This is a genomic window from Sphingobium sp. BS19 (assembly GCF_027925545.1).
Classification (GTDB): domain Bacteria; phylum Pseudomonadota; class Alphaproteobacteria; order Sphingomonadales; family Sphingomonadaceae; genus Sphingobium.
Genome location: NZ_BSEF01000010.1, coordinates 1 through 57671, shown reverse-complemented (window position 1 = coordinate 57671; position 57671 = coordinate 1). Strand labels below are relative to the sequence as shown.

General features: G+C 61.8%; 53 protein-coding genes and 2 pseudogenes (1 of these 55 running past the window's edge). 19 read left to right on the top strand and 36 right to left on the bottom strand.

Annotated elements, in window-relative coordinates; all coding sequences use genetic code 11:
- From QMG56_RS12795 to QMG56_RS12760, 8 genes are all read right to left on the bottom strand, one after another.
- On the bottom strand, positions 1–1123 hold the 5' portion of the coding sequence (locus tag QMG56_RS12795) for a hypothetical protein (RefSeq protein WP_281822825.1). It extends 116 nt beyond the left edge of the window; the window shows 1123 of its 1239 coding nt (coding positions 1–1123); it begins with the start codon at positions 1121–1123; the stop codon falls past the left edge of the window.
- Positions 1124–1335: 212 nt separating this feature from the next.
- Positions 1336–2103 carry a polyphosphate kinase 2 gene (gene ppk2, locus QMG56_RS12790; RefSeq protein ID WP_281822824.1) on the bottom strand — a complete coding sequence of 256 codons (768 nt, stop codon included), beginning with the start codon at positions 2101–2103 and terminating at the stop codon, positions 1336–1338.
- Positions 2104–2182: 79 nt separating this feature from the next.
- Positions 2183–4591 (bottom strand): cation-translocating P-type ATPase, encoded by a 2409-nt coding sequence (locus tag QMG56_RS12785; RefSeq protein ID WP_010405647.1) that lies wholly within the window; start codon positions 4589–4591, stop codon positions 2183–2185.
- 102 nt (positions 4592–4693) lie between these two features.
- Positions 4694–5443: a Bax inhibitor-1/YccA family protein gene (locus tag QMG56_RS12780; protein ID WP_375713690.1), complete on the bottom strand. Its 750-nt coding sequence runs from the start codon at positions 5441–5443 to the stop codon at positions 4694–4696.
- A 162-nt stretch (positions 5444–5605) separates the two neighbouring features.
- On the bottom strand, positions 5606–6280 hold the full coding sequence (locus QMG56_RS12775) for an isoprenylcysteine carboxylmethyltransferase family protein (protein ID WP_010405645.1): 675 nt from the start codon (positions 6278–6280) through the stop codon (positions 5606–5608).
- Positions 6277–6540 (bottom strand): DUF2933 domain-containing protein, encoded by a 264-nt coding sequence (locus QMG56_RS12770; protein WP_281822823.1) that lies wholly within the window; start codon positions 6538–6540, stop codon positions 6277–6279. Before QMG56_RS12770 ends, QMG56_RS12775 begins: the two co-directional genes overlap by 4 nt.
- Positions 6541–6605: 65 nt before the next feature.
- Complete coding sequence (locus QMG56_RS12765; protein WP_010405643.1) at positions 6606–6872, bottom strand: hypothetical protein; 267 nt, start codon at positions 6870–6872, stop codon at positions 6606–6608.
- Between the two features lie 98 nt (positions 6873–6970).
- Positions 6971–7693, bottom strand: coding sequence for an AraC family transcriptional regulator (locus QMG56_RS12760; RefSeq protein ID WP_024018176.1), 723 nt, complete (start codon positions 7691–7693; stop codon positions 6971–6973).
- A 93-nt stretch (positions 7694–7786) separates the two neighbouring features.
- Between QMG56_RS12760 and QMG56_RS12755 the strand changes: the two genes are divergently transcribed.
- Positions 7787–8446 carry a class I SAM-dependent methyltransferase gene (locus tag QMG56_RS12755; protein WP_024018175.1) on the top strand — a complete coding sequence of 220 codons (660 nt, stop codon included), beginning with the start codon at positions 7787–7789 and terminating at the stop codon, positions 8444–8446.
- Positions 8447–8519: 73 nt separating this feature from the next.
- On the opposite strand, the gene QMG56_RS12750 is transcribed toward QMG56_RS12755, so the two are convergent.
- The 7 genes from QMG56_RS12750 to QMG56_RS12720 form a co-directional block, all read right to left on the bottom strand.
- Positions 8520–8963, bottom strand: coding sequence for a DUF411 domain-containing protein (locus tag QMG56_RS12750; protein WP_024018174.1), 444 nt, complete (start codon positions 8961–8963; stop codon positions 8520–8522).
- 366 nt (positions 8964–9329) lie between these two features.
- A complete protein-coding gene (locus tag QMG56_RS12745; protein WP_031308582.1) occupies positions 9330–10553 on the bottom strand; it encodes a copper resistance protein B in 1224 nt (407 codons plus the stop codon).
- Positions 10550–12502, bottom strand: coding sequence for a copper resistance system multicopper oxidase (locus QMG56_RS12740; RefSeq protein WP_024018170.1), 1953 nt, complete (start codon positions 12500–12502; stop codon positions 10550–10552). The genes QMG56_RS12745 and QMG56_RS12740 overlap by 4 nt, the downstream gene beginning before the upstream one ends.
- A gap of 95 nt (positions 12503–12597) precedes the next feature.
- Entirely contained in the window at positions 12598–13167 is a 570-nt protein-coding gene (locus QMG56_RS12735; RefSeq protein WP_024018169.1) for an RNA polymerase sigma factor, read from the bottom strand.
- A complete protein-coding gene (locus QMG56_RS12730; RefSeq protein ID WP_024018168.1) occupies positions 13164–13601 on the bottom strand; it encodes a periplasmic heavy metal sensor in 438 nt (145 codons plus the stop codon). The genes QMG56_RS12735 and QMG56_RS12730 overlap by 4 nt, the downstream gene beginning before the upstream one ends.
- Positions 13598–13879: a hypothetical protein gene (locus QMG56_RS12725; RefSeq protein WP_024018167.1), complete on the bottom strand. Its 282-nt coding sequence runs from the start codon at positions 13877–13879 to the stop codon at positions 13598–13600. The genes QMG56_RS12730 and QMG56_RS12725 overlap by 4 nt, the downstream gene beginning before the upstream one ends.
- Positions 13880–13992: 113 nt before the next feature.
- Entirely contained in the window at positions 13993–14553 is a 561-nt protein-coding gene (locus tag QMG56_RS12720; RefSeq protein ID WP_239019059.1) for a cytochrome c, read from the bottom strand.
- A gap of 264 nt (positions 14554–14817) precedes the next feature.
- Here QMG56_RS12720 and copC point away from each other — a divergent pair, with 264 nt between their 5' ends.
- Entirely contained in the window at positions 14818–15198 is a 381-nt protein-coding gene (gene copC, locus QMG56_RS12715; protein ID WP_031308579.1) for a copper homeostasis periplasmic binding protein CopC, read from the top strand.
- A gap of 3 nt (positions 15199–15201) precedes the next feature.
- Positions 15202–16137 (top strand): copper homeostasis membrane protein CopD, encoded by a 936-nt coding sequence (copD, locus tag QMG56_RS12710; RefSeq protein WP_031308578.1) that lies wholly within the window; start codon positions 15202–15204, stop codon positions 16135–16137.
- An 11-nt stretch (positions 16138–16148) separates the two neighbouring features.
- On the opposite strand, the gene QMG56_RS12705 is transcribed toward copD, so the two are convergent.
- Positions 16149–17432, bottom strand: coding sequence for a hypothetical protein (locus QMG56_RS12705; protein ID WP_024018163.1), 1284 nt, complete (start codon positions 17430–17432; stop codon positions 16149–16151).
- A 112-nt stretch (positions 17433–17544) separates the two neighbouring features.
- Entirely contained in the window at positions 17545–17817 is a 273-nt protein-coding gene (locus QMG56_RS12700) for a flagellar biosynthetic protein FliQ (protein ID WP_088181985.1), read from the bottom strand.
- A 285-nt stretch (positions 17818–18102) separates the two neighbouring features.
- Between QMG56_RS12700 and QMG56_RS12695 the strand changes: the two genes are divergently transcribed.
- From QMG56_RS12695 to QMG56_RS12660, 8 genes and pseudogenes are all read left to right on the top strand, one after another.
- Complete coding sequence (locus QMG56_RS12695; protein ID WP_281822822.1) at positions 18103–19017, top strand: NAD(P)/FAD-dependent oxidoreductase; 915 nt, start codon at positions 18103–18105, stop codon at positions 19015–19017.
- Between the two features lie 100 nt (positions 19018–19117).
- Complete coding sequence (locus QMG56_RS12690) at positions 19118–21487, top strand: heavy metal translocating P-type ATPase (RefSeq protein WP_037529499.1); 2370 nt, start codon at positions 19118–19120, stop codon at positions 21485–21487.
- Positions 21484–21870: a Cu(I)-responsive transcriptional regulator gene (cueR, locus tag QMG56_RS12685; RefSeq protein WP_024018159.1), complete on the top strand. Its 387-nt coding sequence runs from the start codon at positions 21484–21486 to the stop codon at positions 21868–21870. The genes QMG56_RS12690 and cueR overlap by 4 nt, the downstream gene beginning before the upstream one ends.
- Before the next feature lie 451 nt (positions 21871–22321).
- Complete coding sequence (locus QMG56_RS12680) at positions 22322–22645, top strand: four-helix bundle copper-binding protein (protein ID WP_235218991.1); 324 nt, start codon at positions 22322–22324, stop codon at positions 22643–22645.
- 208 nt (positions 22646–22853) lie between these two features.
- The gene (locus tag QMG56_RS12675; protein WP_024018157.1) at positions 22854–23096 is read left to right on the top strand and encodes a hypothetical protein; all 243 of its coding nucleotides are present in this window, start codon (positions 22854–22856) and stop codon (positions 23094–23096) included.
- Between the two features lie 348 nt (positions 23097–23444).
- A pseudogene (locus QMG56_RS12670) lies at positions 23445–23576 on the top strand (IS3 family transposase); the annotation flags it as partial.
- Positions 23577–23950: 374 nt separating this feature from the next.
- Positions 23951–26176 carry a nitric-oxide reductase large subunit gene (locus QMG56_RS12665; protein WP_281822821.1) on the top strand — a complete coding sequence of 742 codons (2226 nt, stop codon included), beginning with the start codon at positions 23951–23953 and terminating at the stop codon, positions 26174–26176.
- Positions 26173–27372: an NnrS family protein gene (locus tag QMG56_RS12660; protein WP_024018155.1), complete on the top strand. Its 1200-nt coding sequence runs from the start codon at positions 26173–26175 to the stop codon at positions 27370–27372. Before QMG56_RS12665 ends, QMG56_RS12660 begins: the two co-directional genes overlap by 4 nt.
- Here the strand turns inward: QMG56_RS12660 and QMG56_RS12655 are convergent, their stop codons facing one another.
- The 12 genes from QMG56_RS12655 to QMG56_RS12600 form a co-directional block, all read right to left on the bottom strand.
- Positions 27373–27708 (bottom strand): cupin, encoded by a 336-nt coding sequence (locus tag QMG56_RS12655; RefSeq protein ID WP_024018154.1) that lies wholly within the window; start codon positions 27706–27708, stop codon positions 27373–27375.
- A 630-nt stretch (positions 27709–28338) separates the two neighbouring features.
- Positions 28339–28539: a cbb3-type cytochrome oxidase assembly protein CcoS gene (ccoS, locus tag QMG56_RS12650; protein WP_024018152.1), complete on the bottom strand. Its 201-nt coding sequence runs from the start codon at positions 28537–28539 to the stop codon at positions 28339–28341.
- On the bottom strand, positions 28536–30791 hold the full coding sequence (locus QMG56_RS12645) for a heavy metal translocating P-type ATPase (RefSeq protein ID WP_281822820.1): 2256 nt from the start codon (positions 30789–30791) through the stop codon (positions 28536–28538). Before QMG56_RS12645 ends, ccoS begins: the two co-directional genes overlap by 4 nt.
- Positions 30792–30793: 2 nt before the next feature.
- Positions 30794–31612 (bottom strand): DUF2189 domain-containing protein, encoded by an 819-nt coding sequence (locus tag QMG56_RS12640; RefSeq protein ID WP_031308570.1) that lies wholly within the window; start codon positions 31610–31612, stop codon positions 30794–30796.
- 198 nt (positions 31613–31810) lie between these two features.
- The gene (ccoP, locus tag QMG56_RS12635; RefSeq protein WP_024018149.1) at positions 31811–32689 is read right to left on the bottom strand and encodes a cytochrome-c oxidase, cbb3-type subunit III; all 879 of its coding nucleotides are present in this window, start codon (positions 32687–32689) and stop codon (positions 31811–31813) included.
- Positions 32680–32850 (bottom strand): cbb3-type cytochrome c oxidase subunit 3, encoded by a 171-nt coding sequence (locus QMG56_RS12630; protein ID WP_024018148.1) that lies wholly within the window; start codon positions 32848–32850, stop codon positions 32680–32682. The genes ccoP and QMG56_RS12630 overlap by 10 nt, the downstream gene beginning before the upstream one ends.
- A gap of 15 nt (positions 32851–32865) precedes the next feature.
- Positions 32866–33618, bottom strand: a complete 753-nt coding sequence (gene ccoO / locus QMG56_RS12625; RefSeq protein ID WP_024018147.1) for a cytochrome-c oxidase, cbb3-type subunit II — start codon at positions 33616–33618, stop codon at positions 32866–32868.
- 3 nt (positions 33619–33621) lie between these two features.
- Positions 33622–35265: a cytochrome-c oxidase, cbb3-type subunit I gene (gene ccoN, locus QMG56_RS12620; RefSeq protein ID WP_024018146.1), complete on the bottom strand. Its 1644-nt coding sequence runs from the start codon at positions 35263–35265 to the stop codon at positions 33622–33624.
- A gap of 180 nt (positions 35266–35445) precedes the next feature.
- Complete coding sequence (locus QMG56_RS12615) at positions 35446–35910, bottom strand: hypothetical protein (protein ID WP_024018145.1); 465 nt, start codon at positions 35908–35910, stop codon at positions 35446–35448.
- An 11-nt stretch (positions 35911–35921) separates the two neighbouring features.
- Entirely contained in the window at positions 35922–37133 is a 1212-nt protein-coding gene (gene hmpA, locus QMG56_RS12610) for an NO-inducible flavohemoprotein (protein ID WP_281822819.1), read from the bottom strand.
- Between the two features lie 40 nt (positions 37134–37173).
- Entirely contained in the window at positions 37174–37449 is a 276-nt protein-coding gene (locus QMG56_RS12605; protein WP_031308569.1) for a DUF1971 domain-containing protein, read from the bottom strand.
- Positions 37442–37891, bottom strand: a complete 450-nt coding sequence (locus QMG56_RS12600) for a group III truncated hemoglobin (RefSeq protein ID WP_031308568.1) — start codon at positions 37889–37891, stop codon at positions 37442–37444. The genes QMG56_RS12605 and QMG56_RS12600 overlap by 8 nt, the downstream gene beginning before the upstream one ends.
- A 115-nt stretch (positions 37892–38006) precedes the next feature.
- Here QMG56_RS12600 and QMG56_RS12595 point away from each other — a divergent pair, with 115 nt between their 5' ends.
- On the top strand, positions 38007–38432 hold the full coding sequence (locus QMG56_RS12595) for an Rrf2 family transcriptional regulator (RefSeq protein ID WP_024018143.1): 426 nt from the start codon (positions 38007–38009) through the stop codon (positions 38430–38432).
- A gap of 457 nt (positions 38433–38889) precedes the next feature.
- Here the strand turns inward: QMG56_RS12595 and QMG56_RS12590 are convergent, their stop codons facing one another.
- Entirely contained in the window at positions 38890–39912 is a 1023-nt protein-coding gene (locus tag QMG56_RS12590) for an IS110 family transposase (RefSeq protein WP_024018141.1), read from the bottom strand.
- Positions 39913–40030: 118 nt separating this feature from the next.
- On the opposite strand from QMG56_RS12590, the gene QMG56_RS12585 reads away from it, so the two are divergent.
- Positions 40031–40976, top strand: a protein-coding gene (locus QMG56_RS12585; protein WP_161633889.1) for an IS630 family transposase whose coding sequence is annotated in 2 segments (ribosomal slippage) — positions 40031–40369 and positions 40371–40976 — 945 coding nt in all. Because the reading frame shifts where the segments join, the coding sequence is not laid out codon by codon here.
- A 12-nt stretch (positions 40977–40988) separates the two neighbouring features.
- On the opposite strand, the gene QMG56_RS12580 is transcribed toward QMG56_RS12585, so the two are convergent.
- From QMG56_RS12580 to QMG56_RS12570, 3 genes are all read right to left on the bottom strand, one after another.
- Positions 40989–41171, bottom strand: a complete 183-nt coding sequence (locus tag QMG56_RS12580; protein ID WP_281822818.1) for a hypothetical protein — start codon at positions 41169–41171, stop codon at positions 40989–40991.
- A complete protein-coding gene (metB, locus tag QMG56_RS12575) occupies positions 41168–42319 on the bottom strand; it encodes a cystathionine gamma-synthase (RefSeq protein ID WP_024018140.1) in 1152 nt (383 codons plus the stop codon). The genes QMG56_RS12580 and metB overlap by 4 nt, the downstream gene beginning before the upstream one ends.
- An 81-nt stretch (positions 42320–42400) precedes the next feature.
- Positions 42401–43639 (bottom strand): tyrosine-type recombinase/integrase, encoded by a 1239-nt coding sequence (locus tag QMG56_RS12570; RefSeq protein WP_024018139.1) that lies wholly within the window; start codon positions 43637–43639, stop codon positions 42401–42403.
- A gap of 165 nt (positions 43640–43804) precedes the next feature.
- Between QMG56_RS12570 and QMG56_RS12565 the strand changes: the two genes are divergently transcribed.
- On the top strand, positions 43805–44725 hold the full coding sequence (locus QMG56_RS12565) for a hypothetical protein (RefSeq protein WP_281822817.1): 921 nt from the start codon (positions 43805–43807) through the stop codon (positions 44723–44725).
- A gap of 8 nt (positions 44726–44733) precedes the next feature.
- Here QMG56_RS12565 and QMG56_RS12560 read toward each other — a convergent pair whose 3' ends face one another.
- From QMG56_RS12560 to QMG56_RS12550, 3 genes are all read right to left on the bottom strand, one after another.
- Complete coding sequence (locus QMG56_RS12560; RefSeq protein WP_281822816.1) at positions 44734–45750, bottom strand: ParB/RepB/Spo0J family partition protein; 1017 nt, start codon at positions 45748–45750, stop codon at positions 44734–44736.
- A 46-nt stretch (positions 45751–45796) separates the two neighbouring features.
- Complete coding sequence (locus QMG56_RS12555) at positions 45797–46999, bottom strand: AAA family ATPase (RefSeq protein ID WP_281822815.1); 1203 nt, start codon at positions 46997–46999, stop codon at positions 45797–45799.
- A 189-nt stretch (positions 47000–47188) separates the two neighbouring features.
- Complete coding sequence (locus QMG56_RS12550) at positions 47189–48283, bottom strand: replication initiation protein (RefSeq protein ID WP_208634715.1); 1095 nt, start codon at positions 48281–48283, stop codon at positions 47189–47191.
- A 750-nt stretch (positions 48284–49033) separates the two neighbouring features.
- Between QMG56_RS12550 and QMG56_RS12545 the strand changes: the two genes are divergently transcribed.
- From QMG56_RS12545 to QMG56_RS12525, 5 genes and pseudogenes are all read left to right on the top strand, one after another.
- Entirely contained in the window at positions 49034–49354 is a 321-nt protein-coding gene (locus QMG56_RS12545) for a single-stranded DNA-binding protein (protein ID WP_281822813.1), read from the top strand.
- Positions 49355–49434: 80 nt separating this feature from the next.
- A complete protein-coding gene (locus QMG56_RS12540; RefSeq protein WP_281822812.1) occupies positions 49435–50334 on the top strand; it encodes a toprim domain-containing protein in 900 nt (299 codons plus the stop codon).
- A 69-nt stretch (positions 50335–50403) separates the two neighbouring features.
- Positions 50404–54621, top strand: a complete 4218-nt coding sequence (locus tag QMG56_RS12535; RefSeq protein ID WP_281822811.1) for a strawberry notch-like NTP hydrolase domain-containing protein — start codon at positions 50404–50406, stop codon at positions 54619–54621.
- Positions 54622–54744: 123 nt separating this feature from the next.
- Entirely contained in the window at positions 54745–56799 is a 2055-nt protein-coding gene (locus QMG56_RS12530) for a ParB/RepB/Spo0J family partition protein (protein ID WP_281822810.1), read from the top strand.
- Positions 56800–56938: 139 nt separating this feature from the next.
- Positions 56939–57547: pseudogene (locus tag QMG56_RS12525) on the top strand (ArdC family protein); the annotation flags it as partial.
- Between the last annotated feature and the right edge of the window lie 124 nt (positions 57548–57671).

The following is a 57671-nucleotide window of genomic DNA, read 5'->3' as shown; positions in this document are numbered from 1 at the left end:
ATAGTCGTGCAGCGGCAACAAGCGGCTCCCCATCATAGGTGTAGAGACGGACGTCGATCTTGCGCTTGACCATCTCTCCATCCAGCCGGATGGTCCGCTCGCTTGGCCGCACATAGGCTTGGGCGACGTAGTCGCTCTCCAGTATCTCGGCCCATACCGATTTCGTCAGCTTGTCGCCACGATACGCCGCTTTGCTTCCATAGCCTCCCGCTGGCTTGAAGAAGAATTGCCTGCGGCCGGCCCAAAGCCGCTTGGCGGAAGCCTCGTCGACCCGTTCGGTTGCCGGAATGCCGGTATCAAGCGTGTCGACTATTGCCTGGTCGAAACCCCATTCCCGCAGCAGCGCGGTGTCGGACAGCAGGGTGAGATTGCGCTTGTCCGCGAATTTCGCGTGGACATGGGGATTGGGCGTTACGACCACCGAGCCGTCAAGATATGCCGCTCGCAATGCCGAGTGCTCGGGTCGATCGAGCGAGAAATCGACGAGCCGGTTGTAGATGAGATCCACATTCCGGTCCCCATAGCGGAGAGTGCCGGACGCATAGTCGAATTCAGAAGGATCGGCGATGCAGACGCTATGGCCGGCCCGCTCCAGCATATGGCGGGTCAGCAGAAATTCGGGAAACAGATATTGCGATACGGGATCGTCATCGACGATGGCGATGGAGACCGGTTCGCCGCTGCCGCGTTGATAGCGCCATTCCTTCGAGAACATGGCCGCGACCACGGCCTCGAACGAATCTGCGCCAAGAAAATCTGTCGACTCGGAAGGGCAGCAGACTCGTTGTGCCCGCGCGAGCACGGCATTCAACATTGCTCCGCCAGCATTGGTATTTATTTCGATCAGGGCCGGGCCGCGCTCGCTCAGATGGAAGTCATAGCCCATGAAGACGCCGTGCGGACCAAAGTCCTGTCGAGCACTCGGGGGCGCCCAGTCCATGGTGGCGGCCAGATAATCCGGGTGGCGCGCGACCGTCTCGATCGCGGCGATGATGCGCCGCATCCCGGCGAGCTGGGATGCATTGATGAACACCGCCACGTCCGAAAACAGATGCGGGCGCGTTTCCAGAAATGACGCCCCCATCGCCAGATCGCCCGTCTCCAAGATGAGCGCGTCGCTCAAGGCGAGGCGATCCAAGGTCAGACACACGCATTCCAGACATCCGTTCTGCAGGCTTGAGATCCTGGTTTCCTCTAGGCTCGGCACGCTATCGCGTTCCCTGGAATAGCGACGGGACCCAGCGACATAGCCTGATCCTTCTTTGGCTCATGCAAATTTCATTTCACGTGAGCGACGACGACCTCGCCCGCCGCGTGATGACGCAAAAGGCCCGCTCACTGCGCGATCAGCCCCTGTTCTCGGGCGGCATCGTCATAAAGGAAGGCGGTGTTGGGATCAGGGTGGCCATAGCGATCAGAATCCGTTTCCCCCAGCCGGGTCAGCAGATCCCTGATCAGTGCGAGGCGTGCCTGATGCTTGTCGTCCCCGCGAACCACCGTCCAGGGTGCCGCGATGCTGTGCGTGCGGGCGAGCATTGCATCGCGCGCCTTGCTGTAGGCCTTCCAGCGCTTGTTCGCCTGGTCGTCGATCGGGCTGATCTTCCACTGTTTGAGCGGATCCTCGCGGCGGGCGGTCAGGCGCTTCTTCTGCTCCTCCCTCGAGATATCGAGATAATATTTTACCAACGTGACCCCGCAATGTTCGAGCAACTGCTCGAACATCGGCACGGTCGTCAGGAACTCCTCATATTCCTTATCGGTGCAAAACCCCATCACGCGCTCCACGCCGGCGCGATTGTACCAGCTCCGATTGAACAGGACGATCTCGCCGGCAGCCGGCAGATGAGGGACCCAGCGCTGGAAATACCAGGACCGGCGATCGTGATCCGATGGCGGCCCGAGTGCCACCACGCGGGTTTCGCGCGGGCTCAAGTGCTCGACGACACGCTTTATCGTGCCGTCTTTGCCGGCCGCGTCGCGCCCTTCAACGATGACCAGCACCTTGCGGCCATCCTCGATAATTCCCCGCTGCAGGGCGGTGAGCCCGATCTGGAGCGCGCGCAGCTGCTCGGCGTAACGGGGCTCGTTCTTCGCCTTCACCACCGGTTCTTTCTCCTGTCGGCAATCATACACACCACGGTAGCGGGCCGCGAGGGGCCGGGGCCGCACTCGTGGGCCGGTCTCAAACAGCGGCACCAACGGCATTGTGCTCCACCGCTGATGCCCGACTCATGCCGCCCCGACTGATACCCGCCAGCCGGGTGCGCTTCAGCAGCAGCGCGTTGACCGCGACGAGTGCGGAGCTGCCCGACATAGCCAGCGCAGCGACCTCGGGGCTCAGCAGCACCGGATAGAGCACACCTGCCGCGAGTGGAAAGGCGATCACATTGTAGCCGACCGCCCACCACAGATTTTGGTGCATCTTGCGAAGCGTGGCGCGTGAGAGCGCTATGGCACCGACAATATCATAAGGATCGCTCTTCATCAGGACGACATCGGCGCTTTCCATCGCGACGTCAGTGCCCGCCCCGATCGCAAACCCTACGTCGGCCTGGGTAAGCGCGGGGGCATCGTTGACTCCGTCACCGACCATGCCGACACGCTGGCCCTGGGCCTGCAGCTCCTTGACCTTCTCCGCCTTTTGACCGGGAAGCACGTCGGCAAGGACGATGTCGATGCCAAGCTCATCGGCGATTCGCTTGGCCGTGCCGGCGTTGTCGCCGGTAATCATCGCGACCTTGACGCCGCGCTCCCGAAGCGCCGCGACGGTCGCCTTCGCGGTTGGCCGCGCCGCATCCGCTATGGCGATCAACCCGAGAATCTCGCCGCCGCGCGCAACATGGACGACGGTGCGCCCAGCCCCTTTCAGGCGTTCGCCAGGTTCCTCGAGGGCACCCAGCGCGACTTTTCCTTCATCCATGAGGCGCCGGTTGCCAAGCAGCACGGTTGCGCCCTCGACTTGGGCGCTGGCGCCCTTCCCCTCGATATTGGCAAAGTCTCGCGTCTCAGGAAGGGTGATACCGGATGCACCTTCGAGGACCGCGATCGCAAGCGGGTGGTCGGAGTTGCGCTCGATCGCGCCGGCGATGCGAAGCACCTCGTCCCGGGTTATGCCTTCCGCTGTGACAACCTCGACAACGTTGGGCCGGCCCATGGTGAGCGTGCCCGTTTTGTCGAACACGATGACGTCAAGCTTGGTCGCATCCTCGAGCGCGCTGGCATTCTTGAACAGGATGCCGTTCATCGCGCCAAGGCCGGTGCCGACCATTATCGCCATCGGCGTGGCAAGGCCAAGGGCGTCCGGGCAGGCGATCACGAAGACCGTGATCGTCATGGTCAGCGCAAACAGCAGTGTCCCACCCAGCATCCAGTACCAGATGGCGAACGTCGCGAGACCGATCAGAATTGCCGCGAGCACCAGCCACTGCGATGCCCGGTCGGCGAGCAGTTGTGCCGGCGCCTTCGAGTTCTGCGCTTCCTGGACGAGCTTGACGATCTGGGCGAGCGCGGTGTCGGCGCCCACCTTGGTCGCACGGTAGCGGAAGCTGCCGCTGCGGTTGATCGTCGCGCCGATCACTGTGTCGCCGGGCGCCTTCGACACCGGCATCGATTCGCCCGTGAGCATCGACTCGTCGACCTCGGATTTGCCTTCGAGGATTTCGCCGTCGACAGGAATCTTGTTACCCGGCCGGATCAGCACGACATCGCCGGCCAGTACCTCCGCGGTCGGCACTTCGACGTCCTTTCCGTCGCGCTCCACGGTCGCCATAGGCGGCGCCAGATCCATGAGCGCGCGGATTGCCTGGGACGCGCCGGCGCGGGCGCGCATCTCCAGCCAATGGCCGAGCAGGATGAAGATGAGCAGGACCGCGGAAGCCTCGTAAAATTGCTGGCCCTTGAACAGGAATGTCGACGCCACGCTGAACAGATAACCGGTACCGACGCTCAACAGGACGAGCACCGCCATGTTGAGCACACCGTTTCGAAGCGCGCGGATCGCGGCGACCACGAAGGGCCAGACCGGATAGAGGATCGCGGCGCTGGCAAGCAGGAACAGGGTCAGGTCGAGACTGAGTCCGAACATCGGTTTCAGCAGGGGATGGTCCAGGCCCATTGGCGACAGCGCGAAGATCGGCAGGCCAAAAACGAGGCTGACGATAAACCTGTTGCGCATGTCGCGCGCCATCGTCGCCATGTCCTTGCCGTCGCCATGGCCCATCTCGTGCGCCATGGCGTCGTGTTCGGCCGTCACGGGCTTGCGATCGGGAGCAACCGATTTGGCGGCGACTCCATCGGAACGATGATCGGCAGGGTGCGTCGCGGCGGGCAAGACAGAGGACAGGGTTGTGCTTCCGATCACGCACACATGCCGCGGGACGAGCCGGCCGCCGCAATGGAAGCCGCAATCCGCGATCTTCTCCTCTATCGCGGCTTCGCTGGTGCGCGCTTCATCAAAGCTGACGGTGACGCTGTCGGAGGCGGCGTTCGCGGAGACCCGCGTCACGCCGGGAACCCGCAGCAACTGCTTTTCGACCCCGAGATGGTCGAGTGTTCCGAATGATCCACGCAGATCGAAGGTCGACGTCTTCAAGGCAGGTCTCCGAAATCGAGGCAAGGCGCTGCCGACGGGTCGGCAGCCATAGATGCGCCCGCCGCGAAGGCCTGCGCGTGTGGGCCAGTCATCACGGCTGACCTATTGCCGCCGATCACCCATGAAGCGCAGCAGGAACAGGAACAGGTTGAGGAAGTCGAGATAGAGCGTCAGCGCTCCCATCACGACCGCCTTGCCGCGAAACTCGGTACCGGCCACATCGAAGTAGACGCTCTTGATCTTTTGCGTGTCAAACGCGGTCAGGCCCGCAAACAGAAGCACGCCGATCGCGCTGACGATGAGATCCAAAGTGGACGACCGCAGGAACATGTTGACAATCATGGCGATGAGCAGGCCGACGACGCCCATGATCAGGAAGGTCCCGAACGCCGACAGGTTCCTCTTGGTAGTGTACCCCCACAGGCTCAGGCCTCCGAAGGCTGCGGCCGTAACGAAGAATGTGCGTGCGACACTCACGCCGGTATAGGCGAGAAGGATGGTCGACAGCGACACGCCCATCAGGATCGCATACGTCCAGAACAATGCCTTGACGGTGGGTTCGGACAGCCGGTTGATACCGACGCTTAGCGTGAAGACGAGGGCGAGCGGTGCGAAGACCGCTATCCATCCGAGCAGTGTCGGAGTGCCGCTCGCGGCGAAAAACACGGCGCGTACCCCGGCGCTGTTCGCAACCAACATCGCGACGATCCCGGTCAACAACAGACCGCTGGCCATGTAGTTGTAGACTGCGAGCATATATGTTCGCAGTCCCGCATCGGAGGCGACCGCGGGGATTACCGGATTCCTGCCAGCAGTAAGCGGCGATGTGGTCGGTTTCAGCGGATCTGCCATAGCCAGTGCTCCTTCTCGGTGTGGCGGTTTCAAGGTTCAGTCACTTCGGCGAGGCGACCGGCACCGTACATGCAGCCGCGCCAGTCTGTGCGCCGCGTCCCGATGCCGGGCGGACGGCTGAGCGGTTCCCTCGGGATTTGCGCCGGTCGGCTGGCAGGGAATTCATCGCTGACCCGCTCCTGCGTCACGCTTTGCCCCGAACAGGCGCGCGAGGTGGGGCACGAACGGTGGAACGGTCTTTGTGTAGCGACGATAGGCATCGCCAAATTCGGCCAGCGCCTCACGCTCCTCGGTCCGCGCCAACCGCAAATACATGACGACGAGCACCGGGAACATCGCGAGCGTCAGGATCGTCGGCCATTGCAGCAGGAACCCGAATATCACCAGCACGAACCCGACATATTGCGGGTGCCGCACATAGGAATAGATGCCCTGGGTCGCGAGCTCGTGGACCTTTTGCGCGTCGTACAGCGCCTTCCAACCTGTCGAGATCAGAATGAACCCGCCGCCGATCAGGAAAAAGCTCATGATATGGAATGGCCCGGCATGCGGATTAGCCCGCCAGCCGAAAAGCATCTCAAGCAGATGCCCGGCATCATGTGAGAACCAGTCGATATTGGGATAATGGCTCTGCAGCCACCCGGACAGGACATAGAGGGTCAGTGGGAAGCCGTACATTTCGACGAACAGCGCCACAAGGAACGCGCTGAATGCGCTGAACGATCGCCAGTCCCGAGTGGTTCGCGGCTTGAAGAAACTGTAGGCGAACAGGATGAACACCGCCGCATTGACGACGACGAGATCCCAAAGGCCATAGGCTTGCGCATGGCCCGTCACTGGCCCTGAACCTCATGGGGCGAACGATCGGCCCCCGGCTGCGGTGTTCCATCGTGACTATGCCCATGTCCGTGATGCATGAAGAGGTGCATCAGGGGACACGACAGCAGCAGCAGAAAGGGCAGCGCGCCAAGTACATGCGCGCGATGCTCCGTGAACAGCAGCACGAAACCGAGCGCAAGAAAGCCCATCATCACGATGCTCGCGCGCGACGTCAGGAAATTCTCTTTCCCAGTATGTGCCGGTCGTTGCCGTTCCATGATCACGTTTCCTTGAATATAGAACTCGTTAAAAATTGCTGATTGCTCACTTGCGCTGCGCCGTCCTAGGGACGCTGCCAATGACCGATCCAATTGTGGAATGCGGCGAAGAGACCTCCCACGGCTGCTCCGAAGACGATCGACCAGCACAACCCCGCCCCCAGCGCGACGAACGATCCCGGCGGAGCTGGCGTGAACATCGTCACAAACATGTGTGACCCGATCGGACCGAACAAAGTCGCCGCGAGCCAGCAAAGCACGAAGACAGTGGAAAGAGCGGCAGCGCTGCTCGCGGCACATCGTATCACACTGAGCTTGCTTGCATCGGTCATGACGGCTTCCTTTCCCCCCAAATTTGGGCCGGATCGAAGACAGCCACTATACGTATTCCACCCAAGGCTCGGTCGCTCGACCCTGGTCGATGCTGCCGTCAGCGGGAGGCCATCGCCAATGCCGCGGTCCTTGGTGTGACGCCCATGAACCGCCGCATCGTACGAGAGAGATGCGCCTGGTCGCTGAACCCCGCATCCGCTGCGGCTGCCACAAGGGGCGCGCCCGCGCCAAGTGATCGCAGGCCCTGCTCGAGCATGAACCATAGCCGCCAGTGTGAGAGCGGTGCGCCCAACTGCTCCGCGGCAAGCGCACGCAACCGCGGTTCAGAGAGTCCGACAGCGCGCGCGATTTCACCTAGATCGGCTATGTCCACTCGTGCGTCCTTCAGGCGCCGCAATGCCTCGCAAAGGCGCGCGTCGATCGGCGGTGTCGGGCAGGCCGCTGCAAGCTCGTAAAGCGTTCCAGCGAGGTCATCGGAGCTGCGCAACTGCTCGGATAGCGCTGCCGGTGGCGACGCCGCGTCCTTACCGTCCCCAAGCCTGGACCAGGCAATACCCAGCGGGCTGAAGGATCGCGCATAGATCACCCTCGCATGCGTCGCGGTGGGACGAACCGCGTGAAGCGCGCCTGCGCGCACCAGCACGGCAGGTCCAGTCAACGAACCTGCGATCGTCTCGACATGGATCGGCTCGGACAGTCCGACGATCATCTGCGCGGCGAGATGGCGATGGGGTCGGGTGTCGCCGCAACGACCCTCGAACCACGCCCATCCGTCGCCCAGGCGGACATGGCCGGTCCACAAATCGCCATAGCTTGGCATCGGAGCTTACTCCCGTCGCGAAACTGAAGATGCAAGCGAAAGGTTCAAGACTCGGGGTGCTGCGATCGCCATGAAGCACATGGAGGCATAACGGTGAATGACAGTCCAACCTTCGTCCCCGCACTCGGGCTGTCTGGCCTGACGGGCGACTATGACCGGGTGATTGCGGTCATGACCCGCGAGCGTCGGTGGCGCAGCGCATTGCTCGAGTCGATTGCACCCGAGGCGGGCGATGTCATCGTCGATGTGGGCGCCGGCACGGGCTCGCAGCTGATCGCGATCAAACAGGCTGTCCCCACGGCACGCGTGATCGGGGTCGATCCGGATCCTGCCGCTCTCGCGCTGGCGCGGCAAAAGGCACAAACGGCCGGCGTAGAAAGCGAGTGGGTTCGAGGTTTCGGCGACCAGGTCGACGTCCTGGTCGGCACGATCGCCAACAAGATCGTGTCGAGCCTCGTGCTGCATCAATGCGACCTGCCGGTGAAATCGGCCATCCTTCGGGCCATGGCACGAACGCTTTGCCCAGGTGGCCTCGTGGCGATTGCCGATTACGGACTTCAGCGTACCTTGTTGATGCGAACGCTGTTTCGTCAGGTGCAGGCGCTCGACGGCTGGGAGCGCACCGGGCTCAACGCAAAGGGCATCCTGCCGGAGCTCATCGCCGACGCCGGCTTCGAAAATGTCGCCGAAGTTCGCGTCGTCCAGACGCCGACCGGCTCGATCTCGCTCTATACCGGGCGCAAGCCGTTCTGACACCGGGCGGCAAGACGAGACCAACACCCACCCGGCGATGGCTTCGGAATCAGCGAAGCGTCGATGCCTGCGATCAACTGTGGTGCGCAAAGACGCGACGCCCTTCGGGGCCAAAGGCGATGACATCGTAAGGCTGGCCCTTCATGCCTGCCATCTCCATGCCCGGCGATCCCATCGGCATCCCCGCAACGGCGAGCCCGGTGACGCCTTTGGGATGCTGGGCCAGCACGCGCTTCATGTCGGAGATCGGAACATGGCCCTCAAAGGTCATCCCGTCGATGGTGGCGGTATGACAAGAAGCCAGGTCTGAGGGCACGCCGGCACGCCTGCTCAAGCCGGCGCGGCCGGCATCGTCGATGATCTGCACCTGCCGGCCGAACTGCGCGCGTACCTGCGCCGCCCATTTCTCACAGCAACCGCAGCCAGGATCGCGGTGAACCACAATCGGGTTCGCCGCCATCGCTGCGACCGGAACGGCAAGTGCCAAAGCGGCGGCGAGGGTACGGATGCTGATCATGGTAGCTCCTTCGATTTCATGCAGGCGCGTTGCCGGTCGAGCCGATAGCACCACTCTTGCGACACTATATTGCGGGCAAGAAGCGCCTTCACCTGGTCAATTTCCTGTCTCTGGGACCGAATAAACTCATTGCACAGCGCAGCTTTATCCCTCTGGGCCAACATACGGCGCCTGGCGACCTTTCTCAGCGCAACCATCTCTGGGACATGCAGAACATGTTCAGATTGTTGTAGAGCTGCCGAGCCTGTCGTCCACGAAGAACATGACAAGATACATGGCCGTGCTGCCGACTATCGTCTGCACCGCGAGGCTCGCATCCACGTTTTCATCATGTTACGTCCCCTTCGTTGACTCCACTGACAACGCTCAAAACCAGGTCCTCACACCAATGACGAAGCTGGTCGCCTTAATGCGTTCACCATCAGCCCTTGCATAGTCGGCAGTTTTGCCCAGTTTTCGATCGTAGGATACGCCAATGTAAGGCGCAAACTGCCGTCGGATCTCATAGCGCAGGCGCAATCCGAACTCGGCGTTGGAGATTCCAGACCCAATCCGTGTCTCAGGCACGTCCTGCGCGGAGAGATTCAGTTCAATTCGGGGCTGCAGAATGATTCGCTGCGTGATGCGCTGGTCATAATAACCCTCAACACGACCGAGAACTTCACCCTTGTTGGAAAGGAATAGAGCCGCTTCGGTTTCAAACCAATAGGGTGCGAGGCCCTCCACCCCGACAGTAGCGTATGTTCGGGACGGATTGGGCTTGAAATCGTATCGAACGCCAGCTTGGAGGTTCCAATACGGATCGATCGCCCGGCTGTAGAGCGCCTGGACCTCGGCGGTCTCCATGAACGATCCGCCAGGACCGCCAAGGACACCCTCGCCCTCGCTCTTCAGCGTCAACCGATTGACGTCCCCGCCATACCAAGCCTCTCCATCCCAGCGGTAGCCGTCACGCCCATTGCGAACCTGATACTCCGCGATATTGAACATGATTTGATAGAAGGCTTGCCCCCCCTGCTCGTGCATCATAGCCATTCGCGACTGTGTCATCGCAGCGGGCGGGAACTGCCGATCGGCGTAGTGGTCCATGGGAGGCTTTGGCGCAGGGGCATTTCCGGCCGGGAGTGCGGTTCCGGTCATTTCCATGCCCGGCATGGCAGCCATATCGTGGCCACCATGATCCCCGGACATATTCATGCCGGGCATGCTGCCAGCCATCGGTGTAGAACCGCTGTTGCCCATATCCATGCCCGGCATCGCGCCATGGTCCATAGTCGGCGCCGTTGCCGCGGCTGCTGGTCCCGGCTGAGGCATCGCCATTCCAGGCATGGTCGAATGATCCATGCCTTCCATATCCTGGCGAGCCGCGGGCTTTGCCGGGGCCACTCTGACCGGCGCGGCCCTTTTAGGAGCCGGCTTCTTTGCCGCAGGCTTTTTGGCAGGCTTGGGGGAAGCCGGTTTTTTCGCGGGCATCGCCATACCGGGCATGCTGGAATGATCCATGCCCTGCATCGACTGGGCTTGCGCGGTTACCGGAATGGCGAGCAACATCGCCGACCCGCCGAGCAGTGTCGTCAAAACGCGCTTCATGCTGCGTCTCCCTTCGGCCGCACACTGACGACGCGCATCATCCCGGCGTGCATGTGGTAGAGAAGATGGCAGTGGAACGCCCAGTCGCCGACCGCATCAGCGGTAAAATCCCATGTGACCTTCCCGCCCGGCTGCACGATGACCGTGTGCTTGCGCGGCGCATGATCGCCATGACCCGTGACCAGTTCAAAAAAGTGGCCGTGGATATGGATCGGATGACCCATCATGCTGTCGTTGATCAGATTGATCCGAACCCTCTCACCCTCGATGAAGGGGATCGGGTCATGCACATCCGACATCTTCTCGCCGTCGAACGACCACATGAACCGCTCCATGTTGCCGGTGAGATGGATATCGAGACTGCGGTCCGGAGCACGCACGTCAGGATTGCGCTCCAGCGCCATGAGATCCTTGTAGACGAGAACCTTGTGGCCGACATTCTCGAGACCCTGACCGGGCTCTCCGGTGCGGTCCATCGGCATAGGCGAGATCGTCTGCACGCCCGGTGACTTTTTGACCTGCGGCGCTTTTGAAAAGTCACGCATGTTCATCGGCCCCATTTCCATGGAGCCCATATCCATGCCCGGCTGCCCCGCCATGGCGCTGTGATCCATGCCGGCCATCGCACCCCCGCCTGCCGCCATGCCCGCCATATTGGAATGATCCATGCCCGCCATGGCGGTCCCGCCAGGAGCCGCGCCCATGGCCATGGCCCCGGCACCAGCCACCGTCAGCTTCGCCGAGGCATTTTTCTCCGCAGTCGGGTCGACGCCCCGCATCGGCGACATGCCGCCTCCGGACATGTCCATGCCTTCCATGCCCGGCATCGATGACATGTCCATGCCCATGTCTTTCATCGTGGCGAGCGGCCGTTCACGCAGCGGCGGCACTTCGGCCGTCATCCCAGCACGCGGCGCGAGCGTGGCCCGCGCCATGCCTGAACGGTCGATGGCCTCACCGACCAGCGTGTAGGCGCGATCATCGGGCGGAGTAACGATCACGTCGTAGGTTTCAGCCACTCCGATCTGGAATTCTTCGACCATCACGGGCCGCACATTCTGGCCGTCAGCCTGCACCACCGTCAGCGGGAGGCCCGGTATCCGCACATTGAAGGTCGTCATCGCCGAGGCGTTGATGAAGCGCAGCCGGACGCGTTCGCCCGGCGTGAACAGAGCGGTCCAATTGTCTCGAGGCCCGTAGCCATTGACGATGTAGGTATAAGCCGAACCCGTCGCGTCGGAAATATCGGTTGGATCCATCCGCATCTTGCCCCAATCGAGGCGATCCTTCAGAGCCTGGTCGCGCTTGGACAGCAGACCGGCAAGCGTCTGGCGCTGGAAGTTGAAATGCCCGGGGTCCACTTTCATCGCCCGAAAGATCGCTTCTGGCGAAATGGCGCTGTGATCGGCCAGCACGATGACATGCTCGCGGTCATATTTCACCGGGTCAACACCGGCAGGGTCGATCACGATCGGACCATAATGCCCCAGCTGCTCCTGAAGGCCCGAATGGCTATGATACCAATAGGTGCCGTTCTGGATGATCGGAAATTCATAGACAAAAGTGGTTTTGGGCCGAATGCCCGGGAAGGATATACCCGGCACGCCATCGAATTGCGGCGGCACCAGCACGCCATGCCAGTGTATCGAGCTATCCTCATCGAGATCGTTGGTCACATGCAGGCGAACAGTCTGTCCCTCGCGCAGCCGGATCAACGGCGCCGGAACTGTGCCGTTGACGCCAATGGCCCGCATTTTCCGACCGTCGATCGTCATCATCTGCTGAGCAATTTTAAGCTCGATGTCATTGCCGGAAACCGTCGGGAGCGGCGTCGCGATGCCGGTTGATACGGGCTGCGCCCATGCCGGCATCCACGCGGACAATGCCAAGCCACCGCCAGCAAGCGAGGCTCCCCGGATTAAATCGCGGCGGGTCAATACCGGGCTCATGTCGTCTCCCTTGTTCAAAATCAGGCGCAAGGCTCAGCGAACGCCTTATGCACCATACTCTCTGAGGCTTACGCACGACCTGGGCGGACCCCTCATCAATCCGCCAATATTTCCGCGAGCCGGCTTCGAGCCCTGTACAGGCGCGTCTCGACAGCCTTGCCACTGATCGCAAGCGCGGCCGCAGTTTCCGCCTGGGTCATTCCCTCTACCGTCCTCAGCAAGAGTACCTCGCGCAACGGAGCCGAAAGCTGTGCGATCGCCGCATTGAGGCGTGCGAGCTCCATCCTTCCCGAGACCGTTTCATGGGCAGAGGGGCTATCGTCCGGGACCGCTTCGCGCTCCTGCTCTGTTGGACCCGCTCCGAAAGTGAACAATCGCCGCACTTTCTGCCGGCGACGCCAATCTCGGCATTTGTTGATCGCGATGCGCGACAGCCAGGCGCGCAGCGGGCGATCGCCATCATATTTCTGCAAATGGCCGAAGGCGGAGACAAAGCAATCCTGCGTCAGATCAAGCGCCTCGTCCGCGTTGACCACGAGACCGCGAACCAGACGGAAAATCGGTGTCTGATGGCGATGCATAATCTCGGCGAACGCCGCCTGGCGACCACCCAAGGTCAACGCCGCGAGTTCACCGTCCGAACACGCCTTGAGATCCAGACTCACCGTACGTCGTCGGTGAGCGCATGAACCACCGCCTGATCGAACGTCCTGGCCTGATCCGGGCGCAGGATCTGGCGCATGGCGAAGATGTGGCCAAGCGTCTCTTTCTGAAGTTCGCCCATTGCCTGGTGTGATTGATCGACAGCGGCTGTTACCCGCGGACCGTTGCCGTGCTCGGCTTCAATGGCATCTGCAAGCCGTGCGTTGTCGGCCCGCAATTCAAGTTCGAGTGCCCGCCGGCGGACAGCAAAACGCTGTTCAAGAAGATCGATCTGGCTCTTTTGACGAGCGTCCAGATCAAGTTTTCCGTGCAACACCTCATGCAGTTCGACACCCGCAGCCACCGGTTGCGGAAAGAAATACCGGCCCAGAAAGACGCCAGCGACCGCCGCGATAAAGGCCACCACTGCGACCAGCAAAAGCAGCTTGGCCTTCATCGCGATCCCACCAACAGCGTCGATGGCGCAAGCGGATTGGACGGCCCAAATGGAGATAATGTCACGGACGCTTCGGCCGGCGTTGCAAGACCATTGCTGGCGACGCCGAGCAATACAGCGCCGAACGCCGCCACCATGCCAAGGGTCAGCTGCTGCGCGGTGGAAACTTGCGGACGCGCCGCAATGCGCCTGAACACAGCCTCCTCCAGACCGGAAAGCCCTGGGTGAACGGCGTCGGTGCGCAAGCGGCTCAAAAGCCCGTCAAGGTCAATGTTCATCGTCTATTCCCATCATTCGATCTCACCCGTTGGCGCCTGACGACGCTACCCAATGCCTGGTCACCCGGCAGCACGCGACGCGATATCTCGCGCTGACCGACGCAAGTACCCATTCAAGGCGCCGTCTTCGCCATACCTGGCATGTCTTTCATCATCGCATCATGATCTTCCGGCGCGCTGGCGACAGCGGCCTGATATTGCGCAGCCGACATCTTCGGTAGCTGACGAACAAAAGCCACCATATCCCAAATCAAATCGTCGCTGTGCGTTTTCCCCCACGCCGGCATGGCCGTGAGCTTGACGCCATGTTTGATCATCCAGAACTGCTCCTTGGCCGACCTTTGTGGCTCCCGGAATAGCTCTGGGGCTCGTGGATACAGGCCCTGGCTGATCTCTGTCTTCTCGAGGCCCGGCCCTAGATGACAGCCACTGCACATCTCCGTGTAGAGCCCCGCGCCGCTCTCTAGGCGCTTTACATCCATCAGATTGCCAGGGACGACGACATTACGTGCGCGCACAGCGACAGAACGATCCCGGAATTGCTCGATCATCCAGTAGATAGGCCGGCTATGCGGCGAGTCGGCGCCGATGTCATATGCACCGACATACACCACCACACCGCCGACCGCAGCGACGGCGAGTGCCGCGATCGCAAGAAAGGGGCCGCTCGGCAAATGCCGCCTTATGCCTGTCATCCGCGGATCTGCCATTGCATCCTCCCCACAAAATCTCGGGCGACCGGTGTGTCCAAGCCGTCCACTTGATCATACGCGCGGGGCGCCTCGACCCCTCATGGCCTATGAAAATCATCCTCGTTCACCGAACTCAGAAGGTCGGGTGCGGCGCTCGCCTAAGAATTGTGGCGGCATCGTTGAGGGGTCACGGGCGGCCGTGCGTAATTCGAATTGTCGGCAGTACCGCCGCGCATGGAGAAATCGATGTTTCGTAAGACAGTTTTTGCGGTTGCGCTGGCCGCCTCTGCAATCGTAGCCACGGCCGCTCAGGCACACCCCAGGCTGGCGACTGCGATGCCCGCCGCCGACGCGGTGGTCACCGCCCCTACAAAAGTTCAGCTCGTTTTTTCCGAGGCGCTCGTTGCTCAATTTTCCGGCATCGACCTGACCATGACCGAAATGCCCGGCATGAAGATGGGGCCGATGAAGATGAATGGCGTCAAGGTTGCCCTCGCCCCCGATGGCAAGACGCTTGTTGCGACCTTCGCCAAGCCGCTGTCTGCCGGGACGTACAAGGTCGACTATCACATCGTGTCCACCGACACGCATCGCGTCCAGGGCAGCTACACGTTCAAGGTCAAGTAAGGGGTGCCAGACACGGTAGCGACCGCCGTCAGGCTGGGGCTATATCTTGATCTCATGCTCCTGTTTGGGCTGCCGATGTTCGGGCTCTACACGCTGCGCGGGGCCGAGCGGCAATCCGGCTCGGTCCTGCGCTTCCGTCCCGTTCTCGCCACCATCGCTCTGGTCGGCATCGGATTGTCGATCCTGGGCGTCATGGTATTGGCCGCATCGATGGGCGGAGTCGCCATCGGCGAGGTCGACCGCGCGACGGTCAGCCTGGTAATCTCGGGCACGACGATCGGCACCGTTTGGCAGCTGCGTATCGCCGCTCTCCTGTTAGTGTTGTATTTCTCGATCGTGGGATGGCAGCGGCCGACCTTCGCATTGGCTTCGCTCTCGATCACGGCCGCCGTGGCACTTTCTACGCTGGCGTGGACCGGCCATGGAGCCGCCGATGAAGGCGCACTTGGCTGGCTCCACCTGGCCGCAGACATCACCCATCTGCTGGCGGCCGGGACCTGGATAGGGGCGCTATGTGGCCTCTGTCTCCTGATCTTCCGGTCCGCTACGCGCATGGCGGCCGAGCATATCCATCTTTCCCACCGGGCATTGGACGGATTTGCAAGAGTTGGCTCGATTGTCGTCGGCCTGCTGATTGTCTCGGGCCTCGTAAATAGTTGGATATTGATTGGGCCATCGAAACTCGGCGCACTTTTCACCACCCTCTATGGCATCCTGCTTCTAGGCAAGTTGCTGCTTTTCGGTGCGATGCTCCTCCTGGCCGCGGCGAACCGCTTTTTTCTGACGCCGGCGCTCGCGGCTGCGTTGGAGCGCGGAGAGGGCGCAGCCGCAGTCGGAGCATTACGCCGGAGCCTCCTGATCGAAAGCAGTTGCGCAATCGCGATCCTCGCGCTGGTCGCGTGGCTTGGGCTGCTTGCGCCACCAGCATCGGGAATGTGAGTGAGAGATTTTTAGGGCAGTGTGCGGGCTATGGCCTTGATCGCCTTCAGCCCTGATCCGAACCGCGAAATTGCCTCCTTGTGCCGCTCCAGCTCGCCATAGGGAAGATAGGCGATCTCGAGATCGGCGACACGGCTGAAGGCGGGGCGCGCCAGTTGCGCCCGCACGTCGGCTTCTCGGGCGTCCGGGGCGACGAGGAACAGCCCAGCGGTTGCGTGTAGTGCGCTCCCGCTCAGGGCCAGGTCGAGCATGCGCACTATGCCGGAATAGATCGAAGTCGAGTGCTCCACCTCGAAAGCCGCCGCAACACGATCACCGCCCTGTTCGAGCCACAACACATCGATCAGGCGGATGGCGTCGCCGCCGGTCGAGGTGGAAATGGAAGCTGGCAAGCTTTCAAGGCACCCCTCCCCAAGGCGTATCCCGTTATGAAGACGGCCGCGATCATTGGCCGCTATCCAGACATCATAGCCAAGCGCCCGACCGATATCGCGGAGCCAGGCTTGAATTTCCGAATGGGTGCGATCGCTTTCGCCCTGCTTCTGAACAGCCTTATTGAGGTTCTGCGCTTCTGCCCGGGCTTGCTCGAGACGAGCTGTCCAGCCGCTAGCGCTTTGATCCTCCTCACCGCGGGGCGGGGCCGGATATCGGCCTGAGCCGATGTCGAACAATAGACCGCCAATGGCGCCAAGATCGTTGGACAGCAGATCCCGGAATTGTTCATTGAGATCGAGAACCTCCGACCGCATTGCCAGGAAATGCGGCCAACTCCCCAGCTTGACCTTTCCGCCCGTGAGCTTGTTGTACCCGTTAACGATCGCCGTGTTGAACGGCGGCACCAGCGTCGGATGCAGAAAATACAGGAGATTGGCGACCGCTGGCCCGAGCCCCTTAATGTTCAGCCGGTCGATCGTATGGATGCCGGAAATAATTTCTTCCGCCGTATCGCAGCACGCGCAGTGATCCAGCAACCGGCCAAAGGCGCGCTGATGCGCCGCGTTCTCATAAATGTCCGGTATCCGCAGCTTTGGCTTCCACAAAAAGGCATGATCTGCCCCCTTGAAGATCTGCCGTTGTTCCGCGACCGAATGAACCACGGTTTCCAGCGACGAGCCGCGATAAGCGACGCCAAATCGTCCCGTCTCGATCTCGGCGACCACCTGGGCCAGACCGCGGCGGATGGAGCGGAAATTCTTGATCCGCTCGTCCCACAAAAACCAGCTCTGATAGGTCGCGTTCGGATCTTCCTTCCATCGCTGAATGAGTTGCCGTGCCAGCAATTCAAAATCCGCCAAACCGTCCCCCTTTGTCGATTACTCGATGAGCTCGAGAGGCTAGCATTGTGGTCGACGGCAGGCCAGATTCCTGATCCCTGCCACGCCATGCGGAAGTCGATTGCCTCGCTGTTCACTGGATGTCGTCTGGAATGTGGATGAGGAGGTCGCGCGTATAATCGACAAGCAATGCTCCCATCGCGGCACCAAAGAGGACCAGGAATAGCAGCAGCGCGAGCAATTTAGGCACGAAGCTGACCGTTTGCTCGTTGATCGACGTCGCGGCTTGAATAATCGAGATGACCAGCCCCACGACACCCATGATGATCAAAGGCGGTCCCGCTACCATGGCCATGACCCAAAGCGCACGTCCCATCGACACAGAAAAAGGACTGTAGGTCTCCATTTATACCTCCCCCTGCACTTGCGCTCGCAAGTGCCAAGGAGCCAACAGTTCCGCCCATCGCGGGACGAACGGCCAAGCGGATGATCGTTGGTTCGATCAGGTCTTCCCTTGGACGCTCGCCCCGCTCCACGCTGCGACCCGTGGGCTCCCGAATGGCCCATCGAGTCTCTCGACGGGCTACTACTGACTTACGCACCGGCGGCGCGCACCCCTCGCCCCGGCCAGCAATTTCTTCAAAACATCGAAGGGCATGCGAGGGAAGATGGGCGAGCGCGCGTAATAGAAATGAGGATCACCGTCGGCGAGGTGCGCATGTACGACTGCATTATCATTGGCGGAGGCCCCGCAGGCCTGACAGCTGCCACCTACCTGGGTCGATTTCTGCGTGCCACGGTGGTTATCGACGCCGGGGCCGGACGTGCCGCCAGCATTCCCACGACGCATAATCTCATCGGCTTCCCGGAAGGGATATCTGGTGAGGAGTTGTTGTCGCGTATGCGTCAGCACGCTGTCGGCTACGGTGCGGAATTGGTCAGTGACGTGGCCCTCGGTATCATGCAGTCCAAGACAGGCTTTGCCGTGGGCATGAGTTCCCGCACCCTCGAGGCGCGGACGGTGTTGCTTGCGCCGGGCGTTGCAAACCACCGACCCAACCTCGCCCAAGCTGCACATGACAGAGGCGTTTCGCGCGGCCTCATCCGCTACTGCCCAATTTGTGATGCGTACGAGGTGCGCGGCAAGCGCGTGGCAGTCCTGGGCTGCTCGGAGCATGGAGCGGCCGAGGCGATCTTCGTGCGGCGCTACAGCGAAACCGTTACCCTGCTCACTGAAGAATCCGTGCAGCTTTCTCTTGCCGACCAAGCTGATCTTGCGGACGGCGGAATTGCGGTCGAACGTGCCGCCATACAAACATTATCGATAAACGATGATGATGTTCTCGTGCGCCTGTCCGATGGCCAATCGCTCAGCTTCGATACGCTCTATGTCGCGCTCGGAAGTTCCGGAAGATCAGAGCTCGCGCGGGTAGCCGGTGCTTCGTTGAGCGCGTCGGGTTGCATCATCGTCGACGACCACCAGCGAACATCGATCAGCGGCCTGTTCGCTGCCGGCGACGTCGTCGAAGGGTTGGACCAGATTGCCGTCGCGGCGGGTCAGGCGGCCAAGGCAGCGACCGCGATCCACAATCTCTTGCTCGAATAATCAGGCTCCAGCGTCTGGCGGACAGAATATTTGAACCGGGGCCTTGACCCTGACACGATGTCAGACCCCAGATTGTTTAGCGTCGACAAGGAGACGAGCCATGACCGATCCTATTTCCGCGAACACATCTGGTGCGCATAACTGTTGCGCTGGAAAGCACCGCGAGCCGCAAGGTCCGACGACAGCGAAGGATCCTGTCTGCGGCATGATGGTCGATCCCGGCGCGACCGCGCACCATGCCTCACACGGCGACCAGGAGTTTCACTTCTGCAGTGCCGGATGTCGGGCGAAGTTCGTCGCCGAGCCGGAACGATATCTGTCGAGCGGGGGCGACACGCCCACGGCCGCAGAACCTGGCACGATTTGGACTTGTCCGATGCACCCGGAGATCCGAAAAGATCGTGCCGGTCCTTGCCCGATCTGCGGCATGGCACTCGAGCCCGAGCTCATAACGGCGGAATCAGGCCCGAGCCCTGAACTCGTCGATATGTCACGGCGCTTCTGGATCGCCCTGGCGCTGACGGTGCCCATATTCCTACTCGAAATGGGCGGACACCTTTTCCCCGCGCTTCATCAACTCGTCCCCGAGCGAATATCAGGGTGGGTTCAGCTCGCTTTGGCGACCCCCGTCGTGCTTTGGGCCGGTTGGCCGTTTTTCGAGCGCGGTTGGGCGTCCATTCGGACGCGAAACCTGAACATGTTCACGCTGATCGCGATGGGAACCGGTGTCGCCTGGGCCTATAGCGTGGTGGCCACGCTTGCCCCCGGAATATTCCCGGCGGCATTCCGCATGATGGATGGCACGGTCGCCATCTATTTCGAGGCCGCCGCGGTCATCACCGTCCTCGTGCTCCTTGGGCAGGTTCTCGAGCTGCGCGCGCGAGAGCGGACATCGGGCGCGATCAAGGCCCTGCTCAATCTGGCACCCAAGACTGCCCGCCGGATCCTGCCGGATGGTCACGACGAGGAAGTCGCGATTGACCTGATCGTGGTCGGCGACAGGTTGCGCGTCCGCCCCGGCGAAAAGGTGCCTGTGGATGCGATTGTCGAGGACGGCCGCTCTTCGATCGACGAGTCCATGGTGACTGGCGAGTCGATGCCGGTGACGAAGACGGTCGATGCCCATGTAGTGGCGGGCACGATAAACCAAACAGGATCGCTCGTCATACGCGCGGACAAGGTTGGCCGGGATACGATGCTGGCGCGGATCGTCCAGATGGTGGCAGATGCGCAGCGTTCGCGCGCGCCGATCCAGCGCATGGCCGACAAGGTTGCGGGCTGGTTCGTGCCGGCAGTGCTTGCCGTCGCACTGCTCTCCTTTGCGATCTGGGGAATATGGGGTCCAGAACCGCGACTGGCGCATGGCCTCGTGGCCGCGGTCGCGGTGCTGATCATCGCTTGTCCCTGCGCGCTGGGTCTCGCGACGCCGATGTCGATCATGGTCGGGATCGGACGGGGGGCCGGCCTCGGTGTCCTGATCAAGAATGCCGAGGCGCTGGAGCGCATGGAAAAGGTCGACACGATCGTCGTCGACAAAACCGGCACGCTGACAGAAGGGCGCCCATCGGTCACGAATATCGTGGCGATGGACGGCTTTTCGGAGCACGATCTTCTTCGCCTGGCGGCGGGCGTCGAGCGGGCGTCGGAGCATCCGCTGGCGCTCGCGATCGTCGCGGCCGCGAAGGATCGTGACATCGACGTTCCCGAGGTTTCCGACTTTGACTCGCCTACCGGAAAGGGCGCGGTCGGGACCGTGGACGGCAAGCGGATCTTTCTGGGCGGCGCCGTTTATCTCAAAGAGAATGGCATCGATGTGTCAGCCGCGGCTGCACGCGCCAATGAGCTGCGGGCGGACGGAGCGACGGCGATTTTCGCGGCCGTTGATGGCCGGGTCGCCGGAATTCTCGCCATTGCGGACTCGATCAAGGCAACCACAGCGGAGGCGCTGGCCGCCTTGCGAAAAGAGGGCGTGAGCGTCGTCATGTTGACGGGCGACAACCGGACAACCGCCGAGGCGGTGGCCCGGAAACTAGGCATCGATGCGGTTGAAGCCGAGGTGCTGCCCGATCAGAAGAGCGCTGTCGTCCTGCGGCTGCAGCGCGAAGGCCATGTCGTTGCCATGGCTGGCGATGGGGTGAACGACGCGCCCGCTCTCGCGGCGGCGGACGTCGGCATCGCCATGGGTTCGGGCACCGATGTCGCCATCGAAAGCGCCGGGATCACACTGCTCAAGGGTGATCTCAACGGCATCGTGCGGGCGCGGCGCCTGAGCGAGGCAACGATGGCCAACATACGCCAGAACCTGTTCTTCGCCTTCATCTACAATGCCGCTGGCGTCCCCATCGCCGCCGGGCTGCTCTATCCGGTGTTCGGCATCCTTCTGTCGCCTGTCATCGCCGCTGCGGCGATGGCCCTGTCATCCGTCAGCGTCGTCACCAACGCGCTGCGTCTCAATCGGGTGACGCTGTGAACATCGGCGCGGCCTCCGATGCGAGCGCTGTGTCGCAGCGCATGATCCGCCATTATGAGAAGATCGGGCTTATCCCGTCGCCGCCGCGACGTGACAGCGGGTATCGCGACTATTCGCAAGCCGACGTGCACCTCCTGCGTTTCATCGCCAACGCCCGCGATCTCGGCTTTCCCATTGGGGAAATCCGCGTGCTGCTTGATCTCTGGTCCGACCGCGAGCGCGCGAGCGCGGAGGTCAAGGCTCTGGCGGAATCGCGCGCGGGAGACCTGGGTCGGAAGGCGGATGCACTCAATGCCATGCGCGAAGCACTGCTCGACCTTGCGAATGCCTGCCATGGGGACGAGCGGCCCGAATGCCCTATACTCACGCGTCTGGCGTCCTGAGCCTATCTGGCGGCTCGGCCTTGTCCTCGATGACGCACCTCAGGTCGCTCCCCATTTGAGTGTCGTAAGCACTGTCGAAGCTGTCGGTACGCAACGGTACATCGCGTTGACCTGTGGCTCGTGGGTGTGTGGCTGAAGCACGTCATCGGCACGATGCGCGCGCTGGCCCCCCACGGGCAGAGTGTCACGCCCGAAAAGATGGCCGCTCCCATGCTCAGCAGGTTCCGGGTCCGATGGCCGACATGGCAGCAGAGCCGGGCGCGGGCGCGGGCGCGGGCCAGATCTCGACGATGACGGTTGACGCCGCTTGCGCTCGCCGGCGGAATTATGGTGGCGACATCGCTTGGTCTGGAACCGGCAAGCGCCGCTGGAATTTTTATGCAAGGGGTTATCGCGCAAAGCGCGTATCTTCTAGTGGGGGGACTCAGACGGAGATGGATCGATGCATCAGATGAACCCCGACATGCAGGCCTGCATGGACGCCTGCCACGAGTGTCATGTGACCTGCCTGCACATGGCAATGAACCATTGCCTTGAAATGGGCGGCCAGCATGCCGCACCTGAGCATATCAAGATCATGCTCGACTGTGCGAGGATTTGCGAAGTCGCAATCGACTTCATGGCGCGCAAGTCGTCGCACCATCAGCATATCTGTCGCGAGTGCGCCGAGGTCTGCCGAGCGTGCGCCGCGAGCTGCGAATCCCTGGACGGCATGGAGGATTGCGTGGCCGCGTGCCGCAAGTGCGCCGACGCCTGCGAAAAGATGGCCGCCTAAACTTCTTCGCGCGGGGTATGCTCGCGTTCGTGCCCAGGCTCCAGGGAACGATGCGCGAGCAGTACAAGGGCTTGTGGCGAGTGTGCCGGCCGATCACGACGAGATGATGAAAGACATGCCGGCATGAAGTGATGCCAGCAGCGACTATGGAGGGGCGGTTCTGAAAAGCGCGAAACTAAGGCTGCACCTCCGCGAGCCGCACCCACAAATGGTTGCACTTATCATCGGTGCGCAGCTCCTCCTCTGGTTCACGAGCGGCGCGTTGATGAGCTTCTTGCCCATCGACCGCGTGCATGGCGATCACTTGGTGGAGCGCAACGCCACCACGGCCCTGCCCAGCCACCTCGCGCTCGCATCGCCATCGGCGATCACCGCCGCCACTGCCGCGCCCGTCGACCGTCACCTATCGCATGTGGCTTGGCCGAGCTGTCGCCGAAGTCGTGACGGCTGACGGCACTCGCCTGGTAGACGCGAGGACTGGCACAGCGCTGCCTGATAGTTAGTTTGGGATCTTGTCCGCGGACCTCATCAGGGCCAGCAGTCGAATTCTAGGCTGCACAAAAGGCCGAACAGAAGACTGCAACTGACCGTTGCCATAAGTTCGTTGAGCACTCGCAAAGGGGAGCCATCCACAGAAGAGATGACACTCTCGGGCCTCGGCGGCGGTCGCGGTGTTCAGTCTTCCCACAGGGGGACCAGGCTATGTCGGCGCTGGCGATGACCGATATCGACCAAACCAAGTCGGTCCCCGAAGCGCCCCGGGTTTTCAGGAGGCTCCCACTTGTGACAAGGAGCCGTTATGAGCAAGACGACGAACAAATTTTCACCCGAAGTACGGGAACGCGCGGTCCTTATGGTCGCGGAGCAGCGGGCTGAGTACGGCTCGGAATGGGAAGTGATGAAGTCGATCGCGGCGAAGATCGGCTGCTCGCTGGATGGGTTTAGTGGACGAACTGTGCTACGTACTTGTCATCATTTGGGCCTTCTCTGCAGGCATCTCGTGACGGGGGACAATCGCGCTCGCGCCTGTCGGCGGAGGCGGATTCTGGACCACGCTCCTTTTCGAAGCGCAGCACACGGCGGCGGCGCCCTGCTACCGGGCAAGCCTCGGGCGCGAGCCAGCATCGCTGCCGGACGTGGCGCGCGATCTTCGCGCCCCATCTGTCCAGGGTTGCCAGCCGTACTGACGAACGACTGGAGCCCCATCATCGGCGAAGGCCAAGTTTGGGCTCTGGGCATATTGGCGAACAGGCTTTGACCATCGAAAAGAAAGATCGCGCCGTGGGAAACTATAAGGTTCTGTGGTTGGCGCTGATCGCCGTGCTGACGGTGACTTTCGGCATATTGAGCGTGTCCGGGGTGGAGATCTATCGGAAGGCTCCGCCCATCCCAGAACAGATCGTCACCGCAACGGGCCAAGTGCTGATGACGCGCGAGGACATCCTCGACGGCCAGAGTGCCTGGCAGAGCACCGGCGGCATGCAGCTTGGCTCGATCTGGGGGCACGGCGCCTATCAGGCGCCGGACTGGTCCGCCGATTGGCTGCACCGCGAACTTGTCGCCTGGCTCGATCTTGCGGCACGGGAGACCGAAGGGAAGTCCTTCGAGGCGCTCGACGGCGAACAGAAGGCGGCGCTGACCTATCGCCTCAAGCAGGAATATCGCCACAACAGCTATGATAGGGCGAGCGGCGTGGTGACGGTGTCGAACCGCCGCGCCCAAGCGTTCGCCCAGACCGCCAGCTATTATGAGCGGCTCTACGGCTCCGATCCCACGCTGCGGCCCACCCGCGATAATTATGCGATGAAGGAAGGCACGCTGCCCGATCCGGCGCAGCGGGCGAAGCTGACCAATTTCTTCTTCTGGACGGCCTGGGCCGCATCGACCGAGCGGCCGGGCACGGTCGCGACCTATACCAACAACTGGCCGCCCGAGCCGCTGATCGGCAATTATCCGACGCCGGAAAATATCCTGTGGTCGCTCGCCTGCGTCGTCATCCTGATCGCGGGAGTGGGCGCGCTGATCTGGGGTTGGGCGTTCCTGCGCCGCCACGATGATACCCCCTTGGTCGCGGCGGCGAACGACCCGTTGCAAGTCGCCGGTCTGACGCCATCGCAAAAGGCGCTCGGCAAATATCTGTTCGTGGTGCTGGCGCTGTTCATATTCCAGGTCTTCATCGGCGCCTTCACAGCCCATTATACGATCGAGGGCCAGAGCTTTTACGGCTTGGATGTCTCGCAATATTTCCCTTACGCGCTGACCCGCACCTGGCATGTGCAGAGTGCGGTGCTGTGGATCGCGACGGCGTTCCTCGCGGCCGGCCTGTTCCTGGCCCCGGTCATCCACGGCAGCGATCCCAAATACCAGAAGCTGGGCGTCAACATCCTGTTCTGGGCGCTGATCGTCGTTGTCGCCGGATCGTTCATCGGCAATTATCTGGCGCTCTCCCATGCGCTACCGGCGAAACTCAGCTTCTGGCTGGGCCATCAGGGTTACGAGTATCTGGACCTCGGCCGGGTGTGGCAAATCGGGCTATTCGTCGGGTTGCTCCTCTGGTTGGTGCTGATGCTGCGGGGAATGGTGCCGGCATTGCGCACCAAGGGCGACGACAAGAGCCTGCTGGCGCTGCTCACCATCGCCACCATCGCGATCGGCCTGTTTTACGGCACGGGGCTGTTCTACGGCGAACGCACCAACATCACGATCATGGAATATTGGCGCTGGTGGGTCGTCCATCTGTGGGTGGAAGGCATATTCGAGGTCTTTGCGACCTCGGCCATCGCCTTTATCTTCGCAACCATGGGCCTGGTCTCGCGACGGATTGCAACGGCGGCCAGCCTGGCCTCGGCCTCGCTGTTCATGGTCGGCGGTGTGCCGGGCACTTTCCACCACATGTATTTTTCCGGCACCACCACGCCGATCATGGCGGTCGGTGCCGCGTTCAGCGCCCTGGAAGTCGTGCCGCTGATCGTGCTCGGCTATGAGGCATTCGAACATTGGAGTCTGCGCGAGCGCACGCCCTGGATGCGCGCGGTCAAGTGGCCGTTGATGTGCTTCATCGCCGTGGCGTTCTGGAACATGCTGGGCGCCGGTGTCTTCGGGTTCATGATCAACACACCGGTCGCGCTGTTCTATCTCCAAGGGCTGAACACCACGGCGGTCCACGCCCACGCCGCGCTGTTCGGGGTGTATGGCTTCCTGGCGCTCGGCTTCACCCTGCTGGTGCTGCGCTATATCCGGCCCGACATTCGGTTCAACGACCGGTTGTTGGCCACCGGCTTCTGGGGGCTCAACGCCGGGCTGGTGCTGATGATCTTCACCAGCCTGCTCCCGGTCGGGCTGTTCCAGTTCCAGGCCAGCGTCACCACCGGCATGTGGTACGCGCGCAGCGACTTCTTCCTGCAGCAAGGCTTCCTTGAAACCCTGCGCTGGGTCCGTACCTTCGGGGATGTCGTGTTCATGGTGGGCGCCATCGCTATCGCATGGCAGGTGGTGATCCTGGGTCTGTGGAGGAAGGGTGCTCGCGTATGACTAAGGCCGCCGCCAAACGGGACCGCATTGCCGAAGCGCCGATCTGGCTTCAGGGCAGTTTCCGGCTGCTGTTCACCGGCGGCGCGCTCTGGGCGCTTGTCGTCGTCGCGTTCTGGGTCGGCGCGCTGGGTGGAGCGTGGTCCGTGCCGACGGCAATGGAGCCGCTTGTCTGGCATCAGCATGAGATGCTGTTCGGCTATCTCGGCGCGGTCATCGCCGGCTTCCTGAGCGCGGCGATCCCCAACTGGACCGGGCGGCCGGTGATGACGGGCTGGCCGGTGGCGGCGTTCGTCGGCTTGTGGGCGGCCGCCCGACTCGCGGTGCTGTTCTCCGCTTATGTGCCGCCGCTCGTCGGCTCGGTGCTCGATGTCGGCTTCCTGCTCGCACTATTCGGCTATGCGGCGCGGCAGATTTTCGCGGCGCGCAACCGCAACAAGCCGATCCTGATCGTCCTCCTCCTGTTCGCCGCCGCTTGTGAGCTGGATCATGCCGCAGCGATGGGGCTAACCACCGATCCGGCGATCGGGATGCGGGCCGGCTTCGCGCTTGTCCTCATGCTGATCGCGATCATCGGCGGACGGATCATCCCGGCCTTTACCCGCAACTGGCTGAACAAGCATGGCGGCACGGACGGGTTGCCGATCATGGCCAACCGGTTCGACCATGCCGTGCTCGCGGTCACGGCGATTGCCCTGGCAGGCTGGGTGTTCGCACCGGCGGCGCATCCGGTGCCCTGGCTGCTGCTCGTCGCCGGCGCATCGCATGCCGTGCGGCAGACCCGCTGGGCCGGGCTGAGTGCGATCGGCGATCCATTGGTCTTCGTCCTGCACCTCGCCTACGCATGGTTGCCGGCGGGCCTGCTGCTGCTCGGGGCTGCTATCCTGTGGCCGGTCGTGCCCGTATCGAGCGCAATGCATGCGCTGGGCGCCGGCGCGATGGCGGGAATGACACTGGCGGTGATGACGCGGGCGACACGCGGTCATACCGGCCGCCCGTTGGAAGCGGATGGCGGCACGGTCGCCATCTATGTGCTGGTCAATCTCGGCGCGCTGCTGCGGGTCGCCGCGCCGCTGCTGCCGCTCGACTATATGCTGAGCATTCGTCTGGCCGGCGGCTTGTGGGGCGGCGCCTTCCTGCTGTTCATCTTCGTCTACGGCCGCATGGCGTTGCAACGGCCTGCCAGAGATCAAGCCTGATCACGGCGTTGGCGGCGTATCGAACAAGATCGTGAGCAGCAGCCGCGCATCTTCGATGCCTTGGACGGAGTGCTGATCGCCGCGCTCCAGATAGACCCAATCGCCAGCGCCGAGCGCAATATTCGTTGGTCCCAACGTGACCCGACCTTCCAGGCAATGCAGCGTCAGATAACCGGCAACATGATGTGGCGGTATGGTCGATCCCGCGGGAACGACGAGGTGAATGGCCTCGAACCGGTCGGATTTGACCAGCGCGGTCGTCCCGGTGGTCCCGCGCTCAGGAGCCAGCGTTGGAAGATGGACCACTTCGCCGGGCTTTGCATGCTGGAGCGCCATTCTCAGATCCTCTTTAACAGTTTTTTACGATCATATCCGACAACACGCGAACGGCGTGGAAGTCACCGGCGCCACTGAATACGCCAGCAAACATCCAAACACGCGGGAACCTGGAAGAGATAGGCCCAAACGCTCGTTACACTTGCTAACGAGGAGGCTATGGCGAAATATTCGAAAGGCGGCCATGTGATCTGAAATTTCAACCGGCTCGGAAAGACATAATTGAAGAGATGGACCGCGCGCTAGCAGCCGCCGAAAAGAACGCCTGCCGAAGCGGCGCTTCCTGAGCGTCGCAGTGATGCAGGAACGGCTCGGCGACGGCTCCACAAACCTGACGCTGATTAGGGGGACAAACTCGTCCGCAGTCCACTAACTTAACCTCGAATTGTGCCAAAAGCTCTGACGGCGGAATAAATACGAAATACGGGTCATTTGGAGGCCTCAGTGGGCTTCAAAATATAATTCGGACAACCGCAAGCAGACTCAGCGCCAATGCGACCAAGCTGGGTAATATGACCGCCGCACCGCAGACGAAGGCTAGGATGCCGACCCAATTCCCACCATGTGTGCGCGTCATCAGATTTTCCTCGATCGCATTTTTGCCAAATATCATCCCCATTCATTAACTCGCTACGATCTGGACGGTTTCGGCTCGGTCGCCTGTTCCTGGGTATTCACCATGGGCATGTCGGCATCGGCATCTATGAAGATGCGTTCTGCCGCGCCATCAAGATCGTCATACTGCCCGCTGCTCATAGACCACAGGAAGGCGCCCAAGCCTACCAAACCCATTACCAGCGCAATCGGCACTAACCAAGCGAGAGCCGTCATGCCGCGCCCCCTGTAGGAACCAGCACGCGCTCTCGACGAGCCGTATTTGGGCTGGGTTCACTCTGAGAAGGGACGCGCAGAGCATTTGCCACTACTGAAATGGAGGATAGCGACATTGCGATTGCCGCGAGCAAAGGACTGACATGACCCGTGACGGCCATCGGCAACACCACTAAGTTGTATCCGACTGAAAAAACGAGGTTCTGCCGGACAAGCCTACGGGCAGCGCGGGAAACCCGGAGGGCTTGCGGAATAGCTGTGAGATCCTGTCCGAAAAACACGATATCGGCGGCAGCGCGGCCGATATCGGCGGCATTGGACGGTGCCATGGAAACATGCGCGGCGGAGAGAGCTGGTCCGTCGTTCAATCCATCGCCCACCATCAAGGTCTTGCACTGCTTATCGGCGAGCGCTTCGAGACGCTGCACTTTCTGCTGAGGCAGGAGGCCGGCGCGAAATTCCGCGATACCGATCGAGCCCGCCACCGCCGATACCGCTCCCGGGTCATCACCCGAAAGCAACTCCACTTCCAGACCAAGTTCCCTCACCTGACGCACCGCATCTCGCGCGCTGGCCTTCTCGCGGTCGGAAAAGCGAAAATGGCCTGCCAGTTCGCCATCAACTGAAAAGACCGTGTGGAGGCTGTCGATATCGCCATTGGTGCTCAGCGCCCAATCGGATCGGCCTATTCTGAATACATGGCCGGCACGGCGCGCTTCTAACCCCTTTCCCGGAAGCTCGGAAAAGCTTTCCAGGTTGACGCCTGAACGGCCCTCGCCACTTGCTGCGATGGCGCGCGCCACAGGGTGGTCGGATCGCGACGCCATGGCCAAGGCGACCTCGCGGTAGCGCTTGTCGATATCGGCTTCGGTTACGCGCAGATCGCCGATGGTCAGCGTGCCCGTCTTATCAAAAACGACAATATCGACCTCAGCCAAGCGTTCGAGCGCGCTTCCGTCCTTCAGGGCGATACCGCGCTCGAACAAGCGCTTCGCCGCAACGAGTTGCACCATGGGAATGGCCAAGCCTAATGCGCACGGGCAGGTGATGATGAGCACAGAAATCGCGATCGTGAGTGACCGATGCCAATCGCCGGTCGACAGAAACCACCCGACAAAGGTGGCGACGGCCAGCGAATGGATGATCGGTGAATAATAGGTCGCCACGCGATCCGCCAAGCGCCGGTAGCGTGCGCGGCCCTGCTCGGCGGCCTCCATCATCAGGACCATTTCCGCGAGAAAGGACTGCGCGCTCGTGCTGGTGACGCGGACTTCCAACGAGCCATTGAGATTGAGCATGCCGGACAGAAGCTTGCTGCCAGCCATTACGGGCGTCGGCATCGCCTCGCCCGTTACAGCGGCAGTGTCGACATCGCCCTCTCCGGCAATGACGACTCCGTCGAGCGGCACGCGTTCTCCCGGCGCGACGACGATGGCATCGCCCACCGCGATGCTGTCGAGCGCCACGAATGTGCGTGCACCATCCTCGGCGATGACCTTCGCGCCCGCAGGCATCATTTTCGCGAGGCCGAGCACTGCGGAACGCGCCTTGTCGCGCATCAGATAATCAAGCGTTCGTCCGATCAGCAAAAAGAAGATCAGCGTGACGACAGCGTCGAAATAGGCATGCGGGCCGGAATGCAATGTGTCGAAGATACTCAAGCCAAGCGCGAGGAGAATGCCGATCGAGATGGGCACGTCCATGTTGGTGCGACCTGCACGCAAGGCGGACCATGCCGATTGAAAGAAGATGCGCCCCGAATAGGCTACCGTCGGAATCGCCAGCAGCGCCGATATCGCATGGAAGAGATGGCGCGTACTTGCGTCAGCGCCTGACCATACCGACACCGAGAGCAGCATGATGTTCATCGCCGCAAATCCCGAGACCGCCATGGCAACGATCAACCTGCGTCTTTCGCGATCCGGCTGGCCCTCGAGATTGTTCAGCAGATTCGCTTCGAAGCCGGCTTTGGACAAGCTTTCGAGCAGCGGGGGGGCAGTCCCCGTCCTTTTCCACGTAACCGTAGCCCGCCGCGTCGAAAGGTTGACGCGTGCCGACACCACCCCATCGAGCTGAGCCAAGGTCCGCTCGATCTTCGCCAGGCACCCGCCGCAGTGCGCGGTAGGTACCGACAATTGGGTCTGAAGGAGGCCATCATCCAGCACTCTGCTGGCGAGGATGAGTTCATCGACCGACTGGCGGGCCGGTGTTCGTCGCAACGCGATATCGTTCAAAGCGGCACGCGATGCCATTCCTAGGCGTCCGCTTCGGCGACCCCACGATAGGCATGCCAGGTGGCATGACCCAGCCATGGGAAAATAAGGATGAGCCCGAGAAGTCCTGTTGCCGCGCAAAGAATGAAAAGCGCCAGAACGATTCCTCCCCACACGATCATCGGCGCAAGGTTGTTCCATACGAGCGCCATGCTGGTCCCCATCGCCGTGAGCGCATCGACCTTTCGGTCCAGCAACATCGGAATCGCGAAAACACTGATCGCGAAGGCGAAGGAAGCGAACAATCCACCGACTGCCGTACCGACACCAAGGATGATCCAGCCCACGGGATCGGCCAGGAGGAAAGCCGTAATATGCGAAATGCCGGGGAACGGGCGGACGCCGAAGAATAGGGCATAGATGAGGACTGCCGAGCGAATCCATAAAAGCATGAGAAGACTGAGCAGCAACCCGGTGAAATAGACCTGTGGGCCCGCTGCGGGTTTCACGAAAAGCATGCCGCGCAGGCCGATTGTCTCGCCCTGCTCACGAGCCCGGCTCTTTTCATAGAGTCCTACGGCGAGCAGCGGGGCGACGATCATGAAGCCGGCGAGCGCGGGAAAAAGAATATAGTCTCGCCCGTACAGGGCGAGGATCGCGACCGCGGCGACCGACAGGACAAAGGTGCCCAGACCGTAAAGAAGGCTCGGCACCGGTCGATCCATTAGGTCGCGCCAACCCGCTCCAAGCCAGCGCAAGCCAACGAGCGGCGGGAGGTGGCGCTGAAGCCGGGCGTTCCTGGTTTCATCGATTCCCGACGTTTCGGTCAGCAATCCGTAAGAGGCGCTCTCCTCAGTCATGTCCAGCAACCTTTCAGCATGCCGATTTCGCCGCGCGATACTGGCCGCTCTCGCTCGCTCGCTCCTTCAAATGCCCAACGCAATTGGGCTGCGATTGGAACGCGACGTAAATCAAATGCGCATTGGCGAGAACGAACAGGAGCAGCCCGGCCGCTACGAAGCTCCAAACAATCCATCGCGATCTGCTTCGCGTCACATTCATGGCGCGGGCGAGCTCAGTGAGTGAACATAGAGCGCCAAAATCTTGATATCGGCGGCGCTCAGTCGTTCATCCCAGGTCGGCATATGGCCTTGGCGACCGCCATGCACAGTCTCGACAATCTGATCAAGGTCGCCCCCATAGATCCAGCGCGTGTCCGATAGATTGGGCGCGCCGACATCGCGTTTGCCGCGCGCATCTTCGCCATGGCAAATCGCGCAATTCGACATGAACACCTCGCGCCCCGACAAAACCGAGGCACGGTTGGCCGCCGTCACGAATTTGGGATGCGACAAGGAATAGATGTAATTGGCCGCCAGACTGACCTGATCGGCGTCGAGAATGCCATCCCGACCAAAAGAAGGCATCTGCGAGTTCCGACCCTGCGGATGCTGTTCATTGACCCCGACGCGCATAGTCTGCGCGATTGTTTCAAGATCACCGCCCCAGATCCAGTCATCATCAGTCAGATCGGGATAGCCATAACCGCCCTTGGCATTGATGCCGTGGCAGGCGGCACAATTATCACCGAAAAGCCGGTGACCGGTGCTGCGCACGATCGACATGAGCTGCGGGTCGGCCGCGATCTGTTCGAGATTCTCGCTTTCGATCCGCTTCATCCAGGCCGCGCGTCCCGCCTGCGCATCGACCAAATGCTTCTCGACCGAAGTGCGTTGGTCCGTGTTGAGAATGCCCTTGGTGTAAGTATGGCCCACCGGCCAGGTCGGCATGAGGATCCACCAGGCAAAGGCGAAAAGATGGGTGACAATCAGAAAGATCAACACGCCTTTGGGGACTGGCGTATCAAGCTCCTTGATGCCGTTCCAAACATGGCCGGTCGTCTCGCGGCCGCTGACGGGATCGCGTTCTACGTCCACGGCTTGTCATCCTGATCGAGAACGCTTTGCTTGGCTTTGTCGAACTTCTTTCGGTTGGAAGGACGAAACGTGTAGATGAGCACGCCGATCATCAGCCCGATGAGGTAGAACAGCCCCCAGCTTTTCGAGAATGCGACGAGAGCGTCGTGGCTTAAATCCATGGGTCTCTCCTCATCTCATTTCACCGGCCCAGGTGGCTTTTGCGGCGCTGCCGTATTCTTATACGGCGCATCGGTCAGCCGTCCCAAAACCTGGAGATAAGCCACCAAAGCGTCCATTTCGGTGACTTCGGTCGCCACGTCGTCGAACACGCGCACTTGCGTTTCTTTGCCGTAGCGATCCGCAACACCGGACGACGTCGAGCTTTCCGGCGTCGCTTGGTCGTAAGCATCGATGCTGGCGTTTTCGATCATCGCGTCGGTGTAGGGAACGCCGGCAGCGCGCAGGGCTTTCAGATGCAAAGGCAGATCATCGACCCGCAGTGCGGTGCGCGCCAGCCAGGAATAGGCGGGCATGTTTGAATCGGGCACGACCTCGCGCGGATTGGTCAGATGGGCGACGTGCCAGAAATCCGAATATTTGCCGCCGATGCGGGCAAGATCCGGGCCGGTTCGCTTCGAGCCCCAGAGCATCGGATGGTCATACTTGGACTCGACCGCCAGAGAATAAGGCCCGTAGCGCTCGACCTCATCCTGCAAGGTGCGGATCATCTGGCTGTGGCAGGCATAGCAGCCCTCGCGAACGTAGATATTCCGACCTGCCAGTTCGAGTGGTGTGTAGAGCCGCATGTCAGGCGCCTTCTCCACTGTCTCATCGATCGTGAAGAGTGGGGCTATTTCGACAAGGCCGCCGACACTGGCAGCCGCGACAATTGCGAGCACGAAGCCGATGGTGCTCCGCTCAAGCTTGCGATGAAAGAGTTCCGCCATTGCTCAGCCCCTCACCACCGCGGTGGTGACGTTCAAAGGAACGTCGCCTTCTATCGCCGCGCTGGATGGCGATGCGCGAATGGTCCTCCACATATTGTAAGAGCCGATCACTGCTCCGATCAGGAACAACAGGCCGCCGAAGGTACGCGCGATGTAATAGGGATACATCGCGCGCAGCGAGTCGAGGAACGAATAGGCGAGCGTGCCTTCCTCCGTATAGGTCCGCCACATAAGGCCCTGGATAATGCCGGAATTCCACATTGCGAAAATGTAGACAAGTGTCCCGGCCAGAGCGAGCCAGAAATGCCACTCGACCAGCGCCGACGAATACATCTTCTCGCGCTTCCAGAGTGACGGCACCAGCGTATAGAATGAGCCGAAGGTAATGAGCGCGACCCATCCGAGTGCGCCTGCATGAACGTGGCCCACGGTCCAATCGGTATAATGCGAGAGAGAATTGACCGGGCGGATCGCCAGGAAGGATCCTTCGAAGGTAGAAATGCCGTAGAACACGGCTGCGACCATCATGAAGCGCAGCGTGGCATCGTCACGCACGCAGTGCCATGCGCCGTTCAACGTCAGCAAGGCATTCCCGGCCGAGGCCCAGGACGGAACGAGAAGCATGACCGAGAAGGTCATCCCCAGCGTCTGGACCCAATGCGGCAGCGCCGTATAGTGAAGATGATGCGAGCCGGCCCACATGTAGAAAAATGTGATGCCCCAGAAGCTCAGGATCGACAGCCGATACGAGAAGATCGGCCGCTGCGCCCGTATCGGCAGATAATAATAGAGCATCCCCAGGAAGCCGGCCGTGAGGAAGAAGGCGACGGCATTGTGGCCATACCACCACTGCACCATCGCGTCCTGCACGCCCGACCAGATCGTATAGCTTTTGGCGTGCCCCAGCGAGACGGGGACAGCGAGATTATTGATGATATGCAGAATTGCGACGACGAGGATGAAGGCCATGAAATACCAGTTGGCCACATAGATGTGGGGTTCTTTGCGGCGCGCCAGCGTCCTGATGTAGAGGACGAAATAGGTCACCCAGACGATCACCAGCCAGATGTCCGCATACCATTCGGCTTCGGCATATTCCTTCGATTGGGTGACACCAAGCAGATATCCGCTGGCGGCCAGGATGCAGAACAGATTGTAGCCGACAAGGACAAACCAGGGGGAAAGCTGATCGGGGAGCCGGGCACGCGAGGTCCGCTGCACGACATGAAACGAGGTGGCGATGAGCGCGTTGCCGCCAAATCCAAAGATCACACCGCTCGTGTGAACCGGTCGCAGGCGGCCGAAGCTCGCCCAGGCGCTATCGAATGTCAGATCGGGAAACGCGAGCAGGGCTGCCACCCATACTCCCACGAACATGGCGACCACTGCCCAGGCCATGCTCGCGATAATGCCGGCCTTGATCGGGTCGTCATAATAGCTTTCGAGGCGGGATTTTGGCGGCTCCGGCTCCCATAAGTCTCGGATTACAACAACTGCGCAAATGGCGCCGAAGATCAGGATCAGCCATCCGTGAACTTCTATCGTGTCCTGGGTGCCTGCGGCGGCGAGGACCAAACCGCAAAAGGCGACAGCAACAGAAATTGCGAGCGCGATCTGCCGCTCGGCCTCGGTCAAACTTTTAACCATGCCCGATCAATATCCCCCTTTGGTCGCTGCCACGCGGCTTTTTTTCAGCGCAGCACTGACTCCGGGGAGCGGGCCACGGAACTTGCGCATAAGCTGCAACACCTTAGTCCGCTCCGGGTTCCCGCCACGCCCGCTTTCCGACAAGTCATACGGCACAATTGGGGTCACCAATCAATGCCCTCACAACAATCCGTGACTGCCTGCCACGGCGCCGAGAAGCGTGATCACCGCAAACCCCAGAAGCCCGCGATGAACGACCTCCATGCGATCGAAGTCGGCGGCGGGCTGCGATGAATCCTCCATGCGTCGATGAAGAAATAACGGCTCAATCACGAACAGCATGGCAGCGAAAATCGCCCAGAGGCCAACCATCGCATGCATCCACCAGAAACGCAGGTCGGCGAACCGATCCCACATCTGCCCGCGCTCAACCATCCAAAAGCCGCTGACGCCGGCAAGCAGCACCCAGATGCGCGCTTGCGCCGCGAAACGGCCTTCGAGCTTGTGGAAAGCCGCGAGCCTGTCAGCTGGCGGATGCGCGGCGCGAATGGACGGCATCACCACGAGTGTCACAAACGCCACGCCGCCGATCCAGAGCAGAACCGCGAGAACATGGATCGCCCGAGCTATGGTGATGTCGTCCATAACGTCTCCCGTCAGGCTGCCAGAAGTTCGTCCGCCGGGCCGAAGAACTCGTAGTGAATTCGGTCGGACGGCACACCGGCGAGCGACAAGGTCGAAACCGCGTGACGCAGGAACGGGCGCGGTCCGCAAATATAGTAGTCGGCCTCACCGACCGGCGTGTTGGCGACGAGCCACTCATCGGTGATGATGCCGGAGACATCATAGTCCTGGCCCTGCGCTTCGCCTTCCAGCGGAGTTTGATGGAAATCGGTAACCGACACCGCGCTGCCCGGCCCAGCTACGGTGCGGACATGATCGCGCATCGCATGCGTGTCGCGATCATGGGTTCCGTGAATATAGTGAACGGGCACATCGGCGCCGCTCTGCGCAAGCGCCTCGAGCATCGCCACCATTGGCGTCAGGCCCACACCGCCGGAGAGGAGGACCACGGGACGTTCGACGTGCTCGGAAAGGAAGAACTCGCCCGCCGGCGCGGCGACCTTCAACACGGTTCCGGGCTTCACCTCGTCATGAAGCCATCCCGAAGCCAGGCCCTGCGATTCGCGTTTCACCGAAATGCGATAGGTTTCGCCATTGGCAGCCGCCGAAATCGAGTAGTTGCGCTTGACCGGCGGATGACCGGGAATCTCCAGCCAGAAAGTCAGATACTGCCCCGGCTTGTGCTGCATGACGGGTCCGCCATCGACCGGGCGGAGAATGTAGGAATTGATGACGCTGCTCTCGCGCAAGACGTCTTCGACGCGGAAGTCACGCCAGCCATTCCATCCGCCCGCCGCGTCCTTCTGCTCTGTGTAGACCCGCTGCTCGCGTGCGATCAGGATATTGGCGAGGAACCAGTAGGCCTCGCCCCATGCCGCAAGGATTTCCTCCGTTGCTGCATCTCCCAGCACCGCCTTGATCGCGCCAAGGAGCGCCTCGGCAACGTGCGGATAGTGCTCGGGCAAAATCTGAAGGCCCACATGCTTTTGCGCGATCCGCTCAACAGCAGGCGCAAGCGCACCGAGATTTTCAATATTGCTGGCATAGGCGAGAATGGCGCCCGTGAGCGCACGCGGCTGCGATCCGGAGTCGCCATGATGCGACTGATTGAAAAGGTCGCGGATTTCCGGGTTCTGGAACATCCGGGAATACATTTCGTGTACGATGTCCAGACCATGCGCTTCCAGCGCGGGAACGGTCGCCTTGACGAGCGCGATCGTCTGATCGCTAAGAGGTTGCGACATGAACTTCTCCTTCTGAAATGCGTTGAAATTTCCGGCAATGTCAGCGCGCGGGCGGCTGATCGTAGAAATCGACCTGCATCTTCATTGACCCCATCGGCGTCACGAAATGCGGCTGCTGCGGCAGAACCAATCCTGGCTGGTTCGGTGTCAGCACGATCTCCGAAGGCGGATCGAGATAGGTGAGCTTAAGCTCGCCTTCCAAAACGCGGATCAGGCCCCAGACACCGGCCTTGGTATCGTGTCGCGCCCGCAAGGCAGCCGGTAGTGTATCCTGATCAAACACCGGTGTGGAACGATAGGGAAGGATGTCAGGCATGGCTTTGCACTCTCCGCCTTGGGCAATCCAGCGTATCGGAATTGATTGCCGAGCCTTCCGCGCGTTGCCGATCGAGCCGAAAAAACACGGCGAGCTGCAGGCTTTCGGCGATCCGCTTCGCTTTCGCTTGCAAAGCGGCGGCGGCTTCGGGCGACATCATTTCGTTGGTCGCCTCAGCCCAAAGCGTTAGCCATCGGTCGAATAGCGCCGGCGTAATTCGTGATTTGTGCTTCAAATGAGCCGGCACCGGTTGACCCTTGTATCGACCACTGGTGAGCATCACCGATGACCAGAATGCCGCCAGCTTTTCGAGATGTTCCGGCCAATCGGCGATCGCGTCGTTGAAGATCGGCCCCAGCTCGGCATCCTCGCGGACCCGCGCATAGAACAGCGTCACGAGACGGCTTAGCCCTTCCTCGTCAACCTGCGTATCGTCATCCATTGACCGACTCCGAAATCATGTATCTACGCTACATGTATCACCGGGTTGGAAACATGCAACAAGAATGCATATATATTAGTGCAGCGTCGATTGGGCGCTGTGACCGGGAAGCGACATGAAGCTGACGCGCTACACCGACTATGCCCTTAGGGTGCTGCTTTACCTTGGAGCGCGGCCTGATCGGCTATGCTCGATTTCCGAGATGGCGGGTGCCTATGCGATCTCGCAAAACCATTTGATGAAGGTGGTTCACGACCTCGGAAAAGCGGGCTTTGTGGCGAGCGCTCGGGGGCGTCTTGGCGGAATTCGCCTCGCGCGACCGCCGGGTGAGATTATCATCGGATCGGTCGTGCGGCACACGGAGGATGGGTTCGATCTGGTCGATTGCGGAAGCTGCATCATCGCGCCGGCGTGCGGAGCGACGGGCGTTCTTCGCGAGGCGCTTGCCGCATTCATGGCCGTGCTCGACAGCTACACGCTCGACGACCTGTTGGCGAGGCGGGTCGATATGCTCAGTCTCTTTGCACCCGAAGCGGCATAGAGGCTCTGCCGATGGAGGAGGAATGCGCGCGCTATCGTTGTGAGGGAGAAGATGGCTCGCCGATCACCGTTTTGGAGTTTCAATACTTCGGTCAAGCTGAAACGAAACCCGGCCGACGCCGTTACCCAGGTGCGCAGCGCCTAGAGTCTGTCCTGGCTGATTTGAATCGGTTGCGGGATTCCCAAGCGGGGTAAGATGTGATTCATGTGTGGACGGCCCCTGTTGGGCAAGGGGGAAATTGACGCGTTGATCTGAGCCGGGTCAGGTTCATTCATGTGTCCGGCCTGTTTGCGCGGCGTGAAAGGCCGCTGGCCATGATGGTGTCGGTGGATGGGATCCTCATCAAGCTGGCGCGCTGTGATGCGCGTTGAATCACTCAGGTTGTTTCCATCCCCGGCAAGCCCCGGATCGGCATCACGCGTGTCGTTCTCTCCTGCCCAAAGTGGTTGGCGCCAGGTCAGGCGGTTACCGGACCGGCGCGGTAATTTTCATCGCGCGCCATCACGGCCCAGGCGATCCGGGCCATCTTGTTGGCGACCGCGACGGTCACCAGCCTTGCGGGCTTGCGCTCGAGCAGCTGGTTCGCCCAGATGCTGACGGTCGTCTGCTTGCGCCGGGTGTAGCGGACAACGGCGGTTGCGCCGACGACTAGCAAATGGCGCAGATAGCGATCCCCCATCTTCGATATCGCGCCCATTCGCTCCTTCCCGCCGGAGGAATGTTGCTTGGGTACCAACCCCAGCCAGGCGGCAAACTGGCGACCGGAACGGAAGATAGCGGCGTCGCCGACGGTCGCAACGAGCGCGGTGGCGGTGATAAACCCGATGCCGGGGATCGTCTCCAAACGCTTGCACGCGGCATTGGCGCGATGCCAAGCCATCAACTCGATCTCGATCTGACGGATCTGTTGGCTCAAGCCATCAATCATGCCGGCGATCAGCAGCAATGTCTGCCGCGCCAGTTCCGGGATCGCTGCTTCGCCCGCGTTGAGAACGCCGACGAGCTCGCGGACATGGGCGCGGCCTCTGGGTGCCACAATCCCATATTCGGCCAGATGCGCGCGCAGCGCACTAACCTGCGCGGTCCGCTGCCGGACCAGCAGGTGACGGGCGCGATGCAACATCAGCACGCTCTGCGCGTCGGCCGACTTGATCGCCACAAAGCGCATCGTCGGTCGCCTCACCGCCTCGCAGATCGCTTCGGCATCGGCTGCATCATTTTTGTTCCGCTTCACATAAGCCTTCACGTAGGCAGGCGGCATCAGCTTCACCTCATGGCCCAGGCATTGGAGCTGCCGCGCCCAGTAATGCGCTGTCGCGCAGGCTTCGATGCCGATCAGGCACGGCTCAAAGCCGCCGAGAACCGCCAGCAACTGATCCCGTCGAACTTTCCGACGCAACACCGGCTGCCCTGCATCATCGACGCCATGAAGCTGAAAAACGTTCTTGGCGATGTCGAGGCCAATCGTGGTAATCTGCATCCGGACGGCTCCTTCCCGTTGATGGTCGCTGACAGCATCATCCTGGCACGAATCGATGCCGCTGGGTCAGGGGCCGTCCACCTCATCAAGCTTCCTGCTGGAGTGGAGGCTAGCAGGAATGGCCAGACCTTATTCAAACGACTTGCGGGAGCGTGTGGCGAAGTTCGTCGCGTCAGGCCGAACGGTTCGTGAGGCGGCTGGTGTCTTTCGGGTAAGCGTGTCGAGCGCGGTGAGATGGTCTCAGCGTTGGCGCGGGACGGGCACCGCGGCATCGCGGCCGAGGATTGGCCGACCAGGTCGGCTGCTAGCATCCGAGCAGTCATGGCTTTTGGGCCGACTGGCCGAGCAGCCGGACCTGACGGTACGGGCATTGGCGATCGAGCTGCGCGAGCGGGGATACCGCACGATCAGTCACAACACGGTTTGGGCGCTGCTGCACTCGGCCGGTTTCAGCTTAAAAAAAAACGCTATTCGCCGACGAGCAGTTGAGGCCGTCGATCGCCCGACGGCGCGAGCAGTGGAAGAAGTATCAGCACCTGCTTGAAGCCAAACGACTCGTTTTCATCGACGAGACTTGGGCCAAGACGAACATGACGCCGATCCGGGGCTGGTGCCGGCGCGGCCAGAAGCTGGTGGCGCGGGCGCCCTTCGGCAAATGGCGCACCCTCACCTTCATCGCGGCGCTTCGGCATGACCGGATCGATGCACCCTGCGTTCTCGATGGGCCGATAAACGGGGAGATCTTTACCGCTTGGGTCGAGCAGTTCCTGGTGCCGACACTTAAGCCTGGCGACATCGTCATCATGGACAATCTGGGCAGCCACAAAGGCGCTGCAGTCCGCAAGGCGCTCCGCTCCGCTGGGGCCAAGCTGTTCTTCCTGCCAGCCTACAGCCCGGACCTGAACCCGATCGAGCAGGTCTTCGCGAAGCTCAAGCTCCTGCTCCGCAAGGCCGCTGAGCGATCGGTCGAAGCCACATGGCGTCGGATCGGATCCCTCCTCGACGCATTCCCTCCAGCCGAATGCGCAAGCTACCTGCGAAACTCCGGATATGCTTCAATATGAGCAGGACAGACTCTAGCTCTCTCCACCGGACAGCCTGTCCGGTATATCGACCCCGCCACTTTTGAGGTTATCGGCACCGGCGAGTTGCTCAAGCGCTGCGACCGCAGCTGAGCTGCGCGCCGCCCTTTGCCGGTTTTCTCGGCGAACCAACTCTTCATAGCGACAGAGCGGGACCGAATCCGAGGCCTCGCTCATGCGCCGAACCCCTTCTCCAGACCAGCAATCAGATCGTCTAAATGCTCAAGCCCAATTGAAAGCCGTAGCAGGCCATCGTTGATGCCGGCCATTTGTCGCGCCTCAACGCCCATGTCGGCATGCGTCATCGTCGCCGGATGAGAGATGAGGCTTTCGACGCCTCCCAGCGATTCTGCGAGCGTAAAGGTGCCGATCGCGGTGATAAAGCGGCCCACCGCCTCGACCCCGCCTTCGAGCTCAAAGCTCAACATGGCGCCGAAACCGTGCTGTTGAGATGTGGCAATGACATGGCCTGGGTGGGAGGCGAGGCCGGGATAGTGCACAGCGCACACTCGGGCGTGCTGCTCCAGATATTTGGCAATCATGCCTGCGGTCCGCTGCTGCCGCTCAATACGTGGGAACAGCGTCCTCAATCCTCGTAACGTCAGCCACGCATCAAAGGGGGCGCCCGTCACCCCTACGACGTTCGCCCAGACAGCGAGCTTCAGGTATTCGTCGGCATCGGCCGTGATGACAGCGCCGCCGATCACGTCCGAATGGCCGTTGAGATACTTGGTGGTGGAGTGGATTACATAATCCGCCCCGAGTGTGAGCGGCCGTTGCAGCGCTGGCGAGAGGAAGGTGTTATCGACTGCAACTCGCGCGCCGGCGGCCTTGGCGAGCGCGCAGATCCCGCGAATATCGACAACGCGCATCAGCGGATTGCTCGGGGTCTCCACCAAGACTAGCGCCGGCTTGTCGGAGAAGGCAACGGCGAGCGCATCCCCATCCGATTGATCGATAAATGTTACCCGGAATTGCCGTTTTGCGGCTCGCGCCAGCAGGAGGCGGCGGGTTCCGCCGTAGCAGTCGTGAGGTGCCAACACGAGATCGTCGGAATCAATCTGCGCCAGAAGCAGATCGACAGCGGCCATGCCGCTTGCCGTAATGACCGCACCCGCGCCATGTTCGAGGCGAGCAAGCGCTTCGGCGAGCATCGCCCGCGTCGGGTTTCCCGCGCGACCATAATCAAATTCGCGCGGCTGCTCAAAGCCCTCGAAAGTGAAGGTGCTTGTCAGATAGATCGGCGGAGCCACCGCCCCAAATGCCGCATCGGTTGCCACGCCGTACGTTGCGGCAATCGTCTCGGGTGCTTGTTCTTTCGTCATCAGGGCCTCTTATACGCCGCGGATCGCACGATAAAGCCAATCAACGATCCAGGCTGTGGGCTTGCGCCACCGATGGGCCCGCTACCGGAATTTGGCCATCAGCCGTCCAACTGCGCCGGCTTCAGCTGTAAGATTGCGATTGTACGCGAGCGGCATGCGCGGGCTTTTCCAGCGCAGCGCGTCCATGATCCCGGCCAGATCCTCGCCGCTCGCGAACAGATCCTGGTTGAGCCCGATCCGCGTCGAATGCGCGCTGATCCCCTTGAGCAGCCGCGCCAGATCATCCGCGGTCAGATCGGGCAGAGCGCCACGATCGAACGCCCGCTGGATCATCGATCGATAGATTGGGCCGATGGACGCGGGATGAAGCGCCACGGTGCCGAGGTCATACTCGACCCGTGCCGGTAGCGCCGGCTTCGACAGGGTCTTGCGCAGATCCCACGTCTCTCGCCCTGAGATGCTGTCGATCGGCCGACCCCGCACGGCAGCGCGGGCCTTGTAGCGCCGCACCTGCACCCGCCGGAACAGCGGCCCTGCGGTGATCCCGGCCGCCTCGGTCCAGGCCGCGATCGCCGCGACGGTGCGCGGGCTCAGAAACGCGGTTGCCCCCTCCCCGTCCTGATCGCCTTTGCTGCGCAAGATCTGCAGCAGACGCGCCTCGGGGTCGATCGCCTCCTCGATATGTTCGACCGCGACCGCCACCAGCTCGGAGGCCCGCAGCCCGGTGTCGTAAGCCGTCGACAGCAGCGCCCGATCACGCAGGCCCGGCAGATCGTCTCCGCAACTCTCGAGCAAGGCGCGGATGTTGAGCCCGCGCGCCTTGTCGCGCTCGACGTCGCGTACCGGACCTTTGAACCGTAAGGGCCGCGCCTGCTTTTGTGCCGCCCCCTTCTCGCGGCGGACCGCCTGCAGCCGCAGCTTGACCAATGGGGCGGGCGTCGGATCCTTCAGATCGAGCAGCTGGTGGATCTTGGCGATCGACGCCTTGTAGCGGGAGAGCGACGCTGGCCGGCTCCCCTTCCCCGCCCGGGCATCGAGATAATCGGCCACGGTCTCGGCCGTTGCCGGCAGCGCAATCCGGTTGGAGCGCCGGCACCAGGCATCGAATGCTTCGACATCGGATTTTAGAGCGCGGATGCTGTGCGGCGACGAGGCGGCTTGGTACGCTGCGATCAGCGCCTCGTTGACGGTGATACGCTCGCCGGCGCGCATCTGCACGATCGTCCAGGCAAGGTCGACCGGGGCCCTGACAGCCGGCAGGTCCGCCTCCGACGGCGCTACAGCGGTTTTCGGCCCTTCCCGGGCAGTTTCGGTGCCCATGATGCGCCACGCTCCTCAACGTCGCTTGTAGCTTATCTTATAAAGAGGCGTCAATTCCGCTTATATGATAAGTGCAATTATCGCGTGTCCATAATTAGACACTATGAGAGAGGGAAAGTAACTGCTGACTTTGGTTTCCGTTGAGATTGCGATAGAATCGCATGGATGGCGCCCTCCTCCTCCTCCAATGCCCCCTGCGAGCAGGCAATGCTCCTGCTCGGCCGACTGGATGGACGGTTGCAAAACAGCCCCTGGGCCGACATCTGGCTGGCCCGAGCGCGTCTGCAGGGCGCAGCGCAGCTCGCTGGCCTTGCAGGCGTGCCTATCGACGTCCGGCATCTGCAGGACTGGATCTGTGGCCGCACGCCCCCTCCCCGCGCCTCTGAGGGGTTGAACGATCCCGTCTCGGTCGCGGCAGTGTTCCATCTCGCGATAGAGGCCGGTGTTGCCAACACAGGGCCGCTGGCGCGCGCGACACTCAACGTCCTGCGTACAGTCCTGGACGATCGATCCGAAGCAGAAGTTTGGGCGGGCAGCGACCTGGCCTATTTTGGTCCAGCGTGGCGGCAGGCGCGGATCGAGGTACAAGCCCCCTACCCCTCCCCTTCCCTGCGCTCTGTCGCCGATCGGATTGCCGCCATGCTCAAGACGGTGGTCGATGCCGATCAGTCTGCAGTGGACGTGACGGCGATCGACGGTCGGACGCTCACGCTCGAACCGAGGGTGCGCGATCGCGCCTGGTTGGTGGCCAGCCATGTCCCCGCCATGCTCCATCATGCCGGTCTCACATTGGGCACCCTGCCCTCCCTGATTCTATTGCCGAAATTTCCGCCACCCGAAGTTGGCGAGTTGACCGACGTCATGATGCGATCGCTGCTGGCGACCTGCCAATCCGGCCTGAAGGATCTCGACTGGATCGAGCGCCAAGGCTCAAAGGCGTTGGCCGTATCGGCAACACGGCGCAGCCGCGCTCCCCTCCTCGCCCGCCTTGCGCTTGCCTATCCCGGGCTTCGCCCATCTGCCGTGGCGCGGCTCCTTGAGGTCACGCCGCAGGGAGCACGCAAGCTGGTGGCCAAACTGGCGTGAAGCCGAGCCTACTGCCAATGCGTGTCGAGCAATGCCTTGATGGCCGCCTCCGCTTCGTCCCGCGAACCGCCGGCATGTGGAAGCAGGGTGATCCTCACCCCCTTGCGGTCCTTACCCTCGAACCGAAGCAATGGCTTTCCGCTCTGCGACGCCACGGTTTCACTCGATCCTGACCTCTTGGGGGATCCTGACCTCTTGGGGGGATCGGCCGCCAGCGCCAATGCCCGAATAATCTCTGGCACCGCAATAAGAGCGCCCTCTCCTCCCGATCGATCGCTGAGCGCCGCTGCTTCGGCAAATACGCGCTGGCGACGATCATCGGGTTTCAGCAAGGGCTTGATGGCTGTGACATGCTTGATCCGCAAATCCTGCGGATTGGGAAAAGCGACCATCAGTTCCGTCGGCAGGCGCGCGAGATCGAGATAACGGCTCAACCAGCTTTCGGTAACGTTGATCCGCTCGGCCATGACTTTTTGCCGGCCCTCATAATACGCATCGAGCGCGCGAAGATAATCGCGCGCGCGCTCCAGATCACTGAGGTCTTCGCGCGCTCTGTTCTCAATGTCCGCTATGCGGAACGCTTCCTCGTCCGACAGTTCGCGAATGTCGATCAGGAACCGGAAGTCGGGATAATTGTGGCCGCGCAACCAGCTGATCGACCAATGGCGGCGCGCGCCGCAGATCACCTCGAAATCATAATCGGGTTCGCCACGCACGCGGCGGACGATCGCGGGCATCTCTTGGCGCCCTTGCGCCTTTATGCTCTCGATAAGATCGGCGCACCGTTCTTCGTTGAGCAAGGCATATTCGCGGTTATGCCCTGCCCACATCCGGCAACGTGCGGGATCAACCAATTCGTGGGTGCGGCTAACGACCGTCCCCGCCGCCAGTTCGGCCAACCGATTCTCCCGGCCTGTCAGGACATTGGCGCCCAGCCCAGGCCGGCGCGGCGCGGGCGCACCATCTTCAGGTGGATTGATACCTGCGGCCAATTCTGCTGCGAAACTAGCATTCTTTCTGCTCATGAAGCCGTTCCTTCACCCGGAATTGCACCGGTGCAATTTTCCCGTTTCACGCGAGACCTTCCTTGCGCAAACGGCTCAAATGGCTGGGCCACATGGCCCGAATATCCAACTCGAGTTCAGCATTCACCCCGTCGAGATAGGTGAGGCAACGATTGCGGACGGCACTGCTCGTCACAGGACCGTCGAGCTCATAGACCGTCATCAAACGCGCGGTCGCGTTGTCAATCTCGGCGGAGTCTTTCAGCGGCGTGCGGACCATCGCCTGACCGAAAAGTGTCCGCATCAAATTGAGCAGTTCCTTCTGCATCGACTTATTCTCATCGACCTTAGAGGCGACAAAGCGTAGGAATTTGAGCGTCGGCGCAAAGCCGCGTTCGGCCAGCGTCTCGATGGTTTCATCGAGCATCGCCAGAAACGCCGCGGTCGAAGAAAAGTCCATGACGGTCGGCGGCACGGGAACGACAAGCGCGTTCGCGGCGCGCAAAACCGACAATGAGATGGCGCCAAGGGCCGGCGGCGGATCGAGCACGATCACATCGAAACGATCGGAGATACTAGCGATGCCTTCGGAGAGGCGATCGATAAGCCCCCCCTGCCCTCGAGCCATTCGGGCTGCAATCTCATATTCTGACTGGAACAGCCGCAAATTTGCCGGGATCAGTTCGAGACCGTCGAAATGCGTTTTGCGCAGCGCGTAATCAAGGGAGGTCTTCTCCTCTTCCCGGAGAAACGGGTAGAGCGTATCCTCCTCGCTCAGATCAAGATCAGGCACATAGCCGAACAATGTCGTCGCGGAGGCTTGGCTGTCGCAGTCGATCAGGGCAACACGATAGCCCTGGATTGCGAGATATTGGGCAAGGTGGACCGACAAGGTCGACTTGCCGACACCTCCCTTGAAGTTCTGGACGGCCACGACACAGCATGGATCGTCGGCCGCTCGCCAGGGCCTGGTGCCGAACAGGCCCCGCATATTATTGAGTTGGGCAAGCGTGTAACCAACCCTGCGATTATTCTCGGTTCGCGGCGGCGGCGGAAGACGCCCGTCTTTTTCCGCATCGCGGATTGCAGCGGGCGTCCGCCCAACCAGATCAGCGGCCTTTCCGATCGGAAAAGTGGGCTCACGGCGTTCATCCGCGCGCGCGCTGCGCGCTGAATCGCGAAGGCGCTCCAGCACCGACGAGGTGCGCTGGGCGAGCGCCGCCACCGAGAGAAGATCATGGGTGTCGTCGATGTCTAGTGATGCTGCCACAGGGCGCCCCTTTGCGAAACTCGGGTCATAGTAGCGCTACTTGCGCTTTTTCGTCAAACAGAAGCGCTATTTCGAAAGTAGAGCTATGCTGGCGGCGGCAATGGCGGCGAAAATGGCTGACGATCGCCTTTCGGGCGTGGCATCCTGACTCGGTGGGGGCACGACGAAATTGCACCGGTGCAATTTCGCTTATGGGCGGCCCCTTCGAGCAACGAAACTCTCGCAAAAACCCGTCCAAGAACTCGTCAGCTTCGCGCCCTTGAGCTTCGCCAGGCGGTCGCCCATCTGCTGGCGATAGGCGTCGGCGATGAGATCAATATCCCATCCGCCCCCATGCGACCGGGCAATCGCGGCCAAGCCTTCCGCGTTGAACCGGATCGTTCCTTGCGGAAAGACGATCTCCGAACTCTTCTCTGGCGCGACGAGCGCGCTGATGGTGGCCTTCACGAGCGATCCCACTTCCACCGTCTCGGCGACCGTCTCTACTGCCCCTTCCCGGCGCGCCTTGCGCCCCGTCGAGTGCCGCTCAATCTCATCGACGGTCGCGATCTGCGCTGGCGCATCCTTCGGTTCAAAACGGAATTCGATCTCGGTCACCGTCCGGCCCTGTCGTATCTCCTTCCACTCGACTCGGAAGTGAGCCAGTTGGTCGATCTCGGCCTTTGCCTTTTCGAGCACCTTGCGACGGAGTTGCGCGAAATCCTTATACACCTCAGGTGATATTCCGAGCGCCGCACGCAGCGCTGCCATATCGCCCTTCCAGGTCGACTGCCGGCGATGGAGCCGCAGCGATCCAATCTCATAGAGTTTGAGCGCATAGCTCGATCGGAAGCCCAGCACCGCCTGCCGATTAAGAACGGCATAGCTCTCGGATTCCTGGATGAGCTTGCGCGCATCAGGCGTAAACTCCCATTCGATCCAACCCGCATCCGCGCCGTCTGTATCTTCCGCCTCTTCGCGAGACGACGAGATCAGCGAAAAACGAAGCGTCGCTTTCTTGCCGCGCCAGGACCGGTCGTCGATCGCAAACAAGGTCCGGTGAAGTTCCTCCAGCATGTCGGAGATACGTTCATTACCCTTATGACCGCGGCGAATATCGGCCTTGCGCATCCGATGCGGCCGGTCCTGCCAGGCATCCCCGCCTGCGGTCAGAATCATCAAGGCGAGCAATCGCGACGCCGTCAGGCTGAGCGACTGGCCTTTCACGAATTTGATCTCAACGATGCTGCCGGGTTTGGCGAACTCCTCGCCACCCTTCGCTTGCAAAGCCGCCGCGACTCGCATGGCACGGCCCGGCGCCGAATCGGCTTGCGCCTCTTGCGCTACATCGGCGCTTAGATTTTCCGCATGTTCCATGTCACATAGGCCGAACGCATATTGGGCAGATTCGCCTAATTGCTGCCTGACCTGTCCTCGCTCGTCAAGTCAGGGCAGGCTGAAACACTTTTGTCGCCCCCATCCGGTCAGGATGGAATCATATGGCACGTCCGCAAATGCCTTGATATTCCGCCGAGTCGCAATGCGATTCGGGTTCTGCCCGTTTTCGGCTCCCTCACGCTCGAAAAACTTGGCAGAATGCCGCCGTTCCCAAGCGCGGGATCGCCAGATGCCAGCGCCCCCAATAGGTCAGGATAGCCCCAATAGGTCAGCTATCTCCCCCCGATCGGTCAGGGTGACGCCCCCGCGGGGTCAGGCAAAATCCCCCGCGCGGTCAGGATAAATGCGACAGGTCATTGAAATTGCGGGTCTTTTCGGCACAGAATCTGAATCACTTAGAATCATGAATCCTTCCGCTGCGAGCAGCGGCGTTGTTTTAGAATGATTCTAAGAGACCAAGGAGGCGATTCGCTGATCCTTTACGGTCCGACAGCGTAACCGATCCCCCTCGCTAGGGGGATACCTCCAGACCGGTGTTCCACGATAGCATCACGGTCTCGATCCTTGGCAGCTCCGCCCTGCGACGAGATCCTCAGCGAACCGATCGTAGCTGCACCACCGCTCGTCGCCGCTGGGCAGACGCAGTGAGGAGGTCGCATGATCAATTTTGCCAAATTCGAGATCATCGGACGGATCGGCGAGATCGATGCCAAGCCCAAGATCACCAACATCTCGGTATGCGCGAACTATCGCCGCCGTGGAGAAGGCGATCAGTGGATCGAGGATGGCTACTGGAACCGAGTCGTCATTTTCAGCGAGGGCCAGCGTAAATATATTGATGAGAAGGTCCAGGTTGGCGATCTCGTACGGATTGCCGGACGGCTCCGTGACACCTCCTACGAGCGCGACGGCACCACCCACTACACGACCGACCGGATCGTCGAAGAGTTCGGTGTGCTCGCGACAAAGGCAGCATAGATTCCAGGTGGCATCGCCGATCGGCAAGAGGGGAGGGGGCATGCGCGGAGCGACCTTGGATTTCGACAGGAGTTTCGCCCATGCCCGCCACCATCGATGCAGCAGTCCGCGCTAAACAAATCGTCGAGAGCTTGGGTGGACGCTGGTCAGGATCGCGCGGAGAGTGCCGCTGCCCCGCCCATGACGATCACTCGCCTAGCCTTTCGGTCCGCCTCGGCACCAAGGCGATCCTGTTCAAATGTTTCGCGGGATGCACATCGACCGATATCCTCAAGGCTCTGGATCGTCAGGGCTTGCACGATCGGGTGCCGGTTCACGTCGAACCACGCGCGCCGGCGCGCGATCTGAGCGGCTTGGCCAGGTCATTGTGGCAGCACAGTGTACCCATCGCCGACACACCGGCTGAAGCCTATCTTCATGCCCGGGGCCTTTACGCGCCAACGTCCGACCTTCGCTTCAACCCACAGACGATCATAGGGAAGGGGAAGGATCGGCGCTCCCTTCCCGCAATGATCGCCGCGGTGAGAAACGAGCTGGGCCTGGTCGCGGTCCACCGGACCTTCCTCGATCCCACAGACATTTTGCGGCGCCCCTTCCGCAAACCCAAGCTGGCGCTCGGTCTGCTCGGCTCGGGCAGCGTGCGCTTTGGTGAGCCGGATGACGTTCTGGGCATCGCCGAGGGGATCGAAGATGCCTTGTCCGCAATCGACTGGTTCCAATTGCCGGTCTGGGCCGTGCTTGGTGCCGAGCGCTACGCCCATGTCGGCATACCGTCGCATGTGAAGCGCGTCATCGTGTTCGGCCAGCGGAATACGGCGGCGAAGATCTGCCTGAAGAGGGCAGGGGAGCACCTCAGCGCCAACGGGCGAAGGGTCGAGGAATGGCTCCCATCCGAGCATGATGATTGGAACGATGCTCAGCGCGATCGGCTTGCCCGCAACGCAGTTCCTCACACCGTGATCCAGACGCACTCCCAGTGAAGAGAGGAGAGGAGGCCTCCGGCTTGTTGATCCGGTGATGGACACCGGATGATGCAATGGAGGCCTACAATGCGCACCTCAGCCGCTGCTCTCGAACTCGATTTTACCGAACCATCCATCACCGCTGCGAAGGCGATCTGTGCCGTGCTGCGCCACGGCGATGGCATGGACCGGCCTGGCCTGCTCCGGACGATGGAAACCGCTTATGGTTCAACCGCAGCCGATGGGCATTGGTCACTCCGCGACGCCTATGATGTCCTGGAGCTGGGCCAAGTCCTGCACCTCGCCACGCTTGACCTGCCGCAACAGCCGGCAGATTGCCTTGCGGCCCTGACCGCGCTCACCGTATCCCTGCCCACGCATACCGTGCGCAGCGAAGAACAGATCGCGCTCCAGCAATTTTCGACACCGGCCGCGATTGGCTATCTTGCCGCGCTCGCCGCTCGCATTACCACAGCCGATACCGTCCTGGAGCCCTCCGCCGGCACCGGGCTCCTCGCCGTTTTCGCCGCACGCGCTGGCGCCAAGCTTGTTCTCAACGAGATCGATCCCGCGCGTGCCGACATGCTCCAGGCAGCATTCCCCACCGCACCGGTCAGTCGCCACGATGGCGAACTCATCCACGATCTGCTGCCGCTGTCGATCCGGCCGACCGCAGTGCTCATCAACCCGCCCTTTTCTCGCAGCATCGGTCGACATGCCGACCCGCTTGCCGCGTTCCGCCACTTGCGCGCCGCCCTGAAACGGCTTGATGCCGGGGGGCGCTGCGCCGCTATCCTTCCCGATCGCGTGGATAGATCGAGCCGCGCCTGGGCGAAGGCGACCGACGGCTGTGCGATCACGCTCCACGTCGAACTGCCCGCCAATGCCTATGCCAAACACGGCACCAGCCAGATCGTGAAGCTCATCGTTCTGGAAAAAGGCGTCCAGGATGACGTCGCCATCGTTCGGTGCAACTCGCTCGCCGAAGCGCTCGCGACGATCAGCGCTTCCGCGGCCAGCGTTACGGAAACCCCGAGACTCTCCCCAGCGCGCCTTGCACCAACCCGTGCGCGCGCATCCCTGCTCGGCGGTCTCTCGAGCAGACCCCGGCTTTCGGCCCCGATCGCGACGACCGCCCAATCTCTCAATGCGCTTGATATCGGCTACACCGTCTTTGCTGCACCCGTACCGACCGGTGAGGCGGTGGGGGTGTACCTGCCGTATCGGCCAAGCCGGATCGCCATTCCCTGTGCATCCGCGCATCCGACCGCTCTGGTGGAATCGATCGCCATGGGCTCGATTACGGCACCGCGGCCGTCTTACGTTCCGAAGCTGCCGGCCAGTGTAGTCGACACCCGGGTGCTGTCCGACGCTCAGCTCGAAACCCTGATCTACGCCGGTGACGCTTTCGAGCGCGACATCTCCGGTCTGTTCAAGGCGGCCGAGGAAGGGTTGTCGCTCACGCCGGACCAGAACGGTCGCCCTTACCGGACCGGATTCTTCCTTGGCGACGGCACGGGTGCCGGCAAGGGCCGTCAGGTTGCCGCCATCATCCTCGACCAGTGGCTACGCGGGCGCCGCAAGCACATCTGGATATCTAAGACCGAGACACTGCTGGAGGACGCACGTCGCGACTGGACCGCGGTCGGCGGTCTCGCGCTCGACATCCAGCATCTCAATCAGTGGAAGCTGGGCACGCCGATCGGTGCGGCCGAGGGTGTGCTCTTCCTCACCTATGCGACGCTCCGCTCCAACCGGGGGGACAAGGGTACTCGCCTTCAGCAGATCCTCGACTGGGTCGGCGATGATTTCGACGGCATGATGGTGTTCGACGAGGCGCACGAGATGGCGGGTGTCGCCGGCGGCGAAGGCCGTTTCGGCACCAAGGACGGCTCCGATCAAGGCATCGCCGGCGTGCGCCTGCAGAACCTGCTGCCTCGCGCCCGCGTCCTGTACGTGTCGGCAACCGGCGCGTCGGACGTCAACAATCTCGCTTATGCCACCCGGCTTGGCCTGTGGGGTCCGACCACCGCCTTCGCCGATCGCCGCGCATTCGTCGACAGTTTGCGCCGTGGCGGGATCGCGGCGATGGAATTGATCGCCCGCGACCTGAAGATGCAGGGCCTCTATGTCGCCAGGGCGCTCAGTTTCGCCGGTGTCGAATATGACATCCTCGAACATCGCCTGACGCCCGATCAGGTCGAGGTCTATGACGCCTATGCCGATGCGTGGGCGGTCATCCACGCCAATTTGCGCACCGCGCTCAATGCCACCCGAGTGACGGATAGTTTCTCCAATGACACCTACAACAGCGGCGCGAAGGCCGCTGCGCTGTCGATCTTCGAATCCACCAAGCAGCGGTTCTTCGGCCAGATCCTGATCGGCATGAAGCTGCCCTCGCTGATCCCGGCGATCCGTGCCGATCTGGCCCGGGGCGAGAGCGTCGTGATCCAGCTCGTCTCGACGTCCGAGGCGATGCTCAACCGGGCACTGGCCGCGCTGAACGCCGAGGACCGGGCGAATCTCGACATCGAGCTTTCACCCAAAGAGTTCGTCATGTCCTATCTCACCGCCGCCTTTCCCGTCCGACAGATGAAGACCTTCGTCGACGACACCGGCAAGACGCGCTCCGAGCCTATGTCCGACGAGGATGGGCGTCCCATCTTCAGCCAGGAAGCGCTCGAGATGCGCGACAATCTCGTCGAGCGGTTCTGCTCCCTGCCGATCGTGGGGTCCGCCCTTGATCATATCATCGGGCATTTCGGGACCGATGCCGTCGCCGAGGTGACGGGACGCAGCCGACGCATCGTCATCGACGCGCACGGTCGCCAGCGCATCGAGAGCCGTTCGCCGCGAACAAACCTTGCCGAGACCGATGCCTTCATGCGGAACGAGAAGAAGATCCTGATCTTCTCCGATGCCGGCGGCACCGGGCGCAGCTATCACGCGAGTCTCACCGCCGAGAACCAGTCGCGCCGCAACCACTATCTGCTCGAACCCGGTTGGCGCGCTGACGCGGCCATCCAGGGTCTCGGCCGCACCCATCGCACGCACCAGGCAACCGCGCCGCTGTTCCGTCCGGTATCGACCGACTGCCGCGGCGAGCGGCGCTTCATCTCGACGATTGCCCGCCGCCTCGATAGCCTTGGTGCCTTGACGCGGGGCCAGCGTCAGACAGGCGGCCAGGGTCTGTTCGATCCGCGGGACAATCTCGAAAGCGACTATGCCAAAGAATCCCTCGAAACATGGTTCCGCCTGCTTGCCGACGGCAAGCTGCGCTCGACCACGCTTGGCGAATTTCAGACCCTGACCGGACTTGAGCTGGAGGGCGAAGGCGGCGGGTTGAAGGAGGAGCTGCCGCCCATCCAGCGCTGGCTCAATCGTATTCTCGCGCTGCGCATCGCGTTGCAGAATGCGATCTTCGATGAATATCTCGGCCTGATTGAGGCCCGGATCGAAGCGGCGCGCGAAGCCGGCACGCTCGATCTCGGCGTTGAAAGCATCAATGCCGAACGCATCACGATCCTTGATCGCACGGTCATCCGGCGCGACCAGACCAGTGGCGCAGAAACCGAGATTCTGCGCCTCGAAACGGAGGAGCGCTACAAGCCGGTCTCGCTCGACCGTGCATTGCGGATGCTCGGCGACGACTCGCGCCCGATCGTCAATCGCAAGTCCGGCAGGGCCGCGATCCGGTGCACCACCTATTCGCTCACCGATGACGATGGTGAGATCGTTCGCCGCTACGAGCTGGTTCGGCCGACCCGTTCCGAGCGGATGCGGCAGGATTTGCTTCTGGAAACGATGTGGGAAGAGACCAGCGAGGAGGAATTTTCGGCGCTGTGGCAGGCCGAGGTAGAGGAGATGCGGGACAAGACCCGCACCAGCACGCTCTATCTGGTCGCGGGCCTGCTCCTGCCGGTCTGGGATCGCTTGCCCGACGATCATGTTCAGGTTTGGCGCCTGAACACCGATGACGGCCAGTCCTTCCTCGGCCGGATCGTTCCTGCACCGCTGGTGTCGAAGCTCGCGGACGCCTTCGGGATCAACGCCGCCATCACCGTGTCAGGCGACGATACCGCAAAGCATGTGATGACCAGCGGCGAGATATCGTCCGTCGGAGCCTACCGGCTCAAGCGCAGCTTGGTCGCCGGCCAGCAGCGCCTCGAACTGCTCGATTGGCCGCACACGCGGCTTGCCGAACTCAAGGCGGCCGGCTGTTTTACCGACATCATCCAGCACAGGACGCGGATGTTCGTTCCCGTCGCGAATGCCGCTGCTGTCATCGAGCGCATCGCCGCCTGACGACCGAGGTCCTCTCTCCGCGCCCAGCGCAGGAGAGGGGAGGGGGCCTTCGGCTTTGTGGGCCTGATGAGCAGGCTCGCGTGACCGTCGAGGCGGCGCGCCAGTTCCCGATGGAGACAAAAGATGATCCAGTCCGTGAAGGTCAAGAACCTCTCGCTGTCGAAAGACAATGTCCGTAAATCGAGCCGGGAGGCCGGTATCGAAGCCCTAGCCGCCAGCATCGCAACGCAAGGCTTGTTGCAGAATCTCATCGTTACCCCGCTCAAGAAAGCGGGCCATTTCACCGTCAAGGCGGGCGGGCGCCGGCTGCGCGCACTCCAGAGCCTGATCGAACAGGGCACTTTGCCCGTCGACCATGTCGTGCCCGTCCTCGTCCTTACCGACGACGACAACTCGGTCGAGGCGAGCCTCACTGAGAATTTTCAGCGCGTTCCGATGAACCCGGCGGATGAAAGCACCGCGTTTAACTTCCTCATCCAGAAGGGGATGACCGCCGAGGACGTTGCCAAGCGACAGGGCGTCACCACCCGCTTCGTCGAGCAGCGGGTGCGGCTTGCCGAGCTTGCACCGAGCGTGTTCCAGGCTCTCGCCGCCGGCGAAATCACCCTGGGTGTCGCCCAGGCCTATGCCGTGACGAGCGACATCGATCGTCAGGCTCGCGTCTTCGCACAGATGAGCACCTCCTATTATGGCGATCAGCCCGACAACATCCGGCGTGCGATCCTCAACGGCACGATCAAGGCGAACGATGCCAAGGCACGGTTCATCGGTCGCGATGCCTATGTCGCCGCAGGCGGCCGCATCGAGGGTGATCTCTTTGCCGCCGAGGGGGACGAGAACTGGATCGACGTCGATCTTCTCGAAGATCTTGCCGGCAAAAAGCTGGAGGCGGCTGCAGCCGAACTCGCGCAGGCCGAGGGCCTTGCCTTCGTGACGCCGATCGCGGCCACCCACGTTCCCTACGATCTCGAGCGTCAGCTTCATGAGTTTCACGCGCCCGCGCGGCCGCTCAGCGAAGCGGAAAGTGCGCGTGTAGAAGCGCTTTCGGCCGAAAATGACCAACTCGTCGAGCAGCTTGAAGGCGAACTGACCGATGGGACGCCGGAGGCCGAGGTGGCGAACGATCGCCTCGACGAAATCGAACGGGAGCTTGAAGGCATTGAGGATTCCCGTCGCGAGATCGATCCGGCGGTCCGGGCGCAGATCGGGACGTTTGTCTATATCGGTGGCGATGGCGAAGCCCGCGTTCACACCCGCATGTTCAGTGAGAAGCCGGTTGTCGATCCGAATGCTCCGCCCAAGGTGATGGGCGGTGCCAATGGTGACGACGGCGCCGACGACATCGATCATGGACCCAAACTCAGCGCTACGCTGATTGACGAGCTGGCGACCCAGCGCCGGCAGATTCTCGTCGCTCACATCGCCAGTGATCCGGCGTTGGCGCTGGATCTCACCATCTTCCTGATGGCGCAGAATGTCGTCTTCGAGCAGAACTACGTTCGCAATCACTCGACGCTCAAGTCGAGCGGCGCGCAATTCCCGATCTTCGGCTTCCGCGACGAAGGGTCGATGGCGTCGCAGACCATCGAGGATCAACGCCAGCGTCTCGATACGAGCTGGGCCGGTCACAAGACCATGACCGAGCGGTTCGACGCCTTTCGTGCGCTCGACGACGAGGCACGCGGCAGTTGGGTGGCCTTTTCGATCGCGCGCACGCTGGAGCCGAGCCTGAATGTTGCCGAAGGCGGACGGTCCAACGGGTTCCATGACCATCTTGGTCGCGCGCTCGACATTCAGGTCGAGCATTGGTGGCGCCCCACGGCCGAAAACTTCTTCGGCCGCGTCAAAAAGGATGTCATGCTCGACGCGCTTGAGGACATCGGCGGGCCGATCCTGCGCGGCCGCTACAAGGACGCCAAGAAGGGCGACCTTGCCGCAACCTGCTCATCGCTTTGCAACGGGCAGGGCATCGTCGAGGCCGAGGTCCGCGAAAAGGCGGCGGCCTGGCTGCCGGATGCGATGCGCTTCGATGCCATCGAAAAGCCCGAGACCATCGCGCTGCGCTCGACCTTCATCGACGAGGGCGATGACGTCGATCCCGGCGATGATGGTGATGATGAGTCGGACCCCGATGACGCGACGCACGACAGTCAGGAGGATTTGAGCGAGGCGGCCTGACGCCTGTTTGCACGGTTCGAGGCGACTGGGGGCGGCACTCTTCGCGGAGTGTCGCCCCTTCTTTTGTGCCCCGACGGCGGCCTCTCAGAGGGGAGGGCGCTGCTCCGGGCTCGCCTCTATCAGACCAGGAGAACTTGCCGTGGCAAAGACCACCGATAAACCATCGCCCGCCGACACCATCACAAACGCAATCATCGACAAACTCGAATCCGGCGTGCGCCCATGGGTGAAGCCATGGCGACCTGGCCTTGGCGGCCGTCCCCTTCGCGCGACCGGCGACCCGTATAAGGGCATCAATTGCTTCTGGCTGTGGCTCTGCGCCGAAAGCGCCGGCTACCATTCGCGGACCTGGATGACGTATAAACAGTCACAGGCGTTGGGCGGCCAGGTCCGCCAAGGCGAGCGGTCGCAAATCGCCATTTTCTACAAATGCTACAGCAAGACCGTGGAGTCGCCCGTCACCGGCGATGCCACAGACGAAATGCGCCGCGTGCTGCGATCCTATGCCGTCTTCAATGCCGACCAGATTGAGGGGCTGCCGGAGAAGTTTTATCCATGCCCCGTCAGCGTCGTCGCCCCCGACGACGAGCTACCGGATCGCGCGCAGCGCTTCCTCGATGCCCTTCCGGCGAGGGTTCACCAGCGCGGCGATCGCGCCTTCTACGACCGCGTTGCCGACAGCATCACGATGCCGCCCGTCGCGTTGTTTTCCACCCGCGCGTATTTCGCTTCGACGTTGGCACATGAGGTATGTAACATCGCAAGTGTCCTCGTTTCGAGGGCCGTCGATGGCCTTTGCGCCCTGCTGTTGCCGCAAAATCGCAGGGCCAGCCTTGCGATTTCAGGACGGGAGTCCTGATCATGCGCAGCAC

Coding starts and splice junctions, on each gene's coding strand:
- QMG56_RS12780 (WP_375713690.1), bottom strand. CDS start 5,443: ATGGCAGATCCGCTGAAACCGACCACATCGCCGCTTACTGCTGGCAGG.
- QMG56_RS12770 (WP_281822823.1), bottom strand. CDS start 6,540: ATGGAACGGCAACGACCGGCACATACTGGGAAAGAGAATTTCCTGACG.
- QMG56_RS12765 (WP_010405643.1), bottom strand. CDS start 6,872: ATGACCGATGCAAGCAAGCTCAGTGTGATACGATGTGCCGCGAGCAGC.
- QMG56_RS12760 (WP_024018176.1), bottom strand. CDS start 7,693: ATGCCAAGCTATGGCGATTTGTGGACCGGCCATGTCCGCCTGGGCGAC.
- QMG56_RS12750 (WP_024018174.1), bottom strand. CDS start 8,963: ATGATCAGCATCCGTACCCTCGCCGCCGCTTTGGCACTTGCCGTTCCG.
- QMG56_RS12745 (WP_031308582.1), bottom strand. CDS start 10,553: ATGAAGCGCGTTTTGACGACACTGCTCGGCGGGTCGGCGATGTTGCTC.
- QMG56_RS12740 (WP_024018170.1), bottom strand. CDS start 12,502: ATGAGCCCGGTATTGACCCGCCGCGATTTAATCCGGGGAGCCTCGCTT.
- QMG56_RS12730 (WP_024018168.1), bottom strand. CDS start 13,601: ATGAAGGCCAAGCTGCTTTTGCTGGTCGCAGTGGTGGCCTTTATCGCG.
- QMG56_RS12725 (WP_024018167.1), bottom strand. CDS start 13,879: ATGAACATTGACCTTGACGGGCTTTTGAGCCGCTTGCGCACCGACGCC.
- copC (WP_031308579.1), top strand. CDS start 14,818: ATGTTTCGTAAGACAGTTTTTGCGGTTGCGCTGGCCGCCTCTGCAATC.
- QMG56_RS12700 (WP_088181985.1), bottom strand. CDS start 17,817: ATGGAGACCTACAGTCCTTTTTCTGTGTCGATGGGACGTGCGCTTTGG.
- QMG56_RS12695 (WP_281822822.1), top strand. CDS start 18,103: ATGAGGATCACCGTCGGCGAGGTGCGCATGTACGACTGCATTATCATT.
- QMG56_RS12690 (WP_037529499.1), top strand. CDS start 19,118: ATGACCGATCCTATTTCCGCGAACACATCTGGTGCGCATAACTGTTGC.
- QMG56_RS12680 (WP_235218991.1), top strand. CDS start 22,322: ATGAACCCCGACATGCAGGCCTGCATGGACGCCTGCCACGAGTGTCAT.
- QMG56_RS12675 (WP_024018157.1), top strand. CDS start 22,854: ATGGTTGCACTTATCATCGGTGCGCAGCTCCTCCTCTGGTTCACGAGC.
- QMG56_RS12660 (WP_024018155.1), top strand. CDS start 26,173: ATGACTAAGGCCGCCGCCAAACGGGACCGCATTGCCGAAGCGCCGATC.
- QMG56_RS12655 (WP_024018154.1), bottom strand. CDS start 27,708: ATGGCGCTCCAGCATGCAAAGCCCGGCGAAGTGGTCCATCTTCCAACG.
- ccoS (WP_024018152.1), bottom strand. CDS start 28,539: ATGACGGCTCTCGCTTGGTTAGTGCCGATTGCGCTGGTAATGGGTTTG.
- QMG56_RS12645 (WP_281822820.1), bottom strand. CDS start 30,791: ATGGCATCGCGTGCCGCTTTGAACGATATCGCGTTGCGACGAACACCG.
- QMG56_RS12640 (WP_031308570.1), bottom strand. CDS start 31,612: ATGACTGAGGAGAGCGCCTCTTACGGATTGCTGACCGAAACGTCGGGA.
- QMG56_RS12630 (WP_024018148.1), bottom strand. CDS start 32,850: ATGGATTTAAGCCACGACGCTCTCGTCGCATTCTCGAAAAGCTGGGGG.
- ccoO (WP_024018147.1), bottom strand. CDS start 33,618: ATGGCGGAACTCTTTCATCGCAAGCTTGAGCGGAGCACCATCGGCTTC.
- ccoN (WP_024018146.1), bottom strand. CDS start 35,265: ATGGTTAAAAGTTTGACCGAGGCCGAGCGGCAGATCGCGCTCGCAATT.
- QMG56_RS12615 (WP_024018145.1), bottom strand. CDS start 35,910: ATGGACGACATCACCATAGCTCGGGCGATCCATGTTCTCGCGGTTCTG.
- hmpA (WP_281822819.1), bottom strand. CDS start 37,133: ATGTCGCAACCTCTTAGCGATCAGACGATCGCGCTCGTCAAGGCGACC.
- QMG56_RS12605 (WP_031308569.1), bottom strand. CDS start 37,449: ATGCCTGACATCCTTCCCTATCGTTCCACACCGGTGTTTGATCAGGAT.
- QMG56_RS12600 (WP_031308568.1), bottom strand. CDS start 37,891: ATGGATGACGATACGCAGGTTGACGAGGAAGGGCTAAGCCGTCTCGTG.
- QMG56_RS12595 (WP_024018143.1), top strand. CDS start 38,007: ATGAAGCTGACGCGCTACACCGACTATGCCCTTAGGGTGCTGCTTTAC.
- QMG56_RS12590 (WP_024018141.1), bottom strand. CDS start 39,912: ATGCAGATTACCACGATTGGCCTCGACATCGCCAAGAACGTTTTTCAG.
- QMG56_RS12580 (WP_281822818.1), bottom strand. CDS start 41,171: ATGAGCGAGGCCTCGGATTCGGTCCCGCTCTGTCGCTATGAAGAGTTG.
- metB (WP_024018140.1), bottom strand. CDS start 42,319: ATGACGAAAGAACAAGCACCCGAGACGATTGCCGCAACGTACGGCGTG.
- QMG56_RS12570 (WP_024018139.1), bottom strand. CDS start 43,639: ATGGGCACCGAAACTGCCCGGGAAGGGCCGAAAACCGCTGTAGCGCCG.
- QMG56_RS12565 (WP_281822817.1), top strand. CDS start 43,805: ATGGCGCCCTCCTCCTCCTCCAATGCCCCCTGCGAGCAGGCAATGCTC.
- QMG56_RS12560 (WP_281822816.1), bottom strand. CDS start 45,750: ATGAGCAGAAAGAATGCTAGTTTCGCAGCAGAATTGGCCGCAGGTATC.
- QMG56_RS12550 (WP_208634715.1), bottom strand. CDS start 48,283: ATGCGAGTCGCGGCGGCTTTGCAAGCGAAGGGTGGCGAGGAGTTCGCC.
- QMG56_RS12545 (WP_281822813.1), top strand. CDS start 49,034: ATGATCAATTTTGCCAAATTCGAGATCATCGGACGGATCGGCGAGATC.
- QMG56_RS12540 (WP_281822812.1), top strand. CDS start 49,435: ATGCCCGCCACCATCGATGCAGCAGTCCGCGCTAAACAAATCGTCGAG.
- QMG56_RS12535 (WP_281822811.1), top strand. CDS start 50,404: ATGCGCACCTCAGCCGCTGCTCTCGAACTCGATTTTACCGAACCATCC.
- QMG56_RS12530 (WP_281822810.1), top strand. CDS start 54,745: ATGATCCAGTCCGTGAAGGTCAAGAACCTCTCGCTGTCGAAAGACAAT.